Here is a 43749-nt window from a genome sequence, read left to right on the forward strand (position 1 = left end):
GTTTCCAGAACGACCGTGTTCCCGTAGCGGTTGTCCCACGCTTTTGAAATGATCTTCTTCTTGTTGGCGGTCCAGATCGTTTCGACTTGGGGAACGATTGTATCTCCTGGACGGACTCCGAATGCCAGCGCCTCTTCTTTCGTATCGAAACCGGCGTCGAATAGGATATCCGTCACTTTGACTTTTGGGGCTTCACTTGCTCCCCGCAACAAGTGCGGCGGAACAGAAGAAGAGATCACAGGAATATCGCCTATGGACGTCTGCAGCGTATAGCGCTGTGCCGAAACGACATAGGCATTCCACCCTCCCAGCGGAACGACCCGGAACAGCCCGCGATCCGTGATGCCGGCTATCATAAAGCCCACTTCATCCATGTGCGCCGCCACCATGATGCGCGGTGCTGTTTTATCTTCATGCTCCCTGATTCCGAAAATACCGCCCAAGCCATCCGTTTCGATGCGATCCACCAGTGGCGCCATTCTCTCCTGCATATAGTTGCGGATATTGCGTTCGTTACCGCTTGTCCCTTGCAATTCCGTCAATTCTTTGATCATAGCAAATGTTTTATCTTCCATATTTGAATGGAGCAGGACACATCTTTAACCTTATGCCGCTCCCGGTCCCCCTTCATTGTCTGACTATCCTATCTATTATAGCGCAGCATCGTTGTCATAGCAACGATTCCATTCGTTCCGAAGCATTACCCCGACCAGGAAACGTTTCCTTTAAAGAGCCTGAAGCATGCGACATTTCCCTATTATTTTTTTCGTTTTATTGCTATACTGAGGGGAGAAAAAAGAAAGCGCATCACTTTGAGGAGGAACATAGGATGAACTTTTTAGAAAAATGCATGTGCAAAAAACACAAAGAAGAAATTTTGGGTGGTATTTTATTCGGAGCCGGACTCGTACTTGGCTCAGTCGTGACAGCCCTTTGCTATGAACAGAAACGGACCATAAACGGCGACAAAATCTTGGAAAACGTCAAAAAGATGTTCTTGGCTGAAGCTCCAATAGAGGGCTCATGGATTGAACTGCACCCTGTCCCGCTCAGTCGTTATTCTTCAAAAACGGATGTATATTACGGCGGAATCTCCCGTAAAGAAGAAGGCGTGTTGGTGCAATATGAATTCATCGCCGATGCTTATACAGGAACTATTTTGGATCTGTATAAATTGTAAAAAATCATAAAAAGCGAAGGGCCAAAGCTGCAATTGCTTTGGTCCTTCGCCTTTTTTGGTTCTATTTTTCTGAATCAGCCGTTGTTTTTTTCGGGAATGCTGCTTCGACACGGTAGATGCGGTCTCCTCTTGAAGAGAACTTCGCTTCGTATTCCGTCATGATGTTTCCTTCATAATCGCTCTTGTGCAGATCCAACCACACTTGCTTCAAAGTCATTCCGTATTGCGAGAAGCTCGCCAACGAATATTCGAATAAGCCTTGGTTATCCGTTTTGAAATGGATTTCCCCGCCGGATACTAGGATTTGCTCATAGTTCCGCAGGAAGTTTTTGTAGGTCAAGCGGCGTTTGTCGTGTTTGGACTTTGGCCACGGATCGGAAAAGTTCAGATAGACGCGATCCACTTCGCCTTCCGCAAAGAAATCCGCTACATTCTCTCCGTCCGTATTCAGCAACTGGACATTTTTCAAACCTGATTCGATCATCTTATCAAGCGTCATGACCGCCACGCTCGTCTGGCGTTCGATCCCGATATAATTCACTTCCGGATGCATGCGTGCCATCTCGACGATGAACTGGCCCTTGCCGGAGCCAATTTCCACATGGATCGGTTGCTCGTTGCCGAAGCGTTCCTGCCATTTCCCTTTCCAATCCGCTGGTTCCATCACTACATATTGGGTACTCTCAGCCAATTTTTCGGCAGCCCAAGGTTTATTTCTTACGCGCATAATTCTCCTCTTTCTTATCTGTCTTATCTGTTTTTTTTCGAAAAAAGAAATCCTTTCCGTTCGTGTAAACACGAAGAGGATTTCATAAGTAACTGTTTAGGCGATTCTGATACAGCTGTTTCAGCAACAGAATCAGTTGATTCATTTCCACATTGCGTTCCTGCGAATGACTCTTTTTGATCATGCAGAGGCACACCATCATGCTGTACCACTCCAATCGGCGTTCCATATTGTCATTCATCTGCAAGCCGTACTGCTCCAACCAGACTCCCCATTCTTCATAGGGAACGTATTGTACCAACAAGGTACTGATGTCCGAGAACGGATCGGCAATTTTGACCATTTCCCAATCCACCAGGTACAAGCGGTCTTCCTCATCCAACAGGAAATTTTTCCGATTCACGTCTCCGTGGCAGACCGTCTTTTGCGAGTCATCAATGCTGGCGATGCTGTTTTTCACATATTCAGTCGCCTGTTGCAGGACCGAATTGGATTTCAGATCATCCGGCAGATCCGCAACATACAAGTTGTAGAAATTGATTGGATTGAAGATTTCCCCTTTTACCTTCTGAAGCATCTTCAGGAGATTTTCGGAATGATGGATGCGATGCAGGATGTCACGCACGGTCTCCCCTTTCATCTCATCCGGATTCAATTCCCTGCCGTTGAGCCATTCTTGAGCTGTCAGGATATCCCCATTGCCGACCCGTTTGGTCCAAATCAATCGCGGTGTGATCCCCTCAACGGAAAGCGCAGCTAAGAAAGGTGAAGAGTTTCTTTTCAAAAAAACTCTTTCCTCGGCTCTAGTGCCCATATAAGCTTGTCCTGTGTCTCCTCCGATGGGATGTAGCCGCCACCCTGAGTCCATTTTATAATCCATCGAGCTCATTCCTTACTCTAATCTCTAGTTTTTCTATGCGTATGAAAAGAAGGAGCCGGGACGAAAGCCCCAGCTATCTTATTCTGCTCTTCTGTTCATATGCTACGTGTTCATTCGGCGACGCAGCACGTTTTGCTCTGAAAGCACCTCGACCATCACTCGCTTACATTATCATTTTAGATTTCTTTACATATTCAGTCAAGAATATTCCATGGGGGTTCGGAACTGAACCGATTTTAACCCGTGCATCAGTAATTTGCCGCTTCTCTTTTTTCCGTACGACCACCCATGTAAAATCGGCTGAACATCCAGACGAAGCCGGCGTTTAAGGCCACTGCAGCCAATCCCGTTTGCCAACCGTTGTTGATAAAGATGATTACCGCAAAAAGGAATCCTTCCACTCCCAAAAGGTAACCCAACAAACGCTTGAAGCCGGCAAATTTATCTGCATGCTGCGTCGGATAGAGCCGGTACAGCATATTTTCATTGAAATGAAAATACAGCGGCAACAGCTGGAATCCCGTCAAATAAAGGAACAGCAGACTGAGGCCTAATGAAAAGCCGGCTGACGGCGTGAACAAAAGCAACAACATCCCGATCGCCGACAAGCGGAAAAACAAACCGCTGTAATCCGTTCCGCGTAAAAATGCCCGCGCGTACAAATACTGATAGGAATTGCCTTTGCCTTCAATCCGACGCAGCAAGCCGTCGAAATATTTCCTTCTTTTTGCTTTGCTCTTCACTTGCGGAACATCCGTAAACAGATTGATGACTCTATTTATGCGAGCCTTTCGTTGTTCCTCCGAGGCGATCATCTGCTCCCATTGATAGAGAGGATAGCGCGCCTCATACGCCACTTGTACTTTTTTACGCAGAAACATAGTATACAGAATTACAAGTATCGGTGCAACCCATGGATGAAAAAATATCGCGACGCTGAAAGATAAAATCGCCGCGCAAGCCAAGTAGAGATCATTTTTCTGGCGAACTTTCCTGTCTCCTATCTTCAGGCCGAGTTCCTGCAGATCCAAATGGATAATTTTCAACAGAATCAAGGTGGCATAGATCGGCAGCAAATCACTTGCCCCGATTCTTCTCCCGGCAAAAAGCATCGGCATCGCCCCGGCTGCCAAAAAGAACAACAGGATCACCGGAAGAATCAGGCTGTATTTCTTAGCTTTGCCGAAATAGCTTCCCCATTCCTTTTCCTTAGCCAAAAGGAACACTTGATCGGCCGGCTCCAAAAAGGTCGCCAGCTTCCCGATAAAGATGCTACCGGAAAAAATAGCCACTATCAGAAGCTTTCCCCATAGGAAGCCCGGCGACACGGTTTTCACGAATTCGGAATATTGGTAAGCCAAAGCTCCCAGCAGAAAGAGGAGCACGAGGACAACATGATCATTGAAGATATATTTGCTGTAGCGACTGAATTTTTTCAAGTGCAGTTGCTGTCTTCTTTTCCAGATACTGTCCAAATTCATGGTTGCGCCACTTCTTTCGTCAAACTGATGTAAAGCTCATCGAGACTCGCTCCCGGCATACCCATTTCCCGCTGCAGGTCTGCCATCGTGCCCGTCACTTTGACCTCACCGTGGTGAAGCAGGACGAAATTGTCACATTCTTTTTCGGCAGAAGCCAGCACATGCGTGGACATCAAAATAGCTGCACCTTGCGCTTTTTTCTCCCTGACCATCTCCAGGAACGAATGGATGCCAAGCGGATCCAGACCCAGGAATGGTTCATCGATGACATATACCGGCACATCCAACATGAATGCACAGACGATCATCACTTTTTGTTTCATGCCTTTTGAAAAATAAGCCGGAAACCAGTCCAGCTTGTCCTCCAGCCGGAAATCCCGAATGTAGCGCATCGCCTTTTCCATCGCGACTGCTTCCGTGATTCCGTAGGCCATCGCCGTGATTTCCAAATGTTCCCTTAAAGTGAGCTCTTCATAGAGCACCGGCGTCTCGGGAATAAAGGCGAAGGACTGGCGATAACGCTCCGTGTCCTCGCGCAACGTCCGGTCATCGATCGCAATCTTTCCGCTGAAAGGCATCATCAGACCGATAATGTGTTTGATGGTCGTGCTCTTGCCTGCTCCGTTCAACCCGATCAATCCAGTCAGTTCACCGGATTTGACCTCAAAATTTATATTTTTTATGACAGGCAATTGCGTATAGCCGCCTGTGACATTCTCCAATAATAGTGACATTTAACCGTCCCTTTCGCATGCGTTTGTGCCTTATATTATAGCACAGCCTTGCCCCATCCCAAATATCTTGCTGACTGAAGCGTCAATTCGACCCCAGGATATCAAATAAAACGCAAATATGATAAAGTTAGGATATAGAGAAAAGTAGATTATGGACAGAAAGAGGTCAGGTACACATGACAGATTGTATTTTTTGCAAAATCGCGAACCACGAAATCCCGAGCAGCATTGTTTATGAAGATGATGTTGTCATTGCGTTCCTGGATTTATCACAAGTGACAAAGGGACATACGCTGCTGGTACCCAAGAAGCATGTCGCTGATATTTTTGAATATGATGAAGAATTGGCGAAAGAAGTCTTTTCGCGCATCCCTAAAATCGCGCGCGCAATCGAACGTTCCAGCGATGACATTTTGGGACTGAATATCCTGAACAATAACCGTTCCATAGCCTATCAGTCTGTTTTCCATTCGCATATCCACTTCTTGCCACGTTACGAAGATTCGGATTCGGATGGCTTCGGTTTGAAATGGAAGACGCACGAAGGAAAGTATTCGCAGGAAGAATTGGCAAAAGTAGTTGCATCCATCAAAGAGAGTCTGGAGGAATAAATATGCGTTCATTTATGGAAGGATTATTATTCGGTTCGGTAGTCGGGGGTCTGTTGGGATTGCTGAATACACCCCGCAGCGGAAAAGATAATCGCGAGAAAGCGAAAGCTTACCTTGAGGACAATACGCTTGCGGTCGAGGACCTCAACGAAAGCCTCCAAGGTTTGCGCAACGCCATCCAATCATTGACCAACGAAGGTTTGGCTTCCGTCACAGCAGTCACTGAGGACATGACAAAATCTGTTGAAAAATTCACTCAGCAAGCTCAACCCAGAATCAACCGCATCAACGATAAGCTCGCCGTGTTGACTGAAGATATGGAAAAAGTCGCTGCGAGCATGGAATCACAAATGCCTGCACCTAAAGATGCACCTACAGATGCGCCAACTTCATAACGGAAATAAAAATACGACGCTCCAAATGCAAACCGGACAAACGGTCATTTGGAGCGTCGTATTTTTCTGCGTATAGAACCTTTTGAGTACACTCAAGAACCCGCTACTCATTCTTGTTGTCAGCCTGCTTAATAAATTTCTGTATCGGCATTTCTGCGAAAGACTCCCTGAGCACCTGTTCTACTGTCGCAGCCGCTGCATCCAGTTTTGCCACACCAGTTTTCGTTAATGACGTATAGATGATGCGCCGATCCTGCTCGCAGACATTCCGTTCCAACGCTCCGCACCCCTTCGCCTCGAACTTGCTGACCAATCTCGATACTGCGCTTTGGCTCAAGCCGACCTTTTCCTCCAGATCCTGGAGCTTCAGTTTTTGATCCGGCTCCTGTGATAAGAAATATAGGACATAGAACTCTTTCAGAGAAAGGTTATGGTTCGTCTGCAAACTTTTTTCCAAGGCACTCTCGACTTTCAGATGAAAATTATTGATCTCCAGCCATTGGCAAAACGCAGAACTCATTTCACACTTCACAATGATCCCCCATTCCTTTCTTTTTATCAGCTTATGATACCAAAAATTGGCATTTTGAGCAATCCACCGCGACTGGGTGCAGATGATTTGCTTGCTGAATTCGGCTATGTTACCCTAAAAGTATGCGCACGCATATATATTTCAGATGGGAGTGTTCGATTTGGAAAACGAAATCAATAATATCACATTCAGCAACGGCGTAACCATCCCGCAGCTGGGACTGGGCGTCTTCAAGATGAAGGACGAAAAGGAATTGACGGAAGCGATCCGCGTTGCTTTGGAGGTGGGTTACCGTCATTTCGACACCGCGATGATTTACGAAAATGAGGCTACTTTAGGCCGGGCTTTGAAAGCAAGCAGCATCCCAAGGGAAGAGCTTTTCTTGACCTCAAAAGTTTGGAATTATGACCACGGCTACGAGGAAACCAAAGCGGCTTTCCAAGCCAGTCTGGACCGATTGGGCACGGATTATCTTGATCTTTACCTGATTCATTGGGCTTCCGCTAACTACATCGAGACTTGGAAAGCAATGGAAGAATTGTACACGGCAGGCAAAATCAAAGCCATTGGTGTCTCCAATTTCCAGATCCATCACCTCGAGGATCTGATGGCGCACACGGAAATCATCCCAATGATCAATCAGATCGAAACGCACCCTGCCTTTCCGCAGGATGAACTGCGGGCTTTCATGGCGCAACACGCAATCATCCATGAAGCTTGGGGTCCGCTTGGGCAAGGCAAAAATGACCTATTGACGCAACCGGTGCTCCTGGAGCTGGCAGAGAAGTACGGCAAGACAGCTGCCCAGATTGTTTTGCGGTGGCATATCGAACGCGGCATTGTCGTCATTCCGAAGTCTGTCACACCGAGCCGTATCCGAGAAAACCGCAATATCTTCGATTTCAGCCTCTCCACAGTGGATATGGACAAGATCGCGACCCTCAACACCGGCACAAGATACTCCGGGCATCCCGATGACCAGGAATTCCTGACCAGAACCTCAATCCGTCCGAGTTAAAAAAACAATCCAAAAAAGGAGCACACTGTCCCATACTCACGGATAGCGAGCTCCTCTTTTTGTTCTATGTTGCTTTTTTCCTCTGATTCCGGATTGGGCGGCAGATATGAAGTTTCTGAGAAGTTTGCTAGCGTTTTTAAGGAATATTTTCCATAATCAAGGCGTTTATGATATATTTATAGATGGTTATTCATGAGATAGATAAATAGAAATAGATTGGAAGTGCCACATTCATGAAAAAGAAATTAGCATTGACGTCCGTTGCTTTCCTGACGGCCATCACATTAGCAGGCTGCTCGACCGGCGAAACTGTCGCAACGACTCCAGCAGGCGATATCACAAAAGATGAATTATACGACGCAATGAAAGCATCAATCGGCGAAACCGTCTTGCAACGTCTGATTTTGATAGACGTATTGAACGATAAAATCGGAGACAATAAATTAGAAGCTGAAACAGAAGCTGAACTATTGACGACCATCGAACAATACGGCGGAGAAGAAACATTCAACTACATCTTGTCACAATCAGGATTCGCAAATAAACAAGAATACCAAGATGTATTGTATTTGAACAAACTGATTGAAGCAGCCGTAAGAGCTGAAACGACATTCACGGATGAAGAAGTCGAGGCCTATTATGAAGCATACCAACCGAAAATCAACGTACAGCATATCTTGGTTGCAGATGAAGCAACTGCTGTAGATCTGATCAACCAAATCAATGGCGGTGCTGATTTCGCTGAATTGGCTAAGGCCAACTCTACCGACACAGCAACTGCTGAAAACGGCGGAGAAACAGGATTGTTCGGAGCAGGCGAAATGGTCGCAGCCTTCGAAGAAGCTGCTTATGCGCTTGAAGTCGGAGAAGTGACACAAACACCAGTCGCTACCGAATACGGCTACCACATCATCAAAATGATCGAGAAGACAGAAAAAGGAACGTTGGAAGAAGAACGTGAAAACATCGAAACAGTGATGATGGACGAAAAACTTGCCGACAACGATTACTTGACTTCCGTCATGTCCACAATCGTCCAAGCAGCAAATGTTGAAATCAAGGACGAAGATTTGGCAGCAGCAATCGATCAATTCTTGCCTGCTAAAGAAACAAGCTCATCAGACGCAACATCTGAAGCAACAACTTCAGAAGCAGAATCAGCTACATCCGAATCTGCAACTGCTGAATCAGCAAACTAATCTCTACAATGTAAAACACGCAGGCTACCAGCTTTTGATTGCTGGTAGCCTGCGTGTTTTTTGTTGGCTAGTTTCTGAAATGCGGAGGTACTTGTGGATTGCCGGGTCTCCCCCGGCAAGGCGACAGTGATGTCGTCGACTGTTTGTCACCCCGGCACAGCCAAACAGCCGATGTACGAGCCATATCTTGACCGTTCAGCAAACTCAGCTATCCAAACGACCGACGCCCTGCCCTTATCTCGACGGTTTGACTCCACTCAAGCACCAATCAGCCGACATCTCACTCCCACCCGCTGGTACGCAAAAAGAACACAAGGCCGCTCGTTACTGATATGCTACCTCTATATAGGACATTGAATTATTTCAAGTCTTATATGGGGGTTTTTTCTATGTCTAAAAGAGCTATGAAATTATCTGTCGAAAACAGAGTCAACATTGTCGAGCAATATGTGAGAAATGAAATCGGTATATCAAGGGCAGCACAGAACGCTGGAGTATCTCAAGAGACCATTCGCAATTGGATTAGACTTTATGAGAACGGCGGTCCATCGGCCCTTTTACCGGTAAAGAAGAACAGTCATTACTCCAAGGAGTTAAAGTTGGCAGCCGTCACGGACTATCTGAACGGCCTGGGCAGCATGATTGAAATCGCCAAAAAATATGGTTTGCGGAGCAAAACGCCACTGCAGAACTGGCTAAAGGATTATAATACTCATAAAGACTTCAAAACAACCAGTGGAGGAAGTACTATGAGCAAAGGTCGGATAACAACCATAGATGAGCGTTTAAAAATTGTGTTGGACTGTTTAGAGAATGGAAAAGATTATGGTGCTATGGCTATAAAATATCAAGTCTCCTATCAAAACGTCTATCAATGGGTAAAGAGATATGCGGAATTGGGAGAAGCAGGGTTGGAAGACCGCCGTGGGCGCAGGAAAGGGACAATGCCCAGCCGGACTCCCGAGGAATTACTTCAAGACGAATTAGCACGTTTAAAACGCGAAAATCAACGTCTAAAAATGGAACTTGATGTAACAAAAAAATTCCAAGAATTAGAAAGGAGGAATCGTTGAGCGAAATAAGAAAACAAGCTGAGTACGAAACCATCAAGCAATTCCATACAGAAAAAGGTTATCCGGTGCAAGTTATGTGCGAAATCTTACATGTGACACGCTCCGCTTATTACCGCTGGCTTGAGCAACCACAAAGTCCAAGGGAAATTCGCAACAACCAAATCGCTGAAGTGGCAAAACAGATCCATGAAGAACATGACGATATGGGTCATCGTCGGATACGCGATGAGTTGGAATATACCCATGGCATGATCATCAGTGACAACCGCGCCCTTCGGTTATGCCGTAGTCAACAAATCCAATCCCGAATCAAACATCGTGCGAATAGCATCACCAAAGGTGCACAGAATCCGTATCATATCGCCGAAAATCGCCTCAACCGGAACTTTCGTGCAGACGCACCAAATGAAAAATGGTTGACCGATGTGACCGAATTCAAGTATTACGAAGGACCGGCAATCAAGAAAGTATATTTGAGTGCCATTTTGGATCTTTATGACCGTCGAATTGTCGCATACATAATCAGTGATCAAAACGATATGCCGCTAGTCCTCCAGACTTTTGATGCAGCCATACAAAATGAGCCAGAAGCTCAGCCGTTGTTCCACAGTGACCGCGGATTTCAATATACAAGTAAGCAATTCTGTGCGCGTTTAAGCGAGGCTGGTATGATACAAAGCATGTCCCGTGTCGCTCGTTGTATTGACAATGGCCCTATGGAAGGGTTTTGGGCGCTCATCAAGCGTGAAAAATATTACCGTCGCAAATTTACGAGTCGTTCCTCTTTGATTGATATGATTCACAACTATATGGAATATTACAATAATAGACGCATTCAAAGAAAGCTGCATATCATGACTCCGATGGAGTTCCATGACCAGTATTTCGAGGCAGCCTAATGACCCCTCACGTTTTGTGAGGGGAGCGGGTTGTGCTTCGCTCATAAAACGTGTGGGCCGCCAAGCGTAAGCGCGGCAGATATATATATGCAAAAAAACTGCCCCCACATTACGGGGAGCAGTCTGTAAAACTGTTTAAATATTTTACTGTCCTATTGACGGGTGGCATACCATACCGCGAGCGGCCTTGTGTTCTTTTTGTTATTGCCCTTCTTCAGTAGGTTGGGTAAAAACGGGCTTATAGAAGCTGCGGTTCTCCAACCCGAAAATACGCTCGCTGAACGTTCCCGGTGTCGTGCGCAATAAAGCAGTGTCGATCATATTGATGGAAGCATCCAAATTATCAAGGTGATGGATGATTTCGGCTTCCAAAAGATGCGGCGTCACCGGTGAACCGAATTCTTGTTTGCCGTGATGCGCCAGAACAATGTGTTTCAACAAGATGACTTCTTCGCTATCCTCATCGATGTTCAGGGACAGACAAGCTTTGGTGATTTCTTCGTCAATCAGGACGATGTGGCCGATCAGATTCCCTTTCAAGGTGTACTCTGTCGACATGCTGCCGCTCAACTCAATCGTTTTTCCGATGTCGTGGAGAATCACTCCTCCGTAGAGCAACGACTTATTGACTGTAGGATAATGTTGGATGACCGTTTTCGCCATCCGCAAGATCGATACCGTATGGAAACCCAGTCCGCCTACGATAGCATGATGGTGACGCTTTGCAGCAGGATACTCGAAAAATTCCCGTTGATATTTTTTGAGTATATGGCGGACAATCCGATTGATTGGTGCGCTCGTGATCTCAAACAAGATTTGGCTGACTTCCTCAACCATTTCTTCAGATTTCAAGGGCGCACGCTCCATATAGAGTTCCGGTCGGCTTGGTTCACCGTCGCGGGCGAGCCTTAGTTTTGTGATGCGCAGTTGGGGATTATTCTGATACATTTCCCTTTTGCCTGTTACCGCAACGACTTGGCCAGCCTGGAATTGCTGGATATCCTCCTCTTTTGCATCCCAATACTTCCCGTCGATCTGACCGCTGCGGTCCTGAAAAGTAAAGGCGATGAATTTCTTGCCATTTTTTGCCAGACGGATATCCGCACTTTTGATCAGCACATAAATTTCAAAATTATCATCTATTTCGTGTTCATATATTTTTTTGGCCACGCCTACCAGCCCCTTTCACTCCTATTTTAACATGTATACTTGTTTCTGTGAAAATCGTTGAACGCAAGCGTCATCAAACGTGAAAAAGAGCACCTGCACATCTTCACTCAGCTCTTCAAGCAATGTGAACATGATATTTTTCCTATCATCATCGAAGTTCACAAAACCATCATCGATCAAGATTGGCATACTGACGATATCGGCAGTGTTCTTCACAAACGCAAGCCGTAATGCAATGTACAGTTGTTCCACCGTTCCCTGAGACAATTCATTTGGTAAGAAGGTTGTTCCGTCCTTACGTTGCACCTTCATGCCGTTCTTTTGAAACGCAATTCCGGTGTATGCACCTTCTGTCAAACGACTGAAGAAGGCTATCGTATCATCAAGCATCAGTGGCAAGCGATCCTCTTTCCCGTACCTTAATGCCCCTTCAATCCATTCTCCGGCTGTAACAAAGCCAGCCCACTCGACGGCAAGGTCCCTCAGCTCGGTCTCGGCCAAGGCGAACTCCTGCAGCAAGGCGCTATAAGTCCCGCCTTCTTCCAATTGTTCCAGCTGATGCTTCAGTTCCACTTCCGTTCTTTGCAGTGTTGACAGCTCGGCCTTCAACCGCTGTATTTCCAGTTCATTTTTTTCGTAAAGGACTGTGCTCTTCTTGGCATCGCCGTAACGATCCAAGAGTTGCTCGCGCCCATTGACCTGCCCATCCAGAAATTCTTTGCGCTTGAGGTTTTGCTCCTGCTTTTCCTTCAGAGCCAACAACTGGTAGAATTCCGCTTCCGTTTTTGCATTTGCCTGATCCAATAGCCGCTGTCTCTGTTGATGGGACTCGGCAAGATCGCGTTGGATTTGTTCCACTTCTTGCTTCAGTTCATTGATTTTATCCTGAACATTTGAAGCCATATTTTCTTCCAAAATGACAGCATTCTGTATCGCGGAGAAGCGTGCGACCATTTCGGTGACTGTCAGATGTTCAAAATGGAGGCGGCTGCGGATGAACGTAGTCTGCTCATTCCAATTATCCACAGCAAGATTAAGCTCGCGCATTTCGTCTTCCTGTTTGATGATCAGGGCGGCTCGCTCAGCCAACACGGCACCAGGGTCCAGCTGTAAGAGTTCCTTTGCCGTCATGCGCGCAGGATAGCCTTTCTTATGCAGGAAAGTGGTCAATTCGGTTTGGAGCATCTTTCCGCGCTCTTCTGTTTCTTCCCGGCTGTTTAAAAGCTCAAAAAACTTATCCTGTAACTCTTCGAGGTCTCTCGTTACGGCCTGGATTCTTTCCCGGACAGCAGTCTGCTTCAGAAATTGCTCCATCGCATTTTCAGGAGAGCCTTCTGAAAATGCATCTTCGCTCTTTGATGTCTGAGGCTTTCTTACTATCAGGAGCGCACCACCTACAGCAAGCAAAGCGGCCAACATCCAAGCAATTACCCTGAAGTCCGCCAGAACAAAAGACAGGACCACAAATGCAGCTGCAATCGTCAATAACGTCACACCAATCGGATTTCTTTTCGCTGGAGCGGGCGCAGGTGTTCTTTGGCTTGGCTGTTGGACATCGCTTTGCAGCGCCGCATACGCATCATCTGCAACCTTCTCGTGTTGGAGACGCGTCGCTTCTTTCTGGAGCGTTTCCAGCTGTTCTTCATGGAAACCGATGTTGTGGTCCAATCGCAACAGCTGTTCTTCGATCTGTCGGATGTCTTGCGCAAACTGCTGAAGCTGAGAGCGTTCTTCTTCCTTCAGCGGTTCCGGTGCAGAAAGGGCTAGATTCAACCCAAAGGCCATTTTTTGTTTGGCCAAATCAGCTTTATAGTTGCTGATCTCATTTTCCAGATAAGTGATTTTATTCAGATCCGCTTGCGTTTTGGCGGCACTATGCTGCAAAGCTGCAAACTCCGGTTGATGTACTTTGTACCATTCCACATTGTCATATTCGCCCAACTGTTTATGCAACTGAGACAATCGCTCCTGAAGTTGCGTTTGTGCCTGGATCGAACCGGCCATTTTTTCCTGTTGGTTCTGCCACTGATAACGGGCATCTTCCGGCACTTCACTGTAGTCGACTGCCGTGATTTCCCTATTCAGTCGTTTCCACTCATGATAACTGTCCGCCAAACGTAAACTTTCTGCGATGGCGGTTTGTTCCTGCTCCAGTTCCTGTTGACGGGATAATAATTCGGCCTGCTGTTTTTGGCTGTCCGATAAATCGAGCAGCGAGGTTTCATAGGTCGCATTTTTTGCTTTTGCTTGCTGAAGCTTCCTTTGCAGTTTTTCAGCAGCCTGTATCTTCTTGTTCAATGGTGGGACACTGCCAGTCGGTTTGAAGCGTTTCGCGGCTTCGTCACGGTATTCTTTGGCTAATTGAAGCAAGCGTTCGCTTCCGCTGGTGCCGATGCTCAAAAGATAATGATTGAGATCCTCTTTTTGGGTTTTTTTCAAGGAAAGCAAGCTGTCTATTTTGAAGGTATACAAGGACTCGAAAGTCTCCCTGTCCATCCCCAGCAGGAATCGCCCGAGATTTTTGGTCGTCTGCTGGACACCATCCGGTAGCGTGACTAGCGCTTGTCCCTTATTGCGGTCTTTCACCCGTTCAACGATGACATCTCCGAACCGCGTGTCCTCCAGAAACAAGCGGCCGCCGTATGCTTGTGCTTGTTTCGGAACGTACAGATTCTGATCTTTCTTGCGGGCACTCGGAAACCCAAAAAGGATACTGTTGATGAAGGAGGACAGCGTGCTTTTGCCGGCTTCATTTTTGCCGTGGAAAACCTGCAGATCCTGCACATCATCAAAAGTTCGGTTCACCCATTTTCCGTAGCCATATATTTCAATCTTCCGTATCTTCACTGTCTTCCTCCTCAAACGCGACCGCCTGCACCAATCTGGTCTTTGCTGCGGCCAGCACTTCCTCTTTGAAGCTTCGATCTTTTTTTAAATCAGGGAATGTGGTCCGGATAAGCGGATGTTGGAAAAAGTTATCCAGCTGTTGATAGAATACGTCATCGCCACTGATTTCCGTCCAACTTTTCGAAAAACTTTCCTTCATTACCTGATCAAAAGAAAACAGTTCCTTTTCCGTATCCACCGCAATTTTCAACTGATAAAGGTAGATGAAAGGCTGTTCCAACCGTTGTTTGACACCTTCCAGTATCTCTTCATCCTCAATCTTTTTGATGACCTCTGGATGAAGCTCGTGTATATCCGTGAACAGCAACGACAACAACACACTCGATTCTCTCGTAGAGCGATGCTGTTCCATTCTTTCCTCGACGCGCGAAAAAACATCATTGAGGTTTTTGCACCCAAGCAACGACAATGTTTCTTTTTCCCAAACAATCGGTGCTGTCGGGAGAAAAACCAATGCAGGAGCCATGCCTTTGCGGAGCGTCACCAAATACGCGCCTTTCGCTTCGGTCTCGTTCGGATTGCGTCCTTGCGTATTGCCGCAATAGACGACAGGAGGAAATGTCTGCAGTTGCTGTCTTTTGTGGATATGTCCCAAAGCCCAATAATCATAGTTCTTTGCGTTCAATTCACCCAAAGAAAACGGCGCATAGACGCCTTCGGAAGAGTTCAACCCTTCCAGATAACCATGCAGCATCCCAATATGGTAATCCACGCTGTGATTCCGGGTCGGATAATCGACGATCATCCGTTCTTCGACCCATCTGGAAGGATAACTGAAGCCGGTGATGGCCACCCGTTCCCCTGCTTTCGTGGTCAACATTTCAGTCGTCACTTCTTTTTCGAAGACTGTAACGTTTTCGGGAAGCTGTAGTTTGAGTGCTTCCCTTCCGAGAAAATCGTGATTCCCATGCGACAAATAAACCGGGATACCAGCACGATCCAGCCGACCCAGTTCATCCCTCAGAAAGGCTTGTGCCTTCACGCTCTGATTCTCTTCATCGTAGATATCCCCGCTGATCAGAAAAAAATCCACTTGGGCCGCGACGGCTTGCGTCACCAATTCCCGAAAGGAATCAAAAGTGGACTGGTAAATGGCATCAAAAAGTTGCGGTTCCAGCTGTTTTACCCCCTTAAAAGGGCTATCCAGATGGAGATCCGCTGTATGGATAAATGTAATCACAAGCTGTCCTTCTTTCCGCATTTTATGCTAAATCTGATAAAGAAGATAAAATCCTTTTGGAAAATATATACAAAATAAAAAAAGCTGCGCCATTTCCTCCAAATATCGGATGAAGAACGTTGGAAGGCATTGATAGGCAATGCGTTGAATCCTGTCCTTATCTATCATCCGGCCATTCTTTCGGAAATGGTCACAGCTTATCTTCAAAAATTAAGGTTTAATCTTGTGCAGGCGCGTATAATTCTTGCAACGGTTTTGTGATGATGGCATTGACTTCTTCCATCAATTGGCTCAACTGTTGTTCTTTAGCCATCAAAGATTGGATAACTTCGTTGCCGGATGCTCTCTCAGCGATTGCTTGAGCAGAAGCCACATCATCATCAGTGATCGCTTCACCTGTCATTTGTTTTTGTTGCAACCCGATTTGCACATTACGGAACTCCTCAAACAATTCAAAAGCCACTTTATCTTCTCTCATTGCAGCGTAAGCTGAAGACAACTCAGTAAAAACAGAAGCCTCACGCAGATTTTTTTCCAACTCATAAGCCGTATCATAAATATTACTCATTATCCCATTCCTTCCATTCGCATATTACATAAACTATAACATTATCCGAACAATAAAGCCATCAAAAAACACGAAAATACGTTCTTATTAGAGCGTGAGGAATCCCCGGCAGAAATCGAGCACTAAGAGGACTAACACAAAGCGGACGCTCTTTGTCCGTGTGTGGTAGTCAGCTTAGGCACAGATTTCTGGGATTCAGAACGCGTTTAGAAAGAGCGTGAGGAATCCCCGGCAGAAATCGAGCACTAAAAAAAGACAAGCCATCACAGCTTGCCTTTCCTTAAATCATTTCTTATTGACCGAAAGCATCGTTGGCCCAGTCGAACAGTTTTTGCGAACCCTCGCCGATGCTTTGACCGAACGAACCCATTTCGTTCATGAACTCATCCAGACCGGTCTTGAATCTACCAACGATGTCATTGTCATAGGTTTCTTCAGCAGCAGCGACCGCAAATTCTGTCTGCGGACTGATCGACAACAACGCGCCCATCTCGGCACTGTACAAATTCGCCATCGTCTTTCCGGCATTATTAAGATTGTGGGTTTCATTGGTTTCGTCATACCCCAACCAAGTGGCGACGACTAAATCCGGGGTATATCCCACCATCCATTGCGACTTGATGTAACCTGTTTCCCGATCAAGCTCCGTCGTTCCGGTTTTGCCAGCGATCACCATGCCGTTCGATGGTTGTGCCGATGCACCGGTACCACCCTCAGCGTAGACGCCCATCAGCATGCTCGTCATTTCCTCCGCGACTGCGGCGGTCGTGACACGGTTCGTTTCCGGATTCGTATTATCCACGATTACAGCGCCGGTCGCATCAACAATCTTCGTGATGAAGCGCGCTTCCGTGCGCACTCCTTCATTCACGAATGTCGTATAGGCACTGGCCAACTGCACTGGCGAGACGCCGGTGCTCATACCCCCGAGCGCGATTGCACCCAGATTTTCATCGGCTTCACCGATGGGGATACCGAAATCCTCCAACTTGGAAATTCCTTTTTGGATGCCCAGTTTATCCAACAGCCATACCGCAGACGTGTTCTTACTCTCAGCAAGCGCTTGGTACATCGGCAAAGTGTCATACAGACTGTTCTGGTCATAGTTCCAAACAGAATAATCGTCATCGCCGTAAGTCAAGGAATCATCATCCATCACTTCCGCATCCACTTCATAGCCAGCCTCAAGAGCCGGCGTATAGACGGACAATGGTTTGATTGTCGATCCCGGCGCCATAGGCATCTGGGTTGCGCGGTTATAGCTCCTGAAACCTTGATATACTGTTGATCCGATGACTGCAAGCACATCCCCGGTTGCCGGCTCCAGGGCTACAGAAGCACTTTGTAAAGGAATTTCGTCTTCCGCAGTCGCCAGATAGGCATTCGCATAGGCGGTATCCATCTGATTCTGATAATCCTGATCCAAGCCGGTGTAAATTTTGTAGCCCCGGTTCAGCAGGTCCTCTTCATCCAGGCCATAAGTATTGACGGCCTCGTCAATGACCGCGTCGAAATAGTAGGGATAGTTGTAACTGCTGTTTGCATAATAGGTACCCACCACATTGATATCTTCAGCCATTGCCGCATCAGCGGTGGCTTGATCGACAAATGCATTATCTGCCAAAAGCTGCAGCACCGTGTTCCTTCTGGCAATGCTCGCATCATAATCATCAATCGGGTTGTAATAGCTTGGTGACTTCAGGATTCCGGCCAGAACAGCCGCTTGCGCTAAACTGACTTCGCTTGCTGATATTCCAAAGTATTTCTGTGAAGCATCCTCGACACCCCACACCCCGGAACCGAAGTAGGCGTTGTTCAGGTACATCTCAAGAATTTCGTCCTTCGTATATTTGCTTTCGATTTCGAAAGCCAGAAACAGTTCTTTGGCTTTCCGGATCAGAGTCTGATCCAACGTCAGGTAGGCATTTTTGGCCAGCTGTTGGGTAAGCGTCGAACCCCCACCGACGATATTCCCACCATTCAGCACGAAGCCGACAGCGGCACGGCCGATTCCGATCGGATCAACTCCAGTATGCGTATAGAAACGCTTGTCTTCAGTCGACACGACCGCAGTCTGAATGTTCGTCGAAATCTGGTCGATTGTCACGAACGTTCCTTTTTGCGAATAGAGTTCTCCGGCTTCATTGCCGTAGCGATCATAGATGACCGTTGTCTGTTCCAATCCGGCCTTCAGGTTTTCGACATTGGCTGTCTTTGCCAAGAAAACAAGGTAGGTGCTGCTGATCAATGTCCCGATCAACAAGAACAATAAGATAAATTTGTTGATCCGATATTTGCGCCAAAGGTTTTTGCGTTTCTCGTTGAAACGGACCCACCCGGCTTTAAATATTTCCTTAAATGATTTATTTTGCATTTTTTCATCCTTCTTCATTTTCTACATCCCCCCGGCTTGCTGAATGCCTTTGCGGTGCGCGTGGCAGTGGAGACACATCATAAGCTTTTCACATGAAAGCACATTGCGATAACAGGATTCCGTATCATATTAACAGGAATCGCTCAAATAAGAAACCCGACTTAAGTCGCAGAAGTGCGCTCGTGTTGCAATTTCTCTATTTTGATTTATAATTTTAGCATAAGTATCGTTTTGAAATAACCGAATTTTGCTTAAATAATTATTAAGGTAGGTGGCACCAGTGGGACAGAACGCATCAGATGACAATCATCTGTAGACCAAAAGAATTTTCGAAAACGCGTATTTTCAGGGATTCTTTTGGTCGCTTTCATTTGTTTCAGCGTGAAACCAGAGATCTCGTGAAGAAATTTCCTATTCAGGATCATTATTTCACAGGAGGTGAAGTCTGCTGTCCTTAACGGATGCAGGCAATCAATTATGTCAATCACAACAGGCTTACTATTATTTTTCCTCATCCTCTTCATCGCTTCATTTTTCGTTATGTCCGAATATGTGCTCGTTAGGATACGTCCTTCCCGGCTGGATTTCCTTGTTGAAGAAGGAAACCCGCAAGCAAAATTATTGAAAAATATGACCGTGAAACTGGACAGCTATCTTTCAGCGACGCAACTGGGGGTTACGATAACTTCCCTTGCTCTTGGTTGGTTAGGGGATCCTACCTTTAAACGCCTGTTCGATACGCTTTTCGGCAACCTGCCGATTCCTGATGCAATCGCGACTATCCTGTCCTTTGTAGTTTCCTTCGCTGTTTTGACTTCCATCCAAGTCATCATCGGTGAACTCGTTCCAAAAAATGTAGCCTTGAGCCGCACAGAGAAAATGGGGCTGCGCATCGCAAGACCTTTGAATATTTGGTACCGTGTGATGTTTCCCTTGATTTTTGTGCTGAACAAAACCGCCAATGGCATTTCAAAAGCGATCGGGATGAAAACGATTGGCGAATCTGACGACAATGTATCCGAAGAAGAACTCCGCCTGATCATGAGCCAAAGTTTGAAGAGCGGCGAAATCAACCGCGAAGAATACCAATTCGTGGAAAATGTCTTCAACTTCGATGAGCGGATGGCGCGCGAAATTATGGTTCCGCGGACGGAAATAGTAGCGGTGGACTTCAACATGTCGCTTAGCGATATCGCAAATGTCGTCCAGCAAGAAAAATATACCCGCTATCCCGTCATGCGCGAAGATAAAGACTCGATTGTAGGCGTCATCAACACGAAAGAAGTCTTCGCTGCATTTGTCGAAGCTGTCCAAAACAAGGACGAAAGCAAATTCACCGTCACCGATTTTGTTCGTCCGGTCATCACGGTCATCGAAACGATTCCGATCAAGGAACTTTTGGTCAAAATGCAGAAGGAACACAATCAAGTCGCCATTTTGATTGATGAATACGGCGGCACAAGCGGCCTCGTTTCGATGGAAGACATCGTGGAAGAAATCGTCGGCGATATCAGCGATGATTTCGAGACGAAAGATCAACCTGAATTCATCATGCTTGGCGAAAACCATTACCGCATCAGTGCCCGCATGTTGATTGACGATGTCAACGATCTGTTCGGCTTGGACATCGACAACGAAAATGTGGATACGATGGGCGGCTGGCTGCTGGACCAGAAGTATGACGTCAAGGAAGGCGAAGAAGTCGCATACCACGGCTACCGCTTCAAGGCCATCCAAAAAGAGAAAAACTCGATCCTCGTCATCGATATCTTCACGACAAGGAAGCTGAAAAATCATATCGAATCTGCCGATTCCGAAGAAAAAGAAGAACCCGAAGTAACCGAATAAAAAACAGAAAAGCGGAACGGGTTCGTTCAGCCCTTGTAAAGGAAACACTGTGACCTAAACGGTCAAGTGTGTCATGCCTCTAAGGGATGAATCCCTAAAAGTCCCATGCAACTGAGCATCGTAGAGCGCAATATGCTGAGAGACTTCCTGCGTCAGCAGGTTAGTCGCACAGTATCCTTGGCTCACAGAGACACGGGGTTCCTCTATCCTTTCCGAAGGGCTTACCCGTGAAGCTGGCCATCAGGTTTGATTGCACAAAACATTTTGCAAATTTGTGAAACACCTGCGGTGACGCACTTTTGAATTCAAAATATTCTATACTTTCCTAGTTATACGAAAAAGACTTTGCGATAGGCCTATAAACGCCTGCCGCAAAGTCTTTTTTGATGAGATTTCTTAATGAAGATGCCCCGTATCCAACTCCGGACGCCCTTTGAAAAAAGGCAGCACAGTCTTCGCGATCACCGGCAGTTTGCCGACTGCATCACTTTCGATGGTCCATACCAACAACGGCTCATGTAGGCTCAAACGCAAGATGAACCAGCCTTCCCCATACTGTCCGCTCAGGTTTACGCGCACGCCCTCAAGGTGATCCGCAACCAATGCCATGTCCTCGGTCGCAGCGATGAAAGCCGCAAAATCCTTGATGATGGCATTGCCCACTTCAAAAATGGGTTCTTCGATGATCGTAAAGCGGTATTCCATCGTTTCCGTCGGTTGTCCCAACGTGGCGATCAGATCCCCCAAACGCTTGCCTTCCGTTGACAGCTGCGCATCCGCAATCAGCAGTTTTGCGATCAGGTAGGCACCATCATCCAGAAAATAGTTTTCCTTCAGCGCCGCATGTCCGCTCGTTTCGATAGCCAAGACCGCATTGATACCTGCCTCATTCAATTCGATGCCGCGGTTGATGACATTCCGGTAACCGGTCAGATAACGGTCCTGCACCCCGCCAAGTCCCGTGATGAACGTCTCCAAGTGGGCGGAAGTCGCCGAATTCGTGACGATGGTCGCGCCTGGGTCTTCAGTCAATAGCACCGCCGAAATCAATGCAATCAGATTGTTGCGGTTGAACGCTTTTCCGTCGCTGTCGACGATCGCGGAACGGTCCACATCCGTGTCGAAGATGATTCCAAGATCGGCCTTGTTCGCGATGACCGCATCCTGGATGCTCTTCATTGCTGCCTTGTTGTCCGGATTTGGGACGTGATTCGGGAAAGTGCCGTCCGGATCCAAGAATTGGCTGCCGGAAGTGTTGGCTCCCAAAGCCTGCAGCACCTGTTCCACAAAGAATCCGCCCGCTCCGTTGCCGGCATCCACGATGATGTGGCGTCCGGTCAAAGGCTTTTCAAGGTTTTCCGTTGAAGCAATCCCTTTGCGGATCTTTTCCTGGAGATCAGCTGCATAAGTCGAAAGCAGGTCCATCTCCGTCACTACTGCAGCTTGTTCTTTCTCCGCGAATGCTTCCGGCATTTCGTAGGCGTATTCCAGAATTTCTTCGATATCCTCATGCTCCGCTCCACCAGTCTTGGTGAAGAATTTCAGTCCGTTGTATTCAAAAGGAAGATGGCTTGCGGTGATCATGATTGCTGCATCCGTCGCATAACCTTCGTACTGCGTCGACATGAACATCGCCGGCGTAGTGCAAAGGCCGACATCGATGAGTTCGATGGCATAAGGCGCCATGCCAGCCATGAGTGCCGCTTTGATGTCCCCTCCGGATAAACGGCTGTCCTGTCCGATCGCAATTTTGACTTTCTTTTCACCGCTTAAGCTGATGTTTTTCCCATTTTGCAGCCACTCCACGAAACCATATCCGATGCGCGTCACTTTATCCGCCGTCAGCGTCGCTTCATGTTTTTCCGTCGAAATCGCAATCCCGCGAACATCCGATCCATTCTGTAAGGCCAATAATGCAGCTTTTTCCATCATTTCATCCCCTTTTCAATTTTCCGTTACATCCATTATACCTATTCGACGGAAATAAAAAAAGAACGGCCGAAGCTTTTTTGCTTCGGCCGAACGATATGCAATTCAATCAGAAAAGCAGAACGGGTTCGTTCAACCCTTCAACTTGTCGTTCTCATAGGTGTGGGTCAATTCCAAATTGGGGAAACCTTGCTGACGCAATGCTTCGTAGACGATCATGCAAGCAGTGTTCGAAAGGTTAAGGGAACGGACATGCTCATCATTCATCGGAATGCGCAGACATTTTCCAGCGTTTTCCTGCATGAAAGTTTCAGGCAGCCCTGTCGTCTCTTTCCCGAAAATGAAGAAGACATCCTCATCCTTCGTGAAATCGGCCTCGCTGTAGATGCGGTCGGCGAACTTTGTGATCAGATAGAGCTGGCGGTCGCCCAGATAGTCGAGGAATGCCGCCAGATCCGCATGATGGATGATATTCACGTCATGCCAGTAGTCGAGCCCGGCACGCTTCAGTTGCTTGTCATCGGTCGAAAAGCCCAACGGTTCGATCAGATGCAAAGTTGTATTGGTTGCAGCGCAAGTGCGCGCGATGTTGCCTGTATTCGCAGGGATCTGCGGTTCAAATAGTACGATATGGTTGGTCATAAGTGAAACTCCTTCATTCTGTTAGATTAATCTGTTTACTTGATTTCAAGTATTTTCAGATAAGCCTTCTCCATTTCGGCTTTGGTTTCTTCGTCCGTTTCGATTATAAGCCGTTCGGAGAAAAAAGCCAACAATTCAGGATTGGCTTCGCGCACAATTTCCGCGACGGCCCAAGCAGCCGTCCCGCGCAGCACCGGCCGGGGGTCCTGCTCGATCATCCGCAGCAGCTCCGGAATCGCCGTTCGATCGCGGTAATTCGCCAAAGCGATGACCGCGTTGCGCTGCAGCGGTTTCTTGCCGCGCCACGAGCCTGCCAGATGTCCGAATTGCTCCTTGAATTCGCGGTTCGATATCGTCAGCATCGGTTGCAGCACAGGGGTGACGCTTTCCGGTTCCGGCTCCATCTCGGGATGCACGTGATGATCCATCCCTCGGTTATACGGGCAAACTTGCTGGCAGATATCACATCCGTAAATGACGTGTCCAATCTTTTTGCGGTACTCTTCCGGCATGTACCCTTTTGTCTGTGTCTGATAGGAAAGGCAGACGTTCGGATTCAATTGGCCGTTGCCGAGGATTGCTCCGGTCGGACAGAAATCCTTACAGCGCATGCACTCCCCACAGCCAAAGACACCCGGCTCATCCGCGGGAAAAGGTATATCCGTGATGATTTCCCCCAAGTAGACGAAGGACCCGAACTCGCGCGTGATCAACAGGCCGTTGCGGCCGATGAAGCCCAACCCGGCCCGCTGCGCCACCACGGTATCGATCAGCTCGCCCGTGTCGACCATCGGCTTGAAGCGGGCACCCGGAATTTTTTCCTGGATGAAGGCAATCAAGCGGTCCATCCTGTCGCGGAGAATGACGTGGTAATCGGTCCCCCAGGAAGCGCGCGAGAAATTGCCGCGACGTTCGCCGCGCACGCGCTCCGACTTTTCGGTCATTTTGCTCGGGTATGCCAGGGCGAGAGAAAGGATCGCTTGCGGCTTATCGAATATCCGATCCGGGTAAATCCGTTCATCCAGAACCGGGTGTTCAAAGCCGACAGTATGGCCCTTCGCATGCTGCTCTTTCAAACTTTCCAACATATATTCAAAAGGTTCGGCAGTCGTGAAACCCAGTTTATCGATACCCAGCTTTTTGCTTTCTTCTATTATTTCAGCCTTCAAGGCGGCAAAATTCATTTTTCTTGCTCCTGACAGTCAGTATTTTTTTGTACCATTCGGCGCCTTCGTCGAGCTCCGAAAAAGATTGCGAAAATACGCACAAAAAAACGTATCGTTTCGGTGTCTGGCACGGCGAATGCGATACGTTGGTCAAGGTCATTTTGTGAAACAAAACGATAATAATGGCTACAAAATGATATACGTATTATAGCATATCACACCGCTGTGTCAACATTTTCCGGAAACTTGGGCTATATTCCAGTTATGCAAAAATCAGACTGGTTTACTTGCGACTAAAAGTGTGACTGCCACAGTGACAGACTTCAACGGATTTGCCACCGCGTTTGCTAGTGATTCTTCGGAAGCACCCCAGGATAATGGCGTCATCTCCATCAGCCATCCATAGCTTTTTGCATCAAGAGCCACGGTATAGCTGACTTCTTCGCTGACAGCATTCGGATAGATGTCATAAAACCGGTCCACCACTTGTTGATTATCGTACTCTCTCTTTGTGGTATCCAGGGCATACAACTGCTCCCGCAACTCGATCAAATACTGCGCATTCGGCACCACTTTGACGACCTTCCCACCCGGCTTCAGAACACGATTGAATTCCTGATACTGGGATGGTGAAAAAATGTTCAAGATGACATCAAAGGCACTTTCTCCAAAAGGAGAATGCGCCAAGTCGGCCACGCACCAGAACGCATCCGAGAAAAAGTTGCTGGCTGCCAAATGGATCGCATCCTTCGATATATCAAAGCCGATTTTTGTTCCCGTTAAACCTTTTTCGGTCAAATAGTGCAGATGGGAACCTTCTCCGCAGCCGACATCCAAAACTGTCGCCGACTCAGGATTATCAATATGAGCATAAACGGCATCCAATAAGGGGTAAAAGAAGCCGGTATCCGCCAAATTTTTCCGGCTCGACAGCATCTCTTTGCCGTATTCGTTCTGGCCACCTTTCATCAACAGATGCAGGGTACCCTTTTTTGATACATCAAAACGATGGCCATTCGCACAGACGACACTATGCCCATCCACTGTCTCAAAATTCCCTTTGCAGATAGGGCACTGGAAAAGATTCCGATGCTGTTCCAGATAGAGACTGCCCGCTTCAATTTTTTTCATATTTAACTGTCCTTTCCGGCCTCTTCCGGTTACACGGTGCAAGGCGTTAACTGATTCAAAACTCCTCAAACAGTTTACCATACTATCCGTTTGGAATCAGCTTTTGCTTGGTTGCCGCAGTTTGGAACTGGATTCATATCGGTGGAATTCTGATTTGCGTAGGTATATACTGAGGGTGAACAAAAGGTTCAACCAAAAGAAAGGAGATTTTTCAAATGTCAAATGAGTTACGCAAAAGCAACAGTTTCTTTGACCTGCTGTCGGATACCGGATCGATGTTCCAAAATCGTTTTTTTCAGGAAATAAAATTGGACGTACATGAAACCGAAGACAACTATCAAGTTACAGCCGATCTGCCGGGCTATAGCAAAGAGGATATCACTGTGGACTATGACAACGACATTCTCTCCATTTCAGCCGTGCGCAAATCGGAAAAAATCGAAAAAGACGAAAAAGGCCAAATCATCCGCCAAGAACGTTCTTCGGGGTCCGTCCACAGGGAAATTTATTTGAAAGGCATCAACGAAGAAGATGTTACAGCTACTCTGACAGATGGCGTCTTGAACTTAGTGCTCCCGAAAAAAGAACCTAGTGTACTTTCCAAACGTAAAATTGAAATTTTCTGATCCATAAAGAAAAGACCGAGCAAACCGCTTTCTGGCTTGCTCGGCTATTTTTTTGCACTCAAAACGAATACTTTCACTTGAACAATCAAACATTAAGAGATAAAATACATCCATGGATAAATTATATCTACGAAAGAAGGCGAAAAAGATGAAAATGAAAAGCGGCGTGGAACAGGCCATCTGCATATTGATCATGCTGGCGACCCAAATCGAGCAACGTCCCATCAAAAGCACCATCCTCAGCAAGCGCTTGTCTGTTTCCGATTCCTACCTGAAGAAAGTGATGCGTTCCCTTGTCGTTTCTGGCTTGGTAGATTCCGAGGCAGGCAAGGACGGCGGATTCAGACTGAAACGGACTCCTAAAGACATCACGATGTTGCATATCTATGAAGCAATCGAAGGAACGCACAGCTTTGTCCGGCCGACCAATCTGGCCGAAAAGGTGTTCCTGCGTGCGGAAAAAATCAAGTACAAAAAAAGGGAAGTCCTTGAAGTATTCTTCGATGCAGAACAGCAATTCAAAACCCGCTTGCAGCAATACACACTCGATTCCCTCCTAGTCGAGGGCTCGGAAAGGGTCGAAAATGTAGATTGGGAATCCATCATCCTGTCTACCGAAATTTAAATGAAGGAAGTGCACTATTTTGTTTAAGCAAGAATGGAAAACAATTTTCAAAACGAAAAAAATGATGATCATCCTGTTCGGAATCAGCTTGATCCCTTCCCTTTACACAGTCCTTTTCCTCAGTTCCATGTGGGACCCCTACGGTAAACTGGCCGAACTGCCAGTCGCTGTTGTGAATCAGGACAAGTCCGTTTCCTATAATGAAGAAACACTGGCTGTCGGCGATTCGCTGGTGACCGGTTTGCAGGAATCCGATGCTTTGGACTTTGATTTCGTCTCACAGGAAGAAGCGGAAGCTGGATTGGAGGATGGCAGCTACTATATGGCACTAACCATCCCAGAGAATTTCTCAGAAAATGCGACCACCTTGTTGGATGAAACACCCCAGCAGATGGAATTGACTTACCGGACCAGCGCAGGCAGAAGCTACATCGCCTCCAAGCTGACCGCTTCTGCCGCAAACGAAATCAACGACACCATCTCTGATGAGGTGACAGCCATCTACGCAAAAAACGTCTTTGAGCAACTGCAGACTGTCGCGGATGGGATGACGGAAGCGGCTGCCGGAAGCGCACAACTCAGCGACGGGACTGTCCAGATTAAGGAAGGCAACGAAAGCTTAACCACAAATCTCGAAACGCTTGCAGATAGCAGCCTCAGCTTCCGTGACGGTGCCGTGACGATGACGGTTGGACTGCAAACGTATCTGAACGGAGTCGGCCAACTGGATGTCGGCGCCATTGCATTGAACAATGGTGCAGCCAAACTGGCAGCTTCCATGCCGGCATTGCAAACAGGCGTCGGTAAATTGAATGACGGCGCAGTTGCAACAGCTGAAGGCAGTGCATCGTTGAGCAACGGGCTTTCCAGTTTGGCGACGAACAGTCTCGCGCTTTCGACAGGTATGGACACGTTGAACAGTGGCATGAGCCAACTATCGGAAGGCAGTACATCATTGACTTCAGGCTTAGCGGCACTCAACACAAGTCTCACCAGTGCGGAACAACAAGCAAAACTGACTGCATTGCAGAGCGGGCTCGACCAAATGAAAAACGGAATCGAAACGCTCGACATTCAACTGCAGCAATCCAGTCTTTCATCAGATTTGGCGACCACCCTATCCCAATTGGACGGCTTATCCACCACGATTGCGTCATTTCACACCGAACTCAATACTATCACGGCTGCTGCGGATCCCGTCAACAATACCGCAGCCATCATGGATGCAATCTCACAAAGCGGTACCGAATTGACCCCTGAACAGGAAGCAGCCGTCAGCCGAGCTGTCTCTGCACAGCTGGCGACCGTAGCAAATGAACAAGCCGGTTCGATCCAAACAATGGCAACCAGCCTCAGTGCTCTGTCCGGATTGAGTGGTATCGATGCCACTGCCATCGGGCAACAAGTAGCCTCACTCCAGTCCAGCGTCAGCAGTCTTTCGGCCGGCTATGCAAATGTCTACGCTGGAGCGACGACGCTTGTATCGGGCTTTGGCCAAATCGGCCAATCCAGCCAAACTCTTTTGTCCGGCGCTCAATCATTGCAGACCGCCATCGGAAGCGCACAAAACGGCTCCCAAAAACTGGCTGACGGCCTGTCCCAACTTACAGCCGGTTCCGAACAATTGGCTGTAGGCGGACAAAGCCTTACGGAAGGTAACGCACAAGTAAGCGCCGGCCTGCAGACCCTAAATGAACAGACCGGAACCCTTGCATCAGGCGCAACTGAACTCCAAGATGGAACCCAGTCACTGGCCGACGGAACCATGCAGCTGGTCGAAAATGGCAGCCTGCTGACCGACGGAATCAGCCAACTTGCAACTGGTGCTGTTAAAATAAGTGACGGCTCCGGTCAATTGGCGGATGGTTCAGAGCAACTGAATGCCGGGTTGACAACATTGCTTAGCGGCACAGATGAACTGGGTTCTAAATTGCTCGACGGGAGCACCGCTCTGAACGAAGTCGATGCAAACGAGAACACCTACGCGATGATGGCTGAACCGGTAATCGCGAACCAGATCGAAACGGCACCAGTCGTCAACAACGGCACCGGGATGGCACCCTACATGATGTCCGTCGCCCTCTTCGTAGGCGCAATCAGCTTGAACCTGATGTACGACAGCTTAACCCCAAGGAAATATCCGAAAAACGGCATCAGCTGGTGGGCCAGCAAAATCTCTGTGCTAGCGGCAGTCGGCGTTTGCCAAGCACTCATCATGGTCGGCCTCCTCTTGAGCGTCAATGGATTGGCCCCGTCCTCGATTGAAAAAATGCTTTTGATCACCATTTTGACTGCGCTCGTTTCGGTGTCGATCGTCATGCTTTTCAACCTGCTGTTTGATAAAGTCGGCTCCTTCCTGATGCTGATTTTCCTCATCCTGCAGCTGTCGGGATCCGGCGGCACTTATCCGATCCAGCTGTCCAACAGCTTCTTCGAGGCGATCCATCCCTACCTGCCGATGACGTATTCGATCGATGCCTACCGCCAACTGTTCGGCATCGGCGGCAGCATCTCCACGGATCTGTTCATCCTGTTGGCGATCCTGATCGTCTTCAATCTGCTGATCATCCTCTTCTACACAGTCAAACGGAAAACATTGCAACAGGAAGACTTTGAGCAAGAGGAAAAATCGGCTGCTCTGGAAACCCAAACCGCTTAAAAAACTCTATGAATGCCAAAACACGCACAACCTCAACAGGATGTGCGTGTTTTCTTTGTTCTTTTCTGGGTGCAACAGCACCAGTGACGCTACTGTTGCACTTGCTCCGGTGAACAGTGGCTTCGCCGAAGTTCAGCCAATATTCTGGTTGCCATCTCCGTTGGGGAGAGCCTCGTCGTAGGTGCTTCTGAAAGTTACCTTCGTACTCCGGGGAGCACCCCTCTGACCGGAGCTGAGGATCATCTCATCAAATTCTCTGACCCTTAATCCGCCAATATGTTTTCCCCGTTCGTGGCAATCACTTCTTTGTACCAGTCGAAGGATTTTTTCTTTGAACGTTCCAATGTACCATTGCCCTCATCATCCAGGTCCACATAGATGAAGCCGTAGCGTTTGCTCATCTCGCCGGTGGATGCGGACACAAGGTCGATGCAGCCCCAAGGTGTGTAGCCGATCAGGTCCACCCCATCCAGCACGGCTTCATGCATCGCCTGGATGTGTTCCTTCAGATAGTCGATGCGGTAATCGTCCTTTACAGAACCGTCCGCTTCCTTGACGTCCTTTGCACCAAGGCCGTTTTCGACGATGAACAACGGCACTTGATAACGATCCCAAAGATCATTCATGGAAATGCGCAAGCCCATCGGATCGATCTGCCAGCCCCATTCGCTCGCTTTCAGGAACGGATTTCTGACGCCGTTCATCAGGTTGCCTGAGGCTGCATCACTTTCGCCCCGTTCTCCGACTTCATCAGTCGCCATGCTCATGTAGTAACTGAAGCCGATGTAATCAACCGTATAATTTTTGATCAGGTCCAGATCGCCTTCCTCCATGACCGGTGCTTCGGCATCATATTCCTGCAGCAGACGGTTCGTGTAAGTCGGATAAGCCCCTCTTACTTGCACATCGCTTGTGAAGTAGTCGAAAGCCCTCTCTTTGAATTGCGAAGAAAATTGGTTTTGCGGGTGCGCATTCAATGGATAGAATGGCGCATAAATCTGCATGCAGCCGATTTGGATGTCTTCACGCAGCTCATGGCCGATCTTTACAGCAAGAGCGCTTGCGACGAATTGATGGTGCCAAGCCTGAAAACGGTTCGTGAAGTCATCCGAACCCGTGCTCGGGATCAGCCCTTGCGACAATGTCGGAAATTCCAACGCCGAATTGATTTCATTGAATGTCATCCAATATTTAACTTTTGATGCAAAACGTTCCAGAACGACTTTAGCGTAACGTTCGAAGAAGCCAACAATCTTACGATTTTTCCAGCCACCGTATTCCTTCGCCAGATAAAGCGGCATTTCGTAGTGGGATAGAGTAATGACTGGTTCGATCCCGAATTTCAAGCACTCATCGATCAGTTCTCCGTAGAATTCCAAGCCTTTTTCATTCGGTGTCTCCTCATCACCTAACGGGAAAATCCGGCTCCAAGCGATTGAAAAGCGGTAGGCTTTGAAGCCCATTTCAGCGAATAAGGCTATATCTTCCTTGAAACGATTGTAGTGATCAATCCCGACATGGTTCGGATAGCCATATTTCCCCTTGTCGATTGTCCAGTCGAATTCCTGCGAATTCAAGATGGCGAAACGTTGCTTCCCGCCCGGCATCGCATCCGCAACGGACGGACCTTTCCCGTCTGCATCGAAAGCTCCTTCACACTGATTTGCGGCAGTCGCTCCGCCCCAAAGAAAATCCTTTTTGAAACTCATCATAACTTCCCCCTTTTTTTCATTCGTTTTACTGACTCAACTCTACCACTTAACCTTGACTTTAAGTCAACAGGGAATAGGAAATTTTATCCATTTGAAAATTTGCTTGACTTAACCTTCACTTTAAGTTGTATGCTGAGTCCATAAAAACATTTACCAATCTGGAGGTGAAAAGCATGAATATTTCAGAAGCAGCAGAAAAATCAGGACTGACAGCGGTAACCTTGCGCTATTACGAACGGATCGGCTTGATCCCGCCCGTGACTAGGGGCAACGGCGGCGTCCGGTTGTATGAAGAATCCGATCTTGGATGGATCGATTTCATCAAGTGCATGCGCAATGCCGGCTTGTCGATCGAATCCTTGATCGAATACACGGCTTTGTTCAATCAGGGAAAGGATACCGTCGTTGCCAGGAAGGAAATCCTGATCGAAGAACAGAAAAAAATGGAAGAACGTTACAACGAACTAGGAAAAACACTGGAAAAACTGAACAAGAAAATAGAATACTACGAGCAGGATCATTCTTGAGAACTACACATACAACCAAAAGGAGCGATTTTGATTTGCATACATTACAAACAACAATCATAGACAAAGTGAACAGTCCCGCAGACGTGAAGACACTGAACCTCGTTGAGATGGAACAATTGGCTGGAGAAATCAGGTCTCTTGTATTGAACAAAGTCAGCCAAGTCAGCGGCCACGTCGGACCGAACCTTGGCGTTGCCGAATTGACGATTGCCTTCCACCATATTTTTGATTCACCAACGGACAAAATCGTCTGGGATGTTTCCCATCAGTCCTACCCTCACAAAATTCTTACCGGACGCAAACACGGCTTCGTCGACAAAGAAAACTTCCATTCCGTCACAGGCTACACTTCCCAGCACGAAAGCGAACACGATTTCTTCACGGTGGGGCATACCTCCACATCCATCAGCCTCGCTGTCGGCATGGCTAAAGCAAGGGATCTGAAGAAAGAAACAGGAAATGTCGTTGCCTTGATCGGGGACGGTTCCTTGAGCGGTGGGCTGGCCTTCGAAGGTCTGAACAACGCTGCAGAATTGGGGTCCAATCTTATCGTTATCGTCAACGACAATGAAATGTCCATCGATGAGAATTTCGGCGGCCTCTACCGTTCCTTGGCCGAGCTGCGTGCGACAAATGGGGAAGCCGCCAACAATCCTTTCAAAGCACTGGGCTTCGAGTACCGCTACGTCGAGGAAGGAAACGATTTGGCGAAAATGATCGAAACCTTCCGCGAAATCAAGGACTTTGACCATCCACTTGTGCTCCATGTCCACACCGAAAAAGGCCACGGCTACGAAAAAGCCACTCAGGAAAAAACGAACTACCACTGGCGGTCTCCTTTCAACCTGGAAACAGGCGAAAGCTTGAGAAAGTCTGCCGGGGAATCTTACAATTCCATCATCATGGATCATCTAATCAAAAAAGTCGATGAGGATGAAATGAAGCTGGCTGCCATCAATGCGGCCATACCGGGAATGTTCGGCCTGAATGCGTTCAAAGCCGCGCATCCAGAGCATTATTTCGATGTCGGCATCGCGGAAGGTCACTCGATCACATTCGCCGCAGGCTTGGCTTCGCAAGGCGTAAAACCGGTCGTCTTCCATTCGAGCACCTTCCTGCAACGAGCCTATGACCAACTATCACACGATTTGGCCATCAATGAATTGCCGGCTGTCCTGATCATCGGCGGCGGGAATATATCTGGCGGAGCGGTAACGCATCTGGGACTGTTCGACATTCCATTGATCAAGAGCATCCCTAATTTCAACTATCTTGCGCCGACAAGCAAGGAAGAACTGCTTGCGATGCTGGATTGGGCTCTGCACCAGGAAAAAGGACCGATCGCCATCCGATTGCCGAACGGACCCGTCATATCCAGAGAAAATACACTGGCCGACTTCCAATCGCCAACTTATGAAATAATCCGGAAAGGCAAACGAGTGGCAGTCCTGGCATTGGGTTCTTTCCTTTCCCTCGGCGAACGAGTCGCTGAGCAAATGAAGGCTGAAACCGGTGAGGACATCACCGTGATCAATCCGCGTTCCATCACCGAGGTCGATGCAGATACGCTGAAGGAACTGGCAGCAACCCATAAGCTGATCGTAACACTTGAGGATGGTTCCTTGGCTGGAGGCTTCGGCGAACAGATTGCTTCCTTCTATGGGGCCTCAGCTGTCAAAGTTTTGAACTTCGGCGCGAAAAAAGCATTCACGGACAATGTTCCGCTTGAAACACTCTATGAAGAATTCCATCTGACACCTGAATGGATTGTACGGGACATCCTGGATACATTGACATAGACTGATTATTATTTGATGAAACAACAAAACCATGCAAGCAGACGTTGCTCATCAGCGTTTGCTTGGATGATTTTTTAGCTTATTCGGAAGTCACTCCGTTCGGTTAACGCAACTCAAGTCGGAATGGCTAACATTTTAATGGGACAGGCTTTCCTCAGAATCCTTCAGATTGCCTTCGAAGCTTTTGATTTTTCCGTTCAGCCTTTCGATCGTTTCACTGATTTCCTTCTGTTTGACAAGCAGTTGATCTCTTTCCCTGATCAAAATATTTTTGCGCGCTTCATCCGATTGCGTCCCATTTCTGAACAATGTCGTATACTCGATCAGCGAATCGACCGACATTCCCGCACTTCGCATGCATTTGATGAAATCGATCCAACCAAGATCATCCTGTTGATAATCCCGTACCCCGCCATTTTTCCGGGTAACCGGAGGGATCAGGCCTTCACTTTCATAATAACGCAGCGTCGCGGCTGTTAGTCCTGTAATTTTTACTGCTTCAGATATATTCATAACTTCATCACCCTTTCTCGCATACAGTATACAACAAAAGGACAAGGTTGGCGCCAAAAGAAGTCTGAAAGATCTCCCACCCACAGTGGTTTCTTTCAGACTTCTTTTTTTGATCATATATAGGAAAATTTAAATTTATGCCTCGGAATTACCTACAGAGCAACTGTTGCTGCCGTTGGAATTTCCAGGTTGTCGCTGGACAAGTCCAAACCGTTCGTTTCGATCACTTTCTTGTACCAGTAGAATGATTTTTTCTTGGACCTTTCCAGAGTACCGTTGCCTTCATCATCGCGGTCTACATGGACGAACCCATAACGCTTGCTCATTTGACCAGTGCTGGCGGCTACCAGGTCGACACAGCCCCAAGTCGTATAGCCCAGCAACTCGACCCCATCGATTTCGACGGCATCTGTGAAAGCTTCGATATGCTTACGCAGATAATCGATCCGGTATTCATCATCCACGAAACCATTCTCATCAGGTACATCGACCGCGCCCAACCCGTTTTCAACGATGAACAGTGGCTTCTGATAGCGGTCATACATTTGGTTCAATGAATTGCGCAGACCCATCGGATCGATTTGCCAACCCCACTCGGAAGAAGGCAAGTTCGGATTCTTGATGGTCGCAAAGATGTTACCGGTCGTTTGTTGATAATCCTCGGCGTAGGCGCTGACTGTCCGAGAGGAGTAGTATGAGAAGGAAACGAAATCCACCGGCGCAGAAGCCAGGATGTCTTTGTCCTCCGGCTCCATCATGATCTCCAAGCCTTCCCGCTCAAACTTTTTCAGGGCATAATTAGGGTATTTCCCGCGCGCCTGGACATCGATGAAGAAATAGCCTTCACGGTCGCGGTCGATCGCTTCCTTATAGTCTTCCGGGCGGCACATGTAGGGATAATGATTCCCACCGGCCAACATGCAGCCCACTTTGTTTTTCGGATCGATCTCATGTGCGATCTTAGTGGCGGCTGCACTGGCGACCAACTGATGATGGGCAGCCTGATATTTGACTTGATTTTCGTTCTCGCCCTCTTCAAATACTATGCCGCCGCCTACGAAAGGTTGGTGGAGCAGAATATTGATCTCATTGATCGTCAGCCAGTAATTCACCAATCCTTTATAACGCGTCAACACGGTTCTTGCATATTTGGTGTAAAAAGCAATCAATTCGCGGTTACGCCATGAGCCATATTGTTTGATGAGATGCAAAGGCACATCGAAATGAGCGATCGTGACTAAAGGTTCGATGTCATACTTCCGCAGTTCCTTGAAAACCTCTTCGTAAAAGCGCAATCCTTCCTCATTCGGCTCCTGATCGTCGCCGTTCGGAAAAATTCTGGACCAGGATAAGGACATCCGATAAACTTTGAATCCCATTTCTGCGAACAGTTTGATGTCTTCCTTATAGCGATGGTACATATCGATCCCCTCTTTTGCGGGATAATAATGCTCCTCATCCCACTCCAGCATTTTTTGCTTGCCGGCCGCAATCAGCTTGCGATCTGGTCCGGTCGGCATAACATCAACGTTCGATAGCCCTCTCCCGCCTTCAAGGACGCCTCCTTCTGCCTGATTGGCGGCACTTGCTCCGCCCCATAAAAAATCTTTTGGTAATACCATACTTTAAATTCCTCCTGATTAAATGTGAACCGTCAGCATCACATTGTTGCTATTTTTAATTCCCAGAGCATCGTGTTTCACGTCGCTGTAGTTGCCTGCATTCGTTACGACCACTGGTGTTTGGGTCACGTAACCGGCTTCGCGGATGCTTTCCAGATCGAAGGTCAACAAAGTCTGACCTTTCTTGATTTTATCCCCTTGCTTGACATGTGCTTCGAAAAATTTCCCGTTCAATTCAACGGTGTTCAAGCCTACATGGATCAGCAGTTCCACGCCATCATTGGACAGAAGACCGATGGCATGCTTTGTCGGGAACAGACTGACTACTTCACCGTCGAAAGGCGCAATAACTTTTCCTTCAATAGGTTCAAAGGCTACGCCTTTACCCAACATTCCTTCAGAAAAAGCTTCATCCTGCACTTCAGATAACGTCAACATTTCTCCGTTGATTGGACTGTTGATGCTGACAGATGCAACTTGGATCGTTTGAGTCGCTGTGGTTTCATTCGCTTCGCCAACTACCACAGCCGCTTTCTCATATTTCAAACTCAGCAGGTAGGTTGCGATGGCTGTCGTTACTGCACTGATTGCGATTGCAATGAGGATATTGTACAAGTTGGAAATATCTTCCCCGATGTACAAAGGAATCGCCGGCAAACCGGATGAACCTGTCGCATATCTCGAAGCGCCGCTCAAACCAGCATACAATCCACCCGCGCCCCCACCGATCATCGTTGCGATCAGCGGATATTTCTTCGGCAAAGCGATACCGTACAACGCGGGCTCGGTGATCCCCATCAACGCAGTGATCCCTGCTGACGTACCCAGCAACTTCTCGGACTGGACCTTGGTTACACGGCTAGTGACCAGTGCGGCAACGCCTGTCGCGATATTCGAAACCATCGCACCCGGCCCAAAAATATTTGCATATCCCACAGAAGTCAACTGGATGACATCCAGCGGGCCGACGCTTGTGTGGATACCGAACATAACCATGATCGGCAAAAGTGTTCCGACAATGACCGCAGGTGCCCAAGGAGCCACGCCCCGGATGATTTCAAAGCCTAAAGCGATAAATTCACCAGCATATGATCCGATCGGTCCGACAGCTACCAATGCCACGATACCCGTCAACAATATCGTGAACATCGGAACAAACACGATCTTGACTGCATTTGGAATCACGCGATTAAAGAATTTTTCGATATAAGATTGAACGATCACGATTAGCAAAATCGGAATAACGCTGGATCCGTAATTCACCAGACGCATCGGCATAGCAAAGATTTCCACTGGATTCCCTTCCGTGATCAATCTTGCCATATTCGGGTGCAGCAGCACACCGGCTAAAGCCATCGCAAGATAAGGACTGCATTTCAATTTTCTGGCCGCAGTGGAAGCCAACAGGAACGGCAGGAAATAGAAAACAGCATCCGCCATAAAATTGATTACGAAATACGTTTGGCTCTCATTGGAGATAACTTTGAATAATACCAATAATGCAAGCAAAGCTCTGATCATACCGGCTCCACTTATCGCAGGGATGATTGGGGTGAATGCTGAAGAAATGAATTCGACAGCCATAAGGGCCACATTTTTCTTTTCGTTTTCCGAAGCGGCGACAGACTCGGTCATTACACCCGACAATGACTGCATTTCATCATATACCTCGCTGACATGCGTGCCGATCACAACCTGAAATTGCCCTCCGCTGTTGATGACACCCGCAACTCCGTTCAATGCTTTCAATTCCGCAACATTTGCTTTTGATGCCTCATAAAGATCAAAACGAAGTCTGGTCTGACAATGAATCAGATTGCGGACATTTTTCTCTCCTCCAACCAATCCAACGATGTCTTTGGCTAACTGTTCATACTTTTTGCTCATCTGGGAAACCCCTCTCTTTTTTTGAATAGCGCGCTTTCGCTTTACATATCGACTATACTTCTTGAGAGGAGCGCTTACAATACATTGAAGCCAAGTCGGAACAGCGTTTCGCGGAAACAACCAACTTCATTGGAATACGCGAAATAATGCGAAACGTTTTCATAAAATTTCATAACTGCAGAAGCTTTCTGATATAATACTTTCTGGAGCATACTGTTACTGTAGAAAATAAATGCCACTGGAGGTTCTTCCATGAAACTTATTCAAAAAATCGAAGACTATACGATATTATATAAAGACTCCCGTTCGCAAATAGCTGAATTTTTAATCCAAAACAAAGATGACCTTAACGAATATTCAATGAATGATATATCCAAACAAACCTTTTCATCGAAAGCGACTTTGGTCCGTTTTGCAAAATCACTGGGATTCAGCGGCTGGAAAGAACTGATCAAGACATTGATAGAAGAAATCCGCTATGAAGAGAAGCATTATTCCGCCATCAGTCCCAATATCCCATTCGACAAAAATGATTCTTTCCAGAAAATCATTCAAAACATCTCCACAGTCCAAATCGAAAGCATCAATGACACCGCCGACCGCATCGATACCGCTGCTCTTGAAGAGGCTGTAGGGAAACTGATCAGCGCGAACAGAATCGTTGTGCTGGGAATGAGCCCGAATAACCTGCTGGCAGAAATTTTCCGACGAAAAATGGCCACGATCGGAAAAATTGTCGAAGTGGCTCCTCCTGGCGAAATCGGTATAATCGCTTATTCCCTGACCAACAAGGACGCCGCCATCGTCATCTCGTACTCAGGAAATGATGTCTCCCGGGAACCGATGAAATTCATACCGGATATGAATTCAAAAGGTGTGAAACTCATCGGTATAACAAGCGATGGGTACAATTATATGAGACAGGAGATCGAAACCGTTCTGACCATTTCCTCCAGGGAGGGACTCTACAAAAAGATCAGCAATTTCTCTACCGAAGAATCGATACTGTTCATTCTAAATGTGCTCTATGCTTGCTTCTTCTCGAAAGAATATATAAAAAACTACACCTATAAACTAAAGAATTCGATAAAATTGGAAGAATCCCGCCGCATAAGACAAATGGATCTGAAGGAATAATTTGCTTTCCTGGTAATAGATGCAAAAAAAACTTTCGTCGGAATCTATCTTGATTGCGACGAAAGTTTTTATATTCAGGAGAAGTCTGTCTCGCTCTTCCCTACCCAATTGCACGATTTCGACTCAGGTTAACTCCAGATAAAACGGAATAATGTCCACAAAAGTACCATCGTCCATTTTGAAGCCACCCGGAATGGTCCCCAACTCTTTGAAACCCAGCTTTTTGTAAAGGCTGATTGCACCCTTATTGTCGGCTACTACAGCATTGAACTGCATGATGCGGAACCCTGCCTGCTTAGCCACCTCCAACGAATGCACCACAAGTTTTTCGCCAATGCACTTCCCTCTTTGGTCATCCTTGACAGCGTAAGAGGCATTCGCGATGTGGCCGCAACGTCCGATGTTGTTCGGATGAAGAATATACAAACCAACTATTTCGCCATCCTCTTCCGCAACGCCAGTCAACGTCTGTTCCGCGAAAAAGACTGCCGCTTCCTTCATTGATAAGCCGTTTTCTTGCGGGAAATACTGGCCTTCGATAACGACATGATTCCAAATACTAGTCATAGCAACCAATTCATTGTTGCTATATTTCCTGATAACGATACCCATCACCCTACCCGCTTTCGCATACAAATTCACTGGTTATATTATAACCCACAACACGATTCGCTATACAAAAAAAATAAACCTACAACGATGAAATCATCGTCGTAAGCTTATTTGTATGATACCGGCGGCCGGGGTCGAACCGGCACGCCCTTGCGGGCACTGGATTTTGAGTCCAGCGCGTCTGCCAATTCCGCCACGCCGGCATGATATGAAGAATGCAATTTTCCATCTTACTTGTACTTATGGAAAGGCGGTAACCGGATTTGAACCGGTGATAGAGGTTTTGCAGACCTGTGCCTTACCACTTGGCTATACCGCCGAGATGTTGCTATTTGAAAATATTTGAAAAAACTGGGCTAGCTGGATTCGAACCAACGAATGACAGAGTCAAAGTCTGTTGCCTTACCGCTTGGCGATAGCCCAATAAAGAGGGCGACCGATGGGAATTGAACCCACGAGTGCCGGATCCACAAACCGGTGCGTTAACCACTTCGCCACGATCGCCATGATATTAATTTAAAAAACAGGGGTAGTAGGACTTGAACCCACACTGACGGTTTTGGAGACCGTAGTTCTACCTTTAAACTATACCCCTATGGTGCGAAATTGAAATTTAATCCAAAAAAATGGAGGGAGGCAGATTCGAACTGCCGAACCCGAAAGAGCGGATTTACAGTCCGCCGCGTTTAGCCACTTCGCTATCCCTCCAACATATAAAAAATGGTCCGAGACGGATTCGAACCGCCGACACCTTGAGCTTCAATCAAGTGCTCTACCAACTGAGCTATCAGACCAAAATAAAATTTAAAAAACGGCTCCGACGGGATTTGAACCCGCGATCTCCTGCGTGACAGGCAGGCATGTTGACCCCTACACCACGGAACCAATGGAGGTTGACGGGATCGAACCGCCGACATTCTGCTTGTAAGGCAGACGCTCTCCCAGCTGAGCTAAACCTCCATAATGCTGGTAATAATGATCCGTACGGGAATCGAACCCGTGTTACCGCCGTGAAAGGGCGGTGTCTTAACCGCTTGACCAACGGACCAAGATATTTATTATATTGGGAATACGGAGAGTAAGGGATTCGAACCCTTGAGACAGTTTAACCCGCCTACACGATTTCCAATCGTGCTCCTTCGGCCGCTCGGACAACTCTCCAAGTTCCGATAAAATCTTATTCATATCAAATGCATGAGACTTAACCGAAAAACTCCGCAAGTAGGACTCGAACCTACGACATCATGATTAACAGTCATGCGCTACTACCAACTGAGCTATTGCGGAAAAGCAAAAAGCGCGGCAACGTCCTACTCTCACAAAGGGAAACCCTTCACTACAATCGGCGCTAAGAAGCTTAACTTCTGTGTTCGAGATGGGAACAGGTGTGACCTTCTTGCCATCGTCACCGCACATTTTTCAAGAGAACGTTGTTCTCTCAAAACTGAATCTACAAATTTAAAGGGAACCCGAAAACACCGCTTGAGTTTTCATCTTTTAAAAATTGGTTAAGTCCTCGACCGATTAGTATTGGTCCGCTCCATACATCGCTGTACTTCCACTCCCAACCTATCTACCTGATCATCTCTCAGGGGTCTTACTCACTTAAAGTGATGGGAAATCTCATCTTGAGGGGGGCTTCACGCTTAGATGCTTTCAGCGTTTATCCCGTCCACACATAGCTACCCAGCGATGCTCTTGGCAGAACAACTGGTACACCAGCGGTGTGTCCATCCCGGTCCTCTCGTACTAAGGACAGCTCCTCTCAAATTTCCAACGCCCGCGACGGATAGGGACCGAACTGTCTCACGACGTTCTGAACCCAGCTCGCGTACCGCTTTAATGGGCGAACAGCCCAACCCTTGGGACCGACTACAGCCCCAGGATGCGATGAGCCGACATCGAGGTGCCAAACCTCCCCGTCGATGTGAACTCTTGGGGGAGATAAGCCTGTTATCCCCAGGGTAGCTTTTATCCGTTGAGCGATGGCCCTTCCATGCGGAACCACCGGATCACTAAGCCCGACTTTCGTCCCTGCTCGACTTGTAGGTCTCGCAGTCAAGCTCCCTTCTGCCTTTACACTCTACGAATGATTTCCAACCATTCTGAGGGAACCTTTGGGCGCCTCCGTTACATTTTTGGAGGCGACCGCCCCAGTCAAACTGCCCGTCTGACACTGTCTCCCTGCTCGCTAAGAGCAGCGGGTTAGAGTGGTCATATCACAAGGGTAGTATCCCACCGTTGCCTCCTCCGAGACTGGCGTCCCGGTATCATTGGCTCCTACCTATCCTGTACATGTGATACAAACACGCAATATCAAACTGCAGTAAAGCTCCATGGGGTCTTTCCGTCCTGTCGCGGGTAACCAGCATCTTCACTGGTACTATAATTTCACCGAGTCTCTCGTTGAGACAGTGCCCAAATCGTTACGCCTTTCGTGCGGGTCGGAACTTACCCGACAAGGAATTTCGCTACCTTAGGACCGTTATAGTTACGGCCGCCGTTTACTGGGGCTTCAATTCAAAGCTTCGCTTGCGCTAACCTCTCCTCTTAACCTTCCAGCACCGGGCAGGCGTCAGCCCCTATACGTCATCTTTCGATTTTGCAGAGACCTGTGTTTTTGATAAACAGTCGCTTGGGCCTATTCACTGCGGCTGACCTTGCGGTCAGCACCCCTTCTCCCGAAGTTACGGGGTCATTTTGCCGAGTTCCTTAACGAGAGTTCTCTCGCACACCTTAGGATTCTCTCCTCAACTACCTGTGTCGGTTTGCGGTACGGGCAGTTACTTTCTCACTAGAAGCTTTTCTTGGCAGTGTGACATCAGGAACTTCGCTACTAAATTTCGCTCCCCATCACAGCTTGTCCTTAAGAGAAAAAGCATTTCACTCGTTCTCAGACTTGCTGCTTGGACACACATTTCCGATCGTGTGCATTCCTTAGCCTCCTGCGTCCCTCCATCGCTCAAACAAAAGCAACTGGTACAGGAATATCAACCTGTTGTCCATCGCCTACGCCTATCGGCCTCAGCTTAGGTCCCGACTAACCCTGGGAGGACGAGCCTTCCCCAGGAAACCTTAGTTATTCGGTGGACGGGATTCTCACCCGTCTTGCGCTACTCATACCGGCATTCTCACTTCTAAGCGCTCCACCAGTCCTCACGATCTGGCTTCGATGCCCTTAGAACGCTCTCCTACCACGGAACCCGAAGGTTCCATCCACAGCTTCGGTGATCTGTTTAGCCCCGGTAAATTTTCGGCGCAGGGTCACTCGACTAGTGAGCTATTACGCACTCTTTAAATGATGGCTGCTTCTGAGCCAACATCCTAGTTGTCTATGCAACCCCACATCCTTTTCCACTTAACAGATACTTTGGGACCTTAGCTGGTGGTCTGGGCTGTTTCCCTTTTGACTACGGATCTTATCACTCGCAGTCTGACTCCCGGATCTAAATCAATGGCATTCGGAGTTTATCTGAATTCGGTAACCCGAGAAGGGCCCCTAGTCCAAACAGTGCTCTACCTCCATGATTCGCATATCCGAGGCTAGCCCTAAAGCTATTTCGGAGAGAACCAGCTATCTCCAAGTTCGATTGGAATTTCTCCGCTACCCACACCTCATCCCCGCACTTTTCAACGTGCGTGGGTTCGGTCCTCCAGTGCGTATTACCGCACCTTCAACCTGGACATGGGTAGGTCACTTGGTTTCGGGTCTACGACCTCATACTTATTCGCCCTATTCAGACTCGCTTTCGCTGCGGCTCCGTCTTTGCAACTTAACCTTGCATGAAATCGTAACTCGCCGGTCCATTCTACAAAAGGTACGCCATCACCCATTAACGGGCTTTGACTACTTGTAGGCACACGGTTTCAGGTACTGTTTCACTCCCCTTCCGGGGTGCTTTTCACCTTTCCCTCACGGTACTGGTTCACTATCGGTCACTAGGGAGTATTTAGCCTTGGGAGATGGTCCTCCCGGATTCCGACGGAATTTCTCGTGTTCCGCCGTACTCAGGATACTGGTAGAGCTGATTTGGATTTCGCATACGGGGCTATTACCCTATTTTGCGCAACTTTCCAGTTGGCTTCTGCTATCCATTGCAGTCTCATGTCCCAGTCCTACAACCCCAAAGAGCAAGCTCTTTGGTTTGGGCTTTTCCCGTTTCGCTCGCCGCTACTAAGGGAATCGAATTTTCTTTCTCTTCCTGCAGGTAATGAGATGTTTCAGTTCCCTGCGTGTTCCTCGATACACCTATGTATTCAGTGTAACGTAATATCCTATCAAAGATATTGGGTTGCCCCATTCGGAAATCTCCGGATCAAAGCTTACTTACAGCTCCCCGGAGCATATCGGTGTTAGTCCCGTCCTTCATCGGCTCCTAGTGC

The 43749-nt window shown here is 47.6% G+C and carries 34 protein-coding genes, 12 tRNA genes and 2 rRNA genes (2 of these 48 only partly in view); 14 read left to right on the forward strand and 34 right to left on the reverse strand.

All coding sequences use genetic code 11. The features are described 5' to 3' along the window. Positions 1-575 carry the 5' portion of a glutamyl aminopeptidase gene (gene pepA / locus AC0J5I_RS14720; RefSeq protein ID WP_107995987.1) on the reverse strand. It extends 502 nt beyond the left edge of the window, so only the first 575 of its 1077 coding nucleotides appear in the window; it begins with the start codon at positions 573-575; the stop codon falls past the left edge of the window. Positions 576-829: 254 nt separating this feature from the next. On the opposite strand from pepA, the gene AC0J5I_RS14725 reads away from it, so the two are divergent. Continuing rightward, positions 830-1180: a PepSY domain-containing protein gene (locus AC0J5I_RS14725; RefSeq protein WP_234402606.1), complete on the forward strand. Its 351-nt coding sequence runs from the start codon at positions 830-832 to the stop codon at positions 1178-1180. Positions 1181-1241: 61 nt separating this feature from the next. On the opposite strand, the gene trmB is transcribed toward AC0J5I_RS14725, so the two are convergent. From trmB to AC0J5I_RS14745, 4 genes are all read right to left on the reverse strand, one after another. After that, positions 1242-1907: a tRNA (guanosine(46)-N7)-methyltransferase TrmB gene (gene trmB / locus AC0J5I_RS14730; protein ID WP_475301513.1), complete on the reverse strand. Its 666-nt coding sequence runs from the start codon at positions 1905-1907 to the stop codon at positions 1242-1244. A gap of 82 nt (positions 1908-1989) precedes the next feature. Beyond that, complete coding sequence (locus AC0J5I_RS14735; RefSeq protein WP_475301518.1) at positions 1990-2787, reverse strand: phosphotransferase family protein; 798 nt, start codon at positions 2785-2787, stop codon at positions 1990-1992. A 248-nt stretch (positions 2788-3035) separates the two neighbouring features. Next, on the reverse strand, positions 3036-4268 hold the full coding sequence (locus tag AC0J5I_RS14740; protein ID WP_475301521.1) for an ABC transporter permease: 1233 nt from the start codon (positions 4266-4268) through the stop codon (positions 3036-3038). Next, positions 4265-5002 (reverse strand): ABC transporter ATP-binding protein, encoded by a 738-nt coding sequence (locus AC0J5I_RS14745; RefSeq protein WP_107995991.1) that lies wholly within the window; start codon positions 5000-5002, stop codon positions 4265-4267. Before AC0J5I_RS14745 ends, AC0J5I_RS14740 begins: the two co-directional genes overlap by 4 nt. A 176-nt stretch (positions 5003-5178) precedes the next feature. On the opposite strand from AC0J5I_RS14745, the gene AC0J5I_RS14750 reads away from it, so the two are divergent. Beyond that, a complete protein-coding gene (locus AC0J5I_RS14750) occupies positions 5179-5613 on the forward strand; it encodes an HIT family protein (protein ID WP_086985493.1) in 435 nt (144 codons plus the stop codon). A 2-nt stretch (positions 5614-5615) separates the two neighbouring features. Then, a complete protein-coding gene (locus AC0J5I_RS14755; RefSeq protein ID WP_475301530.1) occupies positions 5616-6008 on the forward strand; it encodes a YtxH domain-containing protein in 393 nt (130 codons plus the stop codon). A 103-nt stretch (positions 6009-6111) separates the two neighbouring features. Here AC0J5I_RS14755 and AC0J5I_RS14760 read toward each other — a convergent pair whose 3' ends face one another. Further along, positions 6112-6540: a MarR family winged helix-turn-helix transcriptional regulator gene (locus AC0J5I_RS14760; protein ID WP_475301533.1), complete on the reverse strand. Its 429-nt coding sequence runs from the start codon at positions 6538-6540 to the stop codon at positions 6112-6114. A gap of 160 nt (positions 6541-6700) precedes the next feature. Here AC0J5I_RS14760 and AC0J5I_RS14765 point away from each other — a divergent pair, with 160 nt between their 5' ends. From AC0J5I_RS14765 to AC0J5I_RS14780, 4 genes are all read left to right on the forward strand, one after another. Continuing rightward, positions 6701-7558 carry an aldo/keto reductase gene (locus tag AC0J5I_RS14765; RefSeq protein WP_475301537.1) on the forward strand — a complete coding sequence of 286 codons (858 nt, stop codon included), beginning with the start codon at positions 6701-6703 and terminating at the stop codon, positions 7556-7558. A gap of 233 nt (positions 7559-7791) precedes the next feature. Further along, positions 7792-8757 (forward strand): peptidylprolyl isomerase, encoded by a 966-nt coding sequence (locus tag AC0J5I_RS14770; protein ID WP_475301540.1) that lies wholly within the window; start codon positions 7792-7794, stop codon positions 8755-8757. Between the two features lie 389 nt (positions 8758-9146). Further along, the gene (locus tag AC0J5I_RS14775) at positions 9147-9830 is read left to right on the forward strand and encodes a helix-turn-helix domain containing protein (protein ID WP_475299477.1); all 684 of its coding nucleotides are present in this window, start codon (positions 9147-9149) and stop codon (positions 9828-9830) included. After that, on the forward strand, positions 9827-10729 hold the full coding sequence (locus AC0J5I_RS14780) for an IS3 family transposase (RefSeq protein WP_475299478.1): 903 nt from the start codon (positions 9827-9829) through the stop codon (positions 10727-10729). Before AC0J5I_RS14775 ends, AC0J5I_RS14780 begins: the two co-directional genes overlap by 4 nt. 201 nt (positions 10730-10930) lie before the next feature. On the opposite strand, the gene AC0J5I_RS14785 is transcribed toward AC0J5I_RS14780, so the two are convergent. The 5 genes from AC0J5I_RS14785 to AC0J5I_RS14805 all read right to left on the reverse strand — a co-directional run bounded on the left by AC0J5I_RS14785 (position 10931) and on the right by AC0J5I_RS14805 (position 18946). Then, positions 10931-11899 carry a 3'-5' exoribonuclease YhaM family protein gene (locus AC0J5I_RS14785; RefSeq protein WP_475301544.1) on the reverse strand — a complete coding sequence of 323 codons (969 nt, stop codon included), beginning with the start codon at positions 11897-11899 and terminating at the stop codon, positions 10931-10933. Positions 11900-11920: 21 nt separating this feature from the next. Then, complete coding sequence (locus AC0J5I_RS14790) at positions 11921-14746, reverse strand: ATP-binding protein (RefSeq protein ID WP_475301548.1); 2826 nt, start codon at positions 14744-14746, stop codon at positions 11921-11923. Then, positions 14727-15986, reverse strand: coding sequence for a metallophosphoesterase family protein (locus tag AC0J5I_RS14795; RefSeq protein ID WP_475301552.1), 1260 nt, complete (start codon positions 15984-15986; stop codon positions 14727-14729). The genes AC0J5I_RS14790 and AC0J5I_RS14795 overlap by 20 nt, the downstream gene beginning before the upstream one ends. Before the next feature lie 217 nt (positions 15987-16203). Beyond that, on the reverse strand, positions 16204-16554 hold the full coding sequence (locus tag AC0J5I_RS14800; protein ID WP_107995999.1) for a YlbF/YmcA family competence regulator: 351 nt from the start codon (positions 16552-16554) through the stop codon (positions 16204-16206). Between the two features lie 292 nt (positions 16555-16846). Beyond that, on the reverse strand, positions 16847-18946 hold the full coding sequence (locus tag AC0J5I_RS14805; RefSeq protein WP_475301559.1) for a PBP1A family penicillin-binding protein: 2100 nt from the start codon (positions 18944-18946) through the stop codon (positions 16847-16849). Positions 18947-19405: 459 nt separating this feature from the next. Between AC0J5I_RS14805 and AC0J5I_RS14810 the strand changes: the two genes are divergently transcribed. Next, on the forward strand, positions 19406-20776 hold the full coding sequence (locus AC0J5I_RS14810; RefSeq protein ID WP_107996001.1) for a hemolysin family protein: 1371 nt from the start codon (positions 19406-19408) through the stop codon (positions 20774-20776). Between the two features lie 396 nt (positions 20777-21172). Here the strand turns inward: AC0J5I_RS14810 and AC0J5I_RS14815 are convergent, their stop codons facing one another. The 4 genes from AC0J5I_RS14815 to AC0J5I_RS14830 all read right to left on the reverse strand — a co-directional run bounded on the left by AC0J5I_RS14815 (position 21173) and on the right by AC0J5I_RS14830 (position 25644). Further along, positions 21173-22705: a phosphohexomutase domain-containing protein gene (locus AC0J5I_RS14815; RefSeq protein WP_475305755.1), complete on the reverse strand. Its 1533-nt coding sequence runs from the start codon at positions 22703-22705 to the stop codon at positions 21173-21175. A 132-nt stretch (positions 22706-22837) separates the two neighbouring features. Further along, positions 22838-23347 (reverse strand): tRNA (uridine(34)/cytosine(34)/5-carboxymethylaminomethyluridine(34)-2'-O)-methyltransferase TrmL, encoded by a 510-nt coding sequence (trmL, locus tag AC0J5I_RS14820; RefSeq protein WP_107996003.1) that lies wholly within the window; start codon positions 23345-23347, stop codon positions 22838-22840. A 35-nt stretch (positions 23348-23382) separates the two neighbouring features. Beyond that, the gene (gene queG, locus AC0J5I_RS14825) at positions 23383-24531 is read right to left on the reverse strand and encodes a tRNA epoxyqueuosine(34) reductase QueG (RefSeq protein WP_475301568.1); all 1149 of its coding nucleotides are present in this window, start codon (positions 24529-24531) and stop codon (positions 23383-23385) included. A gap of 255 nt (positions 24532-24786) precedes the next feature. After that, positions 24787-25644, reverse strand: coding sequence for a methyltransferase domain-containing protein (locus AC0J5I_RS14830; RefSeq protein WP_107996005.1), 858 nt, complete (start codon positions 25642-25644; stop codon positions 24787-24789). 215 nt (positions 25645-25859) lie between these two features. Between AC0J5I_RS14830 and AC0J5I_RS14835 the strand changes: the two genes are divergently transcribed. The 3 genes from AC0J5I_RS14835 (at position 25860) to AC0J5I_RS14845 (ending at position 29554) form a co-directional block, all read left to right on the forward strand. Further along, entirely contained in the window at positions 25860-26270 is a 411-nt protein-coding gene (locus AC0J5I_RS14835; RefSeq protein WP_107996006.1) for an Hsp20/alpha crystallin family protein, read from the forward strand. 148 nt (positions 26271-26418) lie between these two features. After that, positions 26419-26895, forward strand: a complete 477-nt coding sequence (locus AC0J5I_RS14840) for an RrF2 family transcriptional regulator (protein WP_475301578.1) — start codon at positions 26419-26421, stop codon at positions 26893-26895. A 19-nt stretch (positions 26896-26914) separates the two neighbouring features. Beyond that, the gene (locus tag AC0J5I_RS14845) at positions 26915-29554 is read left to right on the forward strand and encodes a YhgE/Pip family protein (protein ID WP_475301583.1); all 2640 of its coding nucleotides are present in this window, start codon (positions 26915-26917) and stop codon (positions 29552-29554) included. A 263-nt stretch (positions 29555-29817) separates the two neighbouring features. Here AC0J5I_RS14845 and AC0J5I_RS14850 read toward each other — a convergent pair whose 3' ends face one another. After that, complete coding sequence (locus AC0J5I_RS14850; protein WP_475301587.1) at positions 29818-31266, reverse strand: glycoside hydrolase family 1 protein; 1449 nt, start codon at positions 31264-31266, stop codon at positions 29818-29820. 173 nt (positions 31267-31439) lie between these two features. Here AC0J5I_RS14850 and AC0J5I_RS14855 point away from each other — a divergent pair, with 173 nt between their 5' ends. Together AC0J5I_RS14855 and AC0J5I_RS14860 are read left to right on the forward strand one after the other, a co-directional pair. Continuing rightward, positions 31440-31793, forward strand: a complete 354-nt coding sequence (locus AC0J5I_RS14855; RefSeq protein ID WP_475301589.1) for a MerR family transcriptional regulator — start codon at positions 31440-31442, stop codon at positions 31791-31793. Between the two features lie 35 nt (positions 31794-31828). Further along, positions 31829-33595, forward strand: a complete 1767-nt coding sequence (locus AC0J5I_RS14860; RefSeq protein WP_475301591.1) for a 1-deoxy-D-xylulose-5-phosphate synthase — start codon at positions 31829-31831, stop codon at positions 33593-33595. Positions 33596-33730: 135 nt separating this feature from the next. On the opposite strand, the gene AC0J5I_RS14865 is transcribed toward AC0J5I_RS14860, so the two are convergent. The 3 genes from AC0J5I_RS14865 to AC0J5I_RS14875 form a co-directional block, all read right to left on the reverse strand. Beyond that, positions 33731-34108: a MerR family transcriptional regulator gene (locus AC0J5I_RS14865; RefSeq protein WP_475301595.1), complete on the reverse strand. Its 378-nt coding sequence runs from the start codon at positions 34106-34108 to the stop codon at positions 33731-33733. Between the two features lie 152 nt (positions 34109-34260). Next, positions 34261-35730, reverse strand: a complete 1470-nt coding sequence (locus tag AC0J5I_RS14870; protein ID WP_475301600.1) for a 6-phospho-beta-glucosidase — start codon at positions 35728-35730, stop codon at positions 34261-34263. Between the two features lie 18 nt (positions 35731-35748). Beyond that, a complete protein-coding gene (locus AC0J5I_RS14875) occupies positions 35749-37617 on the reverse strand; it encodes a beta-glucoside-specific PTS transporter subunit IIABC (RefSeq protein ID WP_475301604.1) in 1869 nt (622 codons plus the stop codon). A 252-nt stretch (positions 37618-37869) separates the two neighbouring features. Between AC0J5I_RS14875 and AC0J5I_RS14880 the strand changes: the two genes are divergently transcribed. Beyond that, positions 37870-38754, forward strand: coding sequence for a MurR/RpiR family transcriptional regulator (locus tag AC0J5I_RS14880; protein WP_475301607.1), 885 nt, complete (start codon positions 37870-37872; stop codon positions 38752-38754). Between the two features lie 123 nt (positions 38755-38877). Here the strand turns inward: AC0J5I_RS14880 and AC0J5I_RS14885 are convergent, their stop codons facing one another. From AC0J5I_RS14885 to AC0J5I_RS14955, 15 genes are all read right to left on the reverse strand, one after another. Continuing rightward, a complete protein-coding gene (locus AC0J5I_RS14885; RefSeq protein WP_475301611.1) occupies positions 38878-39321 on the reverse strand; it encodes an N-acetyltransferase family protein in 444 nt (147 codons plus the stop codon). 164 nt (positions 39322-39485) lie between these two features. Further along, positions 39486-39569 (reverse strand) — tRNA-Leu (locus tag AC0J5I_RS14890). A gap of 45 nt (positions 39570-39614) precedes the next feature. Further along, positions 39615-39685 (reverse strand) — tRNA-Cys (locus AC0J5I_RS14895). Between the two features lie 32 nt (positions 39686-39717). Next, positions 39718-39789, reverse strand: a tRNA-Gln gene (locus AC0J5I_RS14900). Between the two features lie 8 nt (positions 39790-39797). Then, positions 39798-39870 (reverse strand) — tRNA-His (locus AC0J5I_RS14905). 20 nt (positions 39871-39890) lie between these two features. After that, positions 39891-39961: transfer RNA gene (locus AC0J5I_RS14910), tRNA-Trp, on the reverse strand. A gap of 32 nt (positions 39962-39993) precedes the next feature. Beyond that, positions 39994-40074: transfer RNA gene (locus AC0J5I_RS14915), tRNA-Tyr, on the reverse strand. Between the two features lie 13 nt (positions 40075-40087). Next, positions 40088-40160, reverse strand: a tRNA-Phe gene (locus AC0J5I_RS14920). 18 nt (positions 40161-40178) lie between these two features. Then, positions 40179-40251, reverse strand: a tRNA-Asp gene (locus AC0J5I_RS14925). A 2-nt stretch (positions 40252-40253) separates the two neighbouring features. After that, positions 40254-40326: transfer RNA gene (locus tag AC0J5I_RS14930), tRNA-Val, on the reverse strand. Positions 40327-40342: 16 nt separating this feature from the next. After that, a tRNA-Glu gene (locus AC0J5I_RS14935) sits at positions 40343-40414 on the reverse strand. Between the two features lie 24 nt (positions 40415-40438). After that, a tRNA-Ser gene (locus tag AC0J5I_RS14940) sits at positions 40439-40527 on the reverse strand. A gap of 52 nt (positions 40528-40579) precedes the next feature. Continuing rightward, a tRNA-Asn gene (locus AC0J5I_RS14945) sits at positions 40580-40653 on the reverse strand. A gap of 10 nt (positions 40654-40663) precedes the next feature. Beyond that, positions 40664-40779 (reverse strand): 5S ribosomal RNA (gene rrf / locus AC0J5I_RS14950). Between the two features lie 91 nt (positions 40780-40870). Continuing rightward, a 23S ribosomal RNA gene (locus AC0J5I_RS14955) occupies positions 40871-43749 on the reverse strand (it continues 35 nt past the right edge of the window).

It is taken from the genome of Trichococcus sp. TS_SC_9 (assembly GCF_056156325.1).

Bases quoted from the DNA above. Each gene is read 5' to 3' on its own strand.
- AC0J5I_RS14745 (WP_107995991.1), bottom strand. From the start codon at position 5,002: ATGTCACTATTATTGGAGAATGTCACAGGCGGCTATACGCAATTGCCT.
- trmL (WP_107996003.1), bottom strand. From the start codon at position 23,347: ATGACCAACCATATCGTACTATTTGAACCGCAGATCCCTGCGAATACA.
- AC0J5I_RS14815 (WP_475305755.1), bottom strand. From the start codon at position 22,705: ATGGAAAAAGCTGCATTATTGGCCTTACAGAATGGATCGGATGTTCGC.
- AC0J5I_RS14770 (WP_475301540.1), top strand. From the start codon at position 7,792: ATGAAAAAGAAATTAGCATTGACGTCCGTTGCTTTCCTGACGGCCATC.
- AC0J5I_RS14830 (WP_107996005.1), bottom strand. From the start codon at position 25,644: ATGAAAAAAATTGAAGCGGGCAGTCTCTATCTGGAACAGCATCGGAAT.
- trmB (WP_475301513.1), bottom strand. From the start codon at position 1,907: ATGCGCGTAAGAAATAAACCTTGGGCTGCCGAAAAATTGGCTGAGAGT.
- AC0J5I_RS14725 (WP_234402606.1), top strand. From the start codon at position 830: ATGAACTTTTTAGAAAAATGCATGTGCAAAAAACACAAAGAAGAAATT.
- AC0J5I_RS14840 (WP_475301578.1), top strand. From the start codon at position 26,419: ATGAAAATGAAAAGCGGCGTGGAACAGGCCATCTGCATATTGATCATG.
- AC0J5I_RS14805 (WP_475301559.1), bottom strand. From the start codon at position 18,946: ATGAAGAAGGATGAAAAAATGCAAAATAAATCATTTAAGGAAATATTT.
- AC0J5I_RS14855 (WP_475301589.1), top strand. From the start codon at position 31,440: ATGAATATTTCAGAAGCAGCAGAAAAATCAGGACTGACAGCGGTAACC.
- AC0J5I_RS14740 (WP_475301521.1), bottom strand. From the start codon at position 4,268: ATGAATTTGGACAGTATCTGGAAAAGAAGACAGCAACTGCACTTGAAA.
- AC0J5I_RS14875 (WP_475301604.1), bottom strand. From the start codon at position 37,617: ATGAGCAAAAAGTATGAACAGTTAGCCAAAGACATCGTTGGATTGGTT.
- AC0J5I_RS14880 (WP_475301607.1), top strand. From the start codon at position 37,870: ATGAAACTTATTCAAAAAATCGAAGACTATACGATATTATATAAAGAC.
- AC0J5I_RS14810 (WP_107996001.1), top strand. From the start codon at position 19,406: ATGTCAATCACAACAGGCTTACTATTATTTTTCCTCATCCTCTTCATC.
- AC0J5I_RS14865 (WP_475301595.1), bottom strand. From the start codon at position 34,108: ATGAATATATCTGAAGCAGTAAAAATTACAGGACTAACAGCCGCGACG.
- AC0J5I_RS14885 (WP_475301611.1), bottom strand. From the start codon at position 39,321: ATGACTAGTATTTGGAATCATGTCGTTATCGAAGGCCAGTATTTCCCG.
- AC0J5I_RS14755 (WP_475301530.1), top strand. From the start codon at position 5,616: ATGCGTTCATTTATGGAAGGATTATTATTCGGTTCGGTAGTCGGGGGT.
- queG (WP_475301568.1), bottom strand. From the start codon at position 24,531: ATGAATTTTGCCGCCTTGAAGGCTGAAATAATAGAAGAAAGCAAAAAG.
- AC0J5I_RS14850 (WP_475301587.1), bottom strand. From the start codon at position 31,266: ATGATGAGTTTCAAAAAGGATTTTCTTTGGGGCGGAGCGACTGCCGCA.
- AC0J5I_RS14800 (WP_107995999.1), bottom strand. From the start codon at position 16,554: ATGAGTAATATTTATGATACGGCTTATGAGTTGGAAAAAAATCTGCGT.
- AC0J5I_RS14775 (WP_475299477.1), top strand. From the start codon at position 9,147: ATGTCTAAAAGAGCTATGAAATTATCTGTCGAAAACAGAGTCAACATT.
- AC0J5I_RS14835 (WP_107996006.1), top strand. From the start codon at position 25,860: ATGTCAAATGAGTTACGCAAAAGCAACAGTTTCTTTGACCTGCTGTCG.
- AC0J5I_RS14750 (WP_086985493.1), top strand. From the start codon at position 5,179: ATGACAGATTGTATTTTTTGCAAAATCGCGAACCACGAAATCCCGAGC.
- AC0J5I_RS14870 (WP_475301600.1), bottom strand. From the start codon at position 35,730: ATGGTATTACCAAAAGATTTTTTATGGGGCGGAGCAAGTGCCGCCAAT.
- AC0J5I_RS14735 (WP_475301518.1), bottom strand. From the start codon at position 2,787: ATGGATTATAAAATGGACTCAGGGTGGCGGCTACATCCCATCGGAGGA.